This is a genomic window from Ignatzschineria sp. 22MB058224 (assembly GCF_058188435.1).
In genome coordinates, this window is record NZ_CP187366.1 from 742,054 (window position 1) to 799,724 (window position 57,671).

Genomic DNA, 57,671 nt, shown 5'->3' on the forward strand with positions numbered 1-57,671 from the left:
CTAATATGACAGATATTGGTTGGGCCTTAAAATATGCTGTATGGGAAGATATTCCTCAAAAAGACCAGTTGCTTAATGATTTTTATAATCGTTATCAAGAATATCCGACATTAATTGATCGTTGGTTTGGTCTACAAGAGAGCAATCCAAATCTAACACTACAAACACTCGATAAAATCGTAAATCATCCAGCATTTAATCGTAATAATCCAAATCGCGCCAAAGCAATTATCGGTGCTGTTGGTAAAAATCGATTTGCACTTACAAAAATAGGCGCTCCACTTTATCAGTGGCTTGCTGATGAGATATTGGCTATTGATCGGATTAACTCTGTTACAGCCGCTCGTCTCGTCACACCTTTTACCAAAGTTGCACGCTTACAAAATCCATTACAGAGTGAAGTAATCGATATCATCGATAATATGTTAAAATCACCTAATATATCGGACAACCTATTTGACCAATTGAAAAGGATTTTATAATGAGTATTGCTCTAAAAGAGATTATTGAAAAACGTCGTACAATACATCATTTTATTGATCAAAAAGTACCTGCGGAGTTTGTAGAAAAAGCGTTAAAACTCGCGATATTTGCTCCTAATCACCACCATACGCATCCGTGCCGTTTTTATATTTTAGGTGATAAAACTAAAAAAACTTTCTTAGAGTATGCTGAAAGAGTATTCTCGAGTCGAGATTCTCTCTCTGCTGAGAAAAAACTGGCGAAGTGGCAAACAATACCAGGCTGGATTTTAGTTACTCGAAAAAAATCAGATGATCAAAAAACAGCCCATGAAGATTATGCAACTTTAAGTATTTCACTTTATATAATGATGCAATCACTCTTCGAAGATGGTATTGGAAGCAAATGGTCCACTGGTTCACTCCTGTTTGAAAATGAGGTTTATGAGCTACTTAGTATAGATCCTAAAACAGAAATCATAGAGGGGATGTTTTGGTATGGCTATCCAGAGAAAACACCGCTCCCATTTCCAAAACCAACGATTGAAGACTACGTCAAAGAGCTTCCATAGTCTTCATGGATATGTTTATATCTCAATATACTCTTGATGATCTGCAACCAGCACTTGGAAAACTTCCTGAAGGAAGCCACTTAGAGCTGGTTCTTGGATTTGATTTTGGAACACAGAATTTAGGTATTGCTGTTGGCAATTTATTAACCCATACAGCCCAACCTCTTAAAATCATTCCCGTTAAAAATAATCAGCCTGATTGGTCAATTATTGAAAATCTTATTAAAGAGTGGCTACCAGGTGCTTTTATTGTAGGAATGCCTTATACCCAAGATGGGAGGATTACCGAACATTTGTTAATTATTCGTAAGTTTATGAATCGGTTGCATGGGCGGTTTGGATTGCCTGTTTATGAAATGGATGAGTCTAAAAGCTCTATTGAAAGCCAACGGTTTATAAAGCCTTCCCAAAAAAATCGAAAAGGACAATTAGATGCTATTGCTGCCGCAATTATTGTTGAAAGATGGCTGGGTTTATTGTCGTAAAATCATGATGCTTGTCACCACTCTCATCTTACGTTATTCTCACAAGGTAATTTTGAGTTTATAGGATATATTTTTTGCATGAAGCCACTCTTTCATTTTATTAGTCGTTTTAGTCTTGTCCAGCAAATCGTTGTAGGTCTTGTTTTAGGGATTCTCGTAGGTTTTTTTCTTCCGCTTCATATTGCTCAGGCAATTGGTATTGTTGGCCAATTTTTCATTGGTGCTTTGAAAGCAATTGCACCAGTATTAATTTTTATTTTAATTATAGCGGCGATCTCTAATTATCAGAAACAAGATAATGGTGGAGCAATGCAAAAAGTTGTAATACTCTATGTGCTTGGGACATTTCTAGCAGCGCTGGTTGCGGTGAGCATTAGTTTTATGCTTCCTGTTAACGTACCTTTAGAGATGCAGTCAATTGATCCAAAAGGCCCAGCCGATATTACAGAAGTTCTCCGAACACTCTTTATGAATATGGTTGATAATCCCATCCATGCATTAGCAAATGCAAATTATATCGCGCTTATTTCTTGGGGGGCGCTGTTTGGCTTTGCACTTCGTTCAACAAAACAGTCGACTATTAACCTTTTTCAAGATCTTGCCCAATTGGTCACAAGTGTCATTAAAAAAGTAATTTTGATTGCACCCATAGGAGTTTTTGGTCTAGTTTCTGTCACTATCGCAGAAACTGGTTTTGAAGGAATGAAAGCATATATTCAATTGGTATTAGTCTTATTACTTGCGATGGCAATCGTTGCTTTTATTGTTAACCCACTACTTGTTTACCTATTTATGCGTAAAAATCCCTATCCATTAGTGATGAAATGTATAAAAGAGAGTGGTATTACCGCATTTTTCACACGAAGTTCGGCAGCTAATATTCCTGTAAATATTGAACTCAGTCGTAAACTTGGCGTGCGTGAAGAAACTTACTCTGTTTCAATACCTTTAGGTGCGACAATTAACATGGCAGGCGCTGCGGTCACGATCACTATATTTACACTTGCAGCTGTTCATACATTAGGTATTGAAGTAGATTTTCTTTCCGCCTTATTATTGAGCGTCTTTGCAACAGTTGGTGCATGCGGTGCATCGGGTGTTGCAGGTGGATCATTATTATTAATTCCTCTCGCCTGTGCGCTCTTTCAAATTGATAATGATATTGCAATGCAACTTGTTGTGATTGGATATGTTGTCGGCGTGATTCAGGATTCAACAGAAACAGCACTTAATTCATCTACGGATGTATTATTTACAGCGGCAGCAGACTTTTCAGCAACAGGAAACGAACCAAATCTTAAAAATTGAATCTGAAAAAGTGATCTGAGGTAATCTACCCTAAATAAAATTATCGTCGTTATTTAGGGCGATTACTATTAAAGAACTCTTAAATTTTTCTTATTTCTTATAGAAATTAATAATAAATAGAGTCGTATTATTAATGAGATGTATTTTGAGTCACTTCTTGTAGCCACTTGGAAAATAGCCCAAGTTTTTGATTATCTATCTTATTTGGTAAGTAAATTAAATTAAGAGGTTGATCATCTACGGAATGTTTGTTCACTATTTCTAATAGATGGCCAGATTCTAAATGGGGTTTTGCAAGAAAACTTGGAATTAAACCAATTCCTTTCCCTGCTAATGTAAATGCGAGACATGTTTCAGCATCATCTACGGCAATATCATGTTTTAAACTTGTATAAGCAATCTCTTCCTCAACAATAAAAGGCCAAGGAATCACCCGTCCCGTTTTCTGCGAAAAATAGTTCACAGCTCGATGCTCTCTTAATTCCTCTAATGTTTCTGGAAAACCATGTTTATCGAGATAAGATGGTGCAGCGCAACAAACAAAACCAATATCTGCAATTTGTTTTACTTCGACATTAGGATTATTAATTTGCCCTATATAAAGTGCAAAATCGATCGATGTTTCTTCAAAATTGAGCATTGTGTCATTGGTACCAATAAAAATTTCAATATTAGGATAATGCTCATGGAAATCGACTAAATGTGGTAATAAAATTGATTTAGCAATTACCGGAGAGACCTCTAAACGTATTCGACCACTAGGCCCATTATTGGGAGATCGTAATTGTTCACCGATTGAATCTAATCGCTCCAGAATATCAACGACATTGTGATAATAAAGAATACCTTCATCTGTTAAATTCACTCTTCGTGTAGTGCGATTAAATAATTTTACTTGTAATTGATCTTCTAATTGCGTGATAGCTTGGCTAACTGCGGGTCTCGTAATATCCATTTCTGTTGCTGCACGACTGAAACTTTTATGCTCTGCAACAGAGCGAAATATTCTCATCAATCGAAAAGTCATAGTTCATCCCTAAACTCATTGTTATTATTTTAATACAAAATTATATTTATAATTTATCATAAAAAATAAAAATGATTTAAATAATTTAAACACATTATTTATAGTTAATATAATAACAATGAATTTATAAATATTATTTTAATTAACAATAGAGCTTAAAAATATGAACTCCCCTTCAAATTAATACTAATTATGAATTTAATATTTATTGAAATATAAATAAATATTTTATTTAAAAGATAATTGTTCATGACGTTTTTTTAAAATTGAAATAACTGCATTCAATTCAAGCTCTTGATCTTGCAATAATACAAGCAAATGATATAACAGATCTGCTGATTCGTTTAAAATTTCGTCCCGATCTCTTGCCATTGAAGCTAATGCCACCTCCACACCTTCTTCTCCAACTTTTTGTGCAATTCTTTTTGTCCCTTTTGCAAAAAGTGATTTTGTATATGAATTTTTTGAAATATCAGTTTTACGTTGACAAATAATATTTTCTAACTCAAAAAGAAAGCTAGAATCAAAAATTGATTCTTTTTCAAAGCAACTTTTACGCCCTAAATGGCAAGTTGGGCCAACAGGATCAACAGAAATTAATAGTGTATCCGCATCACAATCTAGCGAGATATCTTTAAGCTTAAGAACATTGCCTGACTTCTCCCCTTTTCGCCATAATCGTTCTTTTGTGCGGGAATAGAAAACGACTTCTTGTTTTTCAAATGTAAGTTGTAATGCATCACAATTCATATATCCGAGCATTAGTACTCGGCCCGTATGAAAATTTTGGATAATCACTGGGATAAGCCCATTGACCTTCTCCCAATTAATTTTTTGTACCAAACTATTAAATTCCATTTATTATTGATCCTTTTGTACTTGAATACCTGAGGCTTGCAGGAAGCTTTTAAGTTCTGAAATATTGACTAACTCTTTATGAAATGCTGAGGCACCTAGAGTTCCATCAACATTAGCCACCAAATATGCATCACGAAAATGTTCTTTTGTACCGGCCCCTCCTGATGCTATTAACTTTACAGCACAAATTTCACGAACTTTTTTCAACTGCTCTAAATCATATCCATCACGCATACCATCTTGATTCATCATATTAAGAACAATCTCTTTGACACCTCTTTTTTGAATTTCTTTGATCCAATCAAGGGTTGTCCATTCAGTTTTTAAAGTGGTTGATTCATCACCTGTTAATGTGTACACAAGGTACTCATTTTGATCTTCGTTATAATAAGAATCAATTCCGACAACAATCTTATCACTACCAAATTTAGTAATGAGCTCATTAATCAGATTCGGATTTGCAAGCGCTGGGGAATTTATAGAAATTTTATCAGCACCATTTGCAAATAGTTCTGCTGCACTCTCCACGGAGTTGATACCTCCGGCGACGCAAAGTGGAATAGGTACAAAGGCTTTAATTTCTCTGATCCAACTTTTATCTACCACTTTCCCTTTTGAGGAAGCGGTAATATCATAAATTACTAATTCATCAGCTCCTTCTTGAATATAACGTTTTGCAAGGATAAGGGGATCTCCCATAATTTCGTGATCTCTGAACTTAGTCCCTTTCACGACAATTCCATCTTTTACATCTAAACACGCGACGATTGTTGCCAGCATTTTATTGCCTCCTTGGCTGTAAATTTTTCTTCTAATAATGCTCTTCCGATAATGACACCACTGATACCACTTCCTCTGAGAGCAATGATATCTTCAAGCGATCCAATTCCGCCTGAAGACTGAAATTGGATTGTTGGATATTTTCTTGCTATCTCCCGATAGAGTGCAACATTTGAACCTTGTAGCATTCCATCGCGAGAGATATCTGTACAGAGTACATGTTTTAAGCCGACAGTCAGATAATCCTCTATCATCAACTCTAAACCTATCTCACTTGTTTCTTGCCAGCCATTGATTGCGACTCGTTTTTTGTCACCAATCACACGTACATCAAGCGCTAAAACAAGGGAATCTGCTCCATATTTTTGAAACCACTCTTTTACTTCTTCTGGCGATTTCACCGCTTTAGAGCCAATAACAATACGCTTTACACCGATGGAAAGTAAATCCTCGATATCTTTAGCGCTACGAATACCTCCACCTACTTGGATATCAGTATTGAGATTTTTAACAATGCTTGAAATCAGGTTTAACTGTCGCTTACTTGGGTCTTTTGCACCATCGAGATCAACAAGATGAAAATACTCACCCCCTTGATTCTCATACTCTTTAAACTGCTCTAGGGGCGAATAAGCAAAAGTTGTTTGCCGTTCATAGTCCCCTTGCTTCAATCGAACCACTTGTCCATTTATAAGATCTAATGCAGGAATTATCATATTTTTCACTCTTTTTATAATTTTTCGGATAGTATAAGTAATTAGAGTATCCCTTTAGAGCTTGGTAATTCATTACCTTCGACGCGAATTGCTTGTCGTAATGTGCGACCGAATACTTTAAATAATGATTCAATTTTATGATGAGTATTTTCCCCTTTCACCCGTAAATGCAATGTGCATCCGAGTGAATATGAGAGCGATTTAAAAAAGTGAGAGGTCATCTCTGTACTAAATGTCCCAACTTTTTCGCGATCAAAAGTAGCGTCAAATTCTAAATGAGGTCTGCCAGAAAGATCGAGCGTACAAAATGCTTCACATTCATCCATGGGCAGAACAAAACCAAAACGACCAATACCACGTTTATTACCCAAAGCAATTTTTAAAGCTTCTCCAAAAGTGATTCCTGTATCTTCAACAGTATGATGATCATCAATCTCTAAATCCCCTATTACAGCGATATTCATCTTAAAACCACCATGTGTAGCGATTTGATCCAACATATGATCAAAAAATGGTATACCGGTAGAGACTGTACTGATGCCTGGTTCATCTAAAAATAATGCAATGTTAATATCGGTCTCTTTAGTTTTTCTTGAAACTTCTGAGCGGCGTAGAGGCCTATTCTGTCTATCGATATCTTCACCTCTGACTAATTTTTCGGTTATAAGAGGCCAAGATAAATTTTCACGATCATAAAGTAAACCCGTAATTCCCATATTTTCTGCTAATTGACAATCAGTCTCTCGGTCTCCAATTACATAGCTATTACGAGGATCAATACTATTTTGGCGAAGGTATTCTTCTACAATTCCTAATTTTGGCTTACGACAACTACACTCATCTTTTTCAAAATGAGGACAGATTAAAACTTCATCAAACTCAATACCTTGGGAATGAAATAAGGCCAGCATCTTTTGCTGAGGAATGTCAAAATCATCAATTGGGAAACTGTTTGTCCCCAACCCATCTTGGTTGGAAACAATGACTAATCGGTACCCCGCTTTTTTAAGTTCTAAAAGCGAGGGAATTACATAGGGTTCAAAGACCAATTTTTCGAGACTATCGATCTGAAAATCTGTTTTTGGTTCATCAATTAATGTCCCATCACGATCAATAAAAAGAACTTTTTTCATTATCTTTTCCATTAAAAATTTTGTTAGATCAATATATTTTAAAATGCTGCAAATCGACTTAGCACGGCATCAAGCTTTTCCATCTCTTCTGATAAGCCTATCGAGATGCGTAAACAATTTTTTAATTGTGGTGCGCTTTGTAGACGGACAAATATTTTGTTTTCTTGGAGATATTGATACAGACTATGAGAATCTTCTACTTTTATAAGAATAAAATTGGCATCACTTGGGAAAATCTGTTTTACAAAAGAGTATTTTTTGAGTTTATCAAAAAATTCATCTCTAATTTTTAACAGCTTTTTACAATCATCTTCCATCCTTTCTATCGCTTCATCTGTTAATGCTTTTTCTGCCATGGCAATTACAGGAACAGGAATAGGATATGGAGCAATTGTGCGTTGTAAAATAGAAATTAATGATGCATCTGCTACTATAAAGCCACAACGTAACCCAGCTAAACCGAAAGCCTTTGAAAGGGTCCGTATAATTGCTAAATGAGGATATTTTTTTACTTTTTTCACCCACGATTCAGCTTCACTAAACTCAATGTAAGCCTCATCAAGCACAACAATAGTTTTATTTGCTGTTGCATCAAGAATTCTCTCAATTTCTTGTGATGGAATTAGATTTCCAGTAGGATTGTTAGGACTACATAGAAAAACCATTTTTACGTTATCTATTGCTTTTAATAATTCTTCTGTATTGAGCGTAAAATCAGGGTTAAGTGGGATTTTTAATGTCTTTATATCATAAAGATCACAAGTCACTTGATACATTCCGAATGTAGGTGGGCAGTATAAAAGTTGATCCACTCCTGATTCACAAAATGTTTTGATTAAAAGCTCAATAGCAGAATCACCACCTAAAGTTACAAGAACTTCCTCATAATCAATTTCTAAATACTTCGCGTACTCATAGCGTAATACTTTAGGTTGGGACTCTGGGTATCGATTAACTTTTATTGGAAAATCAACGGTTTTTATATAAGGGTTTTCATTTGCATCAAGATAAATTGCATCACTCGATTCGCGTGAGTCAACACGATATGTTTCTATTTTTTTAATAGAAGATCGGCAGAGTTTTTCTGCTATCGATAAAGTCATCCTCTTCTCCTTCTTTGACGATTATTTTGTTATTTTTGGTTTTTTAAGTAATCAATACGAACAGTTACCGCCAATTTATGGGCATCTAATTGCTCTTTTTCAGCTAAAAGTGCAACCGTTGGGGCGAGTTGTGAAAAACCTTCTTCACTAAGTTTTTGTATAGTCATCCGTTTGGAGAAATCAGCAATTCCTAAGCTAGAGTAAGTTTTTGCATAACCATAAGTTGGTAATACATGATTAGTTCCTGAGGCATAATCGCCCATAGATTCAGGAGAGAAAGCCCCTACAAAAATAGAACCTGCATTCTCAATATTATCTATCTGTGCTTCTGCGTCGGAAAATTGTAGTATTAAGTGCTCGGGAGCATATTGATTACTTACATTGATTGCTTCATCGATGCTATCGACATAGATTGCCAGACTATTTGATAAAGCTTCTTTTGCTATTTCTGCGCGTGAGAGTCTTTTAAGCTGGGTCTCGATACTGACATTCACTTTGGCGATAAAATCATTACAAGTTGAGACTAATATTACTTGTGAGTCTGAACCATGCTCTGCTTGAGATAGCAAGTCTGATGCTACAAAGTCAGGATTTGCATGACCATCAGTAATTACTAAAACCTCTGAGGGTCCTGCAGGCATATCAATTGATGGGCCGTTTGGTAGTTGACTAACTTGCCGTTTTGCTTCCGTTACATAACTATTACCAGGACCGAAGATTTTATCGACTTTATTAATCGTTTTTGTACCTAAACCAAGCCCAAATATCGCCTGAGCCCCTCCCATCTGATAAATTTTATTGACTCCACAGAACTTAGCCGCATATAGAATTTCATCCGCAATCGGTGGAGGTGATGCTAAAACAATCTCTTTACACCCTGCAATTTTCGCAGGGATAGTTAACATTAAAACTGTTGAAAAAAGTGGTGCACTCCCTCCAGGAATATAGAGCCCAACTGAATGTATAGGCCGAGTAACTAGGGAGCACTCTACTCCCTTCATCGTTATCACCGTCGTTGGCTTTTGTTTTTGTGCTTCATGAAATTTTTTAATATTTGTGTATGCTACTTTTAACGCGTTTTTAAACGGCTTATCTAATCTTTTTTCAGCTGCCCTAATCGCTTCTTTACTCACCTCTAAATTTTTAATTACACGCTTATCAAATTTCTCTGTTAACTCAAGAATTGCGGCATCACCTTTAGTAAAAACAGCATTTTTAATTAAATCTACACTTTCTGTAATGGACGTTGCATTTAGTTGCGCTGGACGAGCAAGAACTGCATTTCTTTCCATTTTTGTTAATTTATTCCACTGATATATTTTCATAACTACTCCATCATCTTCTCAATGGGCAGTACTAAAATAGAACTCGCTCCGCGCTCTTTAAGTGCTTCCATTGTTTCCCAAAAAAGAGTTTCACTACTAACGACATGCATAGCAACTCGACTATCATCATTTGCTAATGGCAAAATTGTCGGATTTTCAGCACCCGGGAGCAATGCACTAATTTCTGATAAACAGCTCTTTGGTGCATGAAGCATAATATATTTAGACTCAGTTGCTTGAATAACACTTTGGATACGAGGCATTAACTTTGCTAGCAATGCTTCTTTTTCAAGACCAATATCTTGAGATGTACGAATCAAACATGCTTTAGAGCGAAAAATTACTTCCACTTCTTTTAATCCATTTGCCTCTAACGTAGCACCAGAAGAAACTAAATCACAAATTGCATCTGCTAAACCTGCACGTGGCGCAACTTCGACTGAGCCTGTCAAAAGCGAGTTTTTTATATTGATATTATTTTGAGAAAAATATCGATTTAATAAATGCGGAAATGAAGTAGCGATACGGCGATTCTGGAAGTCTTCAATATTCTTATATTCTTCATCTTTAGGAACCGCTAGTGATAATCGACATGCGCCAAATGGAAGAATCTGTATAACACGATAAAGAGAATCAACTTCTTGGTTTCTACTTAAAGAAACCTCTTCAAGTACATTTTGTCCAACAATCCCAACATCAACAACACCATCGAATACAAGACCTGGTATATCGTCATCTCGAACGCGAAGAATATCAATAGGCATATTCTCGACATGAGCAATTAATTTATCTTTTGTCACATTGATTTTAAGCCCACTTTTTTCAAGTAACTGTATTGATGCATCACTCAGACGACCTGATTTTTGTATAGCAACTTTTAGGCGATTGGTTTTCATCCTATCCTCTTATATTGTATTTTTGTATTACTGTAATAGTACACTAATATAAATTTACAGTAATTACAATAAAAAGTTGCTGTTTCTTATTAAAAACATTCTACCTACTAACAATATAGCCACAAAAAAGCAGCTCATATGAGCTGCTCGCTATTTTAGCTAATTAATTATAATAGTAGGTGTTACTTAGCATCCTCATTCCATGCAGCCGGATACTTATAGCCAGCAAAACGGCTAGCAGCATAATCTTTAAACTCTTTTGAATTATATGCTTCAGTGACATCTTTTAACCAAGGTGTATTAAGGTCTTTCGTTTTCACTGCTGCCCAGTTAATAAAGACAAACCCAGGATCTGTAAATAAAGCATCAGAAAAAGGGATGTTTGAGCTAGCGGCATAATTTCCGGGAATAACAACAAAATCAACATCCGCTCGTACACGCGGTAATTGTGGAGCCTCTAATTTTACCAATTTAATGATATGTGGATTTTCTACAATATCCGCTTCTGTTGACTTTAATGGATCAACCCCTTCTTTAATTTTAATCAATCCTACATCTTGCAATAACATTAATGTACGGGAAAAGTTACTAGGATCGTTCGCAACTGCGAAAGTACTACCTGGAGTAATATTTTCTAAAGAATTCTTCTTCCCACTATAAATTCCTAGTGGGCCTGTTGGAATTTGAAAAACCTCTGTGATATCAAGATTATTAAGAGCTTTAAAGGAATTAAGATACGGTAAATGCTGGAATGTATTAATCTCTAGTGAGCCATCTGCAAGCGCACGATTTGGGAGAACATAATCCGTAAACACCACTAATTCCACTTCATATCCTTTCTTTTCCAACTGTGGCTTCACTGAATCAGTGACCATATCCGCAAAATCGCCTACCGTTGTTCCAATACGAATTTTTTTTAGATCTTGTGAGTTCGTTATTTTCTCATCAGAATTACAAGCGACTAAAAAAGAAGTAGTTGCCAAAATAGCAGTAAACAGTATGCCTTTTACAAATTTATTCATAATTATTTCCTATGACTGTGTGATTTTTTCGTTATTGCCAATTTTCAGGTAATTGATAACCTTTAAAATGTTCTGCTGTATATGCTTTAAATTCATCTGAATTAAATGCATCAGTAATTGCTTTCAACCACTCTTCATCACGATCTTCAATACGTGCAGCAGAATAATTTATGTAAGTGAAAGTTGGTTCTTTAAAAATCGCATCCTCTGGATTAAGTCCTGCATCTTTTGCATAGTTCCCATTAATTGCCGAAAAATCAACATCATTTAGCGTTCTTGGCAGCTGAGCTGCATCAAGTGTAATAATTTCTACATCTAAAAGATTTTCAGCAATATCATTACGAGAAGCTGTTAAAGGATTGGTATTTTCTTTTAATTTAATCCACCCTAAATAGTCCATAATTACTAGAACTCGCGCAAAGTTTGATGGATCATTTGGTGCAGATACTTTCATGCCCCGATACGCGGCATCAAGGTTTTTTGTTTTTCCTGCGTAAAGCCCATAAGGTCCTGTTGGAATTTGAAATACTTCTTCGATAGCAAGGTTATGTTGCGCTTTAAATGCGTCTAAATACGGCTTATGTTGGAAAATATTAATGTCTAAATCACCATCTGCTAGCGCTAAATTCGGTCTAACATAGTCGGTGAACTCGACTAAACGATAAGTATAACCTTCTCTTTCAAGAATCGGCCCAATTACATTACGAATAATTGGACCGTTATCTCCGATAACGACACCAATAACGATCTCTTTTTTAGTATCAGTATTTGCTAGTGATGCCTCTTTTTTATCAGAGCATGCTACTAAAAAAATTGCTAAACAAAGACCAATAATTAGCAAAAAAATATTTTTAAATCTTATAAAAAATGTTTGTGTGTACGGCATAATGCATCCTTTTAATTAATATAATTTTCTTACATCAATTTGATTATCCGCTTACATGATTGCCGAGATTTTTTCAATCTGATAACAAAAAACCCACAATGTAATTACATCGCGGGTTCTTATTATTCGGCATAGGAAGAATGACCTATTTATCATTCATCTATATCACGCTTTAGCTGTTTTGCCCGCAAGCTGTATCAAATCGGCTGAATCTATTAAAACGATTCTATGTAAAAGTGTCAATATTTTTTTAAAAATCCCAGCTTCTTTTTCGACGTGTTTTTGCAAAAAGACGAGGCAAAATCGCTGAACCTAAAATAATTCCACCCAATAAAATTAGGGCTCCTGCAGTCCATTCGCTACTACGATTGACCGCTTGAAGACGGGCATTTTCTTGCTTTAATGTCGTAATCTCAACTTTTTGAACATGATCGCGTTTATTCAATTCATCATTTTTTTGCGCTAACTCAATCTCGTGAGCATAAAGTTTTTTAAGTTCAATAATTTCAGATTTCAGTGCATCATTTTCCGCTGTTAATACTTCTAACTCTAATTTTAGATCGTCTTTTTCATTGTTAAGACGACTCTTCACACTCTCATTTTCAGTTTTTAGGCGATTAATCTCTTCTTCTAATGCTCTATTTTCATTCAATAGCGGTTCGTACCGAGTGCGAGCTTCTTCGATATAATTACGAGCGCTTGGCTCTTGCATGAGGAAGTTTTCGTGAATCCAACCCGTTCGCTTACCATCATCATAGCGAATTTGTACGTATCCATTACGGATACCAATTTTTTCAACAGGCTCACCCGCTGTAATCATTTTAGTAATACGATAATTATCGCCGGAACCTGCACGCACAGGTGCTTGTAAATTATCACTTACATACAATTGTTCTGCAAAAACAGTCACACCGAAGAACAAACAGAGCATTAAGAGCAATTGTCGATAAGTTTTCATAAAACAGAGTCACCTTCAATAATTTTTGACAAGCTAGCATTATACATGAAACTTTTTTAACGTAACCACTCAAGCCCTTTTTTGTTCCTCAAAATCCTTTTTTAAAGAGTGATAAACTAAAGAGATACAGCAAAATAAGTTCCTTATAATATGATTTGAGAGAGGTTAAATGAATGAAAGTTTATATTATTACAGGTGCATCAAAAGGGATTGGGCATGCAATGGCAACAATATTGGAAGCTGAAGGACATAAAGTACTTCGTGTTGCTCGTTCAAATCCCAATCATCTTACAAATCTACTCACTCTTGATCTTACAGACCCAGACGCACCAAATCGGATTATCGAATGGTTAGCACCCTTTCTTCCCATAGCAACCGAGATCAATCTTGTAAATAATGCCGGCATCGTTGAGCCGATCAATCTTGTTGGCGAACTTAATGATCAACAAATTGAACAAGCAATTACATTAAATATTACTGCACTCGTGCGACTCACTAATGCATTCGTACATTTAGTACAAACTTTGCCTATTAGAAAAAATGTTATGAATATCTCTTCTGGCGCTGGTCGTCACGTATATGAAGGGTGGTCTATCTACTGCATGACAAAAGCTGCTATCGATCATTTTTCACGAGCAATGCACCTTGAACAAGAAACACAAGAACATCCAATTCAAGTAGTGGCGATTGCACCTGGCGTTATCGATACTGATATGCAAAACACAATACGTAATAGTGAAGTAACTGCTTTTCCGAATGTAGAGCGTTTCAAGGAGATGAAAGAAAATGGCTCATTATTGTCTCCGCATGAGTCCGCTTCAAAATTATTAAATTATCTTCATTCACCATTAATGAAAAAATGTGCCATTGCAGATATACGAGAAATTCAATAATTTTATTTAAATATTAACGCCATAACAAGATGATATATTTATCAAAGCTATTTATAATTTGATGTGAGATTTTTTATGAAAAAACAAGCCCATAGCGTACTGTTAGCCCTATTATTTCTATTCAATAGCAATACCACTTTTGCCACAGAAACTGATAACATTCCGGCTGAGGTCCATGCCATCACTACATTTAATGTGAATCAATATCTTGGTAAATGGTATGAAATTGCACGCTTGCCTAATATATTTCAGAGTAAATGTATCGGAGATATTACTGCAAATTATGTTTTAAATAACGAAAATCTTGAGGTAACCAACCGCTGTAAAATAGAGAATGATAGCTTTGATGAAGCCGTTGGTATTGCTTACCCCAAAAATGAAGTTAAAAGTCAACTAAAAGTCACTTTCCTGCCTAAGTATCTTCGCTGGATCCCTTTTACGAAAGGAGACTACTGGGTACTAAAAATTGATCCAGAGTATCAAGTCGCGCTAGTTGGCGATCCTTCACGAAAATATTTATGGTTATTATCACGGACTCCAACGCTTCCTGACGAAGTCATAAAACACTTTTTAAATGAAGCACAAAAACAAGGTTACAATAATCTTGATCAATTAATTTTCACGGAAAACCAATCACACTAAAACCATAAAACAACTAAAGTTACAAGGCTATTCTACCTCGAAAAAACCAGCAAAACTGCAAGATTTATTAAAAGTTATTGATAATTGATTTCAATATTTTTCACCGGACTCAATACTTTTATTTTAAGTTTTATAAAAGCATTATTCTATATCCGCAATCTTTTGTTATAAAACCATTTATCTATCTGATATATAATGTATAAAAAAGCCTAGAAGTTATCCTAGGCTTTTTTAATCTTCATAATTTAGTAAAGTTAGTTTCTAAAACGACGAAATGCAAAACCAAAATAGAGACTATAAATACCAAATAACAGTGAAAAAGCTCCTAATAAAGTCGTAATAAAGACGATACCGCTACCTGGTGAATAAGGAATAATCATTCCAACAATCAACGCTAAAATACCAATAACAAGTGTTAGCCACCAAGCATTTACACCCATTTTTTTGAGGCTAAATGAGAAAGAAATCGCGGAAATACCATAAAAAATTAACCAGAACATGATAAGAAAAATTAGCATCATTTCAGGAAGGCCTTCTGCACTATGGCTCATAATATAACCACCGATAAATACCTGTAAGATCCCCATTGCAAGATTAAATCCCCACCCAGAGATATGACGGTTTGTCACTGCATAAAATATCTCGAAAAATCCGGTAACAAAGAAAAATGCCACCATAAATTGGGCTAATACAACAAAACTTACAAAGGGTTTAAAAAATAAGAATCCACTCAGAACAATGTAGAGAATCCCAATGATTACCCAGAGCCACCAATTTTTAATTGCGCGTTCCATATTTCATGCTTCCTTCTAAAGTTAATAAAATTATTTTTACGATTACATGAATGATTTAAGTCAATTTAACCTAATTATTTCATCCTTTTATTATATCAATTAATAATTGATAGATATATGAAAATATTTGTCTTTTTATGACAATGATCGCAAAAACATATCGAATTTTATGGCTATCATTTATCAATTATTAGCGTAAATGTTGAATTATTACAGTTGATCTACTATAAGTATCCTGAAAAATAACTACTAAAATTTACAAAAATTATTATCACCAGTACCAGCAAGGAGTGAAAATTATTATGGGTTCAGCTGAAAATCCCAACATTTTATACGAAGATCTTTCGCGTTTTAATATTGCAAAGGTTCTTAAATCAGTCATTGGTATTGCGATTGTGACGATAATATGTGCCGTTATCTATCGTTTTCTACCTTTTACTGAACAAGCAAACAAAGGGCTCATTATCCTATTTTTTATAGGCGCACTTTGGTTAACTGAAATTGTTCATACGACGATTACAGCGCTTCTAGTCCCTTTGAGTGCCGTTGTTCTCGGTGTCCCTGAATCGATTACTGTGAAATCATCACTAACCAATTTTGCAGATCCCATTATATTTCTTTTCTTCGGAGGATTTGCATTAGCAACAGCACTTCATATGCAGAAAATCGACCGAAAAATCGCACTCTTTATGATTCGCCTCTCTAAAGGACATCTGGGTATCACTGTTTTCTCTCTTTTCTTCGTCACCGCTGGGCTCTCTATGTGGATTAGTAATACAGCGACAGCAGCAATGATGTTACCACTTGCCTTAGGAATTATGAGTAATTTAGATTTTAGTAAAGAGCGTGGAACATTCATTTTTATCTTACTAGGAATAGCTTATTCCGCGAGCATTGGAGGATTAGGAACATTAGTAGGCTCACCACCTAATGCAATCGCCGCCAAAGCCCTAAATTACAGCTTTGATGAGTGGTTTAGAGTTGGAATTCCAATGATGATTGTTTTGATGCCAGTAATGTTCGGAATCCTCTATATTATTTTTAGACCTAAGCTTAATCTGAAAATAGAAGTGACCGATGAAGTGATTCCTTGGACAGTCCCTCGCGTTCTTGCAACTATTCTATTTGTTGTAACGGCAATTGCTTGGGTAAGTGGTTCCTTTATAAAAGAATATTTCGGCATTACCTCTCCAGATACATTTGTCGCTATTGCCTGTGCTACTGCTGTTGTTATTTTGGGCTTAGCTTCTTGGCAAGAGGTCTCAGAAAATACTGATTGGGGAGTATTATTTTTATTTGGCGGTGGACTAACATTAAGTATGGTGCTTGGAGGATCAGGCGCATCTGAAATATTGGGTAACACAGTAGCAGAAATTTTTGGACGATCACATCCTTTTATAGTCATCTTAGTTGTCGTTGTATTTATCATTGTTCTTACGGAATTTACTAGCAATACTGCATCAGCAGCTCTTTTAGTGCCTGTTTTTGCAGCTGTTGCTCGCGAGATGAACATGCCAGAAGAGGGCTTAGTTCTTATGATTGGATTAGGAGCCTCATGTGCATTTATGTTACCGATAGCGACACCGCCTAACGCAATCGTTTTTGGAACAGGTCATTTAAAACAGCGCGATATGATGTTTGCGGGAGGAATTTTAAATCTTTGTTGTATTGGAATTTTGACAATTTATGCTTACTTTTTCCTACTATAATCTATCGTTGTATGTTGATAGATAAGTTTTAGAGCGACTCACAAAAGTCGCTCTTTTTTTACTTACAGATTTGAATTGCAAATTGAATAACATGGCACAATCCATTATGTAATTCTCCTTCCTTTCTGATCACTTCGCCAAGAAATAGATGCTTTATAAAATCATCTTTAAAAATTTCCATAAAAATCGATGGATGGTAGAGTAAATTAAGATTACGAGGCCCTCCTGTTTCGTAAGAAATCTGCGCTTCTGAATAAACTTCTCCAATGAACCATCCCTCGCTTTTAATAGTTTTGCGAACATTGGTGAAGATCTTTCGTTGATCCGCTTTTGCAAAATGGCCAAATACACAAATTACAGCATCATAATGATTATCTAGCCATGGGGTGTGTATATCATCCGTTAAGTCAACCTCTCTAGTTGTTATTGGTAAAGTACCTTTTTTATTGTTGACTTTTTCCAACGCAACTTCTGAATAATCCCAAAGATCCACATGTAACTTTTTTTCAGTATTCTCTGCGTGTTGAGCAATATAAAAAGCGTTGCGCCCTTCACCTTCAGCAATGGCCAATACCTCACCTGAGATTCCTAACTGGGGCCAAATTTTTTGAATAAATTGATTAGCCTCTTTTCCATAGAGATATTCAGTACCCTTGAATCTTTTATTCCAATGTTCTTTCATCTTTATCCTCTTATTTTTGTCAATTAAAAGTTTTAAATAACTTAGCAAAAAGGCAATCCCATAGGATTGCCTTTATATGCTACGAATGATCCACTTCAACTATTTTTTATCGTTTAATTTAAACTCTAAACTTGTTGTAGGGCTCATGAGTTTTAAATATTGACCATCTTCAGAAATTGTGATTTCAGCACCATTTGTTAAAAGGTTTGAAATATCACTATCTAAATTATTAAGAGTGGCATCCTCACATAGCATACGTGTCATTCCCATCCCTTTCGCTGTAATAACACCACGTTTACTAATAGTGCCTTTACCAAAGAAATTATTACACATGGTTCCCGTAATTTGCATATTTTCGGAGAATGTAATACTTGGAACATTTCCACCTTTCTCCGCTTTATATTCTTTACCATTAATCGATACTAACTCGTAGTTATGATGTTCGATCTCTTGTGCTTGAGGAATTTTTGTAACTAATTGGGTCATTGGAGAACTCGCAGTTGAACAAGCAGCTAATACAAATAATGCCATGGAACTTAATAATAATTTTTTCATGCAATAATCCTTATTAACGTTTAAATTACAGATTCAATGTAGAGAAAATCTCTAAAAAAATCCATTAACTACCATTGATTTTACCATGTGCTCATTTTATTAAGCAATTTAATGCGTTTTGATAAACTATTTATGATCTTCAACTGCAAGGATTATATTGGATGCTTTGACCAATCCTAAAATATCTTTACCCACCTCAAGCCCCATCTCATCTATACTTTCATTAGTAACAATTGCCGTTAACTGTAAACCATGTTCTGTTATAAAACGAACAGATGAATTTACTGCTCCTTTTTGAAGCTCAACAATCTTGCCATTAAATTGATTCCGAGCTGAAAATAATAAACCACAATTTGGGGTTGCTAATATCACCCAAGGAGCTTTAATAATCGCAACAACAGGTTTATTAAGCCCAATCTTTAAATAAGTGCAGCTCTGCTTTGTAATAACCGTTACAATTTCATCACCACTTTCAAGTGTAATCATTACCTCATTATTCACGCTGCCTTCAAAAATCGCGCTTACTTTTCCTTTCATCAGATTACGGGCCGAAATTTCTTTCATTGTTTTTCACCTATTATGCATTAATAGCTCCGCCAACCAGAGCTTATCTATTTCTATAAATCAGTTATAATTCTAACTACTTCTTCAACCCAATATTTGAGCACCTTATCATTATATCAAAAAACAAGTTGAAAGTAGTTCTCAATAAAACACTCTTTAGCATCATAAAGGCGGTAACATATGAAATATTTGACGCACCATCATTCCCGAATCGTAATTGTTGATTCAAATAGATTGTTTCGTCAAAAAATCAGTTATCTTTTACAAAATGAAGCTAAATCGTCATTTAAAAATATTCGTATTTTTAATTCGTTTGAAGAATTTCAAAATCATAGCCATGCAGACCCGATTGATCTTCTAATTATAGATGAGCAAGAATTTAACAAATTTCTTCCAGATGAGTGGCATAAATTTACGGTTCACCAGACCCCAGAAATTCATACAATCATTATGTCGATACAGGTTCCACCCTATCACAATACAACAACTCATCAAAATAGCCCAAAAGTTACTCGGTTATTAAAAAGTATAGAACCATCTGTCTTTTTGGAATTAGTCGAAAGCCGATTTAGAACAGGCTCAGCGGACAAACTTCATCATCACAATATTAATTTAACACCGAGAGAAACTGAGATACTCGAAAAAATTGTTAATGGATTGAGCAATAAAGAAATCGCCCAAAAACTTACCATTTCTGATAGTACAGTCAAAGTTCACGTACAAAATATATTAAAAAAGGTAAATGTTAGTAATCGAGTTGAAGCAGCTGTTTATGCTGTGCGTCACCAATTAGTTGCACAGATAAAAAACTAATCTTAACCTCTATTTCCAATGGAGATAAAAGAAAACTTTAATATCTTTATAATTTTTGTAGTGCCTGTAAAAAATCACTTTTCAAATCTTCCACTTCTTCAAGCCCTACGGAGAGACGTATTTGTGTGGGTGAAATTCCCATTACATCTTTCATCTCTTGAGTAAATGTTCCATAAATTGTCGATTCTGGATGAATAATGAGTGTACGGTTGTCAAAAAGATTTGTTGCTCGATGAATTAATTTTAACGAGTTCATCAAGTCAAAGCAGGCATCTTTTGATTTAAGATTAAAGGTCAACATCGCGCCAGGATTCCCAATAAAGAATTGATCACTTAAACGCTTATATGGATAGTTATCTAACTTGGGATATGCGACAGCTACAACTTTCGACTCCTTACTCAAAAAGTTTGCAAGCTCGTTAGCTGAATGGCTCATCGTCGCATAACGAATCTTCAATGTTTCAAGTCCTAAAATTTGCGCATAAGCACTATCTGGATCCATACACGCACCAAAATTACGTGCAATTTCACGTTTTATTTTAAACATAAACTGAGAATAAGGTGCATGGTAAACAACACTGCTTAATCGTTTATTATGTGTCCAATCAAATGTTCCATAGTCCACAATTGCACCACCAAGACTTGTTGCACCACCGGAAATATATTTAGTTGTAGAAACAACTTCAATATCAACCCCCCATTTTTTGGCATCAAAAGCCCCCCATGGAATCACTGTGGTATCAACAATCATCGGAACATTTTTAGTAGTAAGAATCTTCTTAATCGCTGGTAAATCGGCAATTTCAAGATGAGGATTAGTCATTACCTCACAAAAAAAAGCGCAAGTATTCTCATCAATTGCATCATTGATCATCTCGAGGTTATCTGTATCTACAAATCGCACTTCAACACCGAATTCGGCTAAGGTAAACTTGAAAAAAGCAAAAGTATTTCCAAAAAGATGGGGTGATGTAACAATGTTACTACCGGCATATGCAATTGCCATAAATGTATTTGAAATAGCTGCCATTCCACTACTAAATAACATCACATTTTCGCCACCGCTAATTGCACAGATCTTATTTTCTAACGCTTCAACTGTCGGATTGGTAATTCGCGAATATGTATGGGAAGGTATCTCCTCTTGGTTTTGAAAAGCGGCAGCAATACCCTCCGAACTTGGAAAGTCAAAAGCAGCACTGCGATAAATAGGGACATTCATAGCACCATGAACATCTTTATGATTTTTATCTGTTTTAAGAATTTTGCTTGTAAATCCAAAAGTATCCGTGCGCTTATCCATTGTTTTCTCAGTCCCACATAAAATCGTTAATCAAACTTGTCATTTTTCAAGGTAAATTAAAGCACTACGAAGTGCAATATTCTTTTGACCCACATCCCTAAATAATTCAATAATATAGATTATTGTTAAATGTTCAGCTGTTTAATAAATAGGATATTTAGACCATGCAACTCATTTTTCCACATCAACATTCCCCCTACGCTATTGTTAAATATTCTTTCATTTTTCTCATAATTCTATTTCTTTATGCATGTAGTGAAGATACAAAAACTCCCTATAATACTGGTATATACAAAGTTGAAGAAATCCAAGTTTACGCACAAACCCAACCTGTTATTGATAATTTAGATAAACTCCAACAGATGCGCAATAGTTTTAATATTGAAACTATCCAAGTTTCAGAAAACGAAATCGTAGTCAGTGAGAATCACTCAAAATCCACATTTGTAGTCACACCTGAGCTGTGGGCAATTAATGAAAAATATACTTTCAAAATCAATCCCGTAAAACCCAATAAGATAAAACTTAAAAGTATCAATTATCCAGATTGTATAACGTTAAATTGTGTCGTTGAAATCACAATTTCGAAAAAGCATTAATACCTCGCTTTATAAAGTGTGTAAGCAAGCTTTAGCAGTTGACTAAAGTATTATCACAGTTGTAGCGAATATGTAGTTAAAGCGATAAATATATGGCATGATAGTGTATTCAAAAGTTTTAAGACAATTTTCGTTTCGAAAAAATCATTTAAAATTCAACAACACAGGAGAATTACAGTATGACTAAAGATTTTCGTATTGAAAAAGATACAATGGGTGATATGCAAGTCCCGAGCAATCAATTATGGGGAGCACAAACTCAACGGTCATTACAAAATTTTCGTATTTCAAATGAAAAAATGCCAAAAGAGCTTATCGAAGCATTAGCAATTGTTAAACGTGCTTCTGCAAAAGTAAACATGGATCTAGGAGCATTAGATAGTAAAAAAGCCAACGCAATTATTCAGGCTGCTGATGAAGTGTTGGCCGGTCAACATAACTCTGAATTTCCTTTATCACTTTGGCAAACTGGTTCAGGCACACAAACCAATATGAATATGAATGAAGTATTGGCTAATCGAGCAAGTGAAATTCTTGGTGGTGTTCGTGGAGAGGAGCGCTTAGTTCATCCAAATGATGATGTTAATAAAGCCCAAAGCTCCAATGATACATTCCCAACAGCAATGCATATTGCTGCAGTTTTAGAAATCAAACGCCTTTTAATCCCAATGCTTGATCGTCTTCATAAAACACTCGGTGAGAAAGCTATTGCCTTTAAAGATATTGTAAAAATTGGACGCACACACCTCCAAGATGCAACGCCCCTAACACTCGGACAAGAAATCTCTGGTTGGGAAGCTATGCTCGCACATAGCTTAAAGCATATTAAAGCATCGCTTTCTCATCTTTATGAATTAGCATTAGGCGGTACGGCAGTTGGTACAGGACTTAATACTCATCCTGAATATGCGGTGCGTGTTGCTAAAGAAATTGCTGATTTTACAAAAGAACCCTTTGTGACTGCACCAAATAAATTTGAGGCACTAGCGACAACAGATGCGATCGTACAAGCGCACGGTGCGCTAAAAGGACTTGCAGCATCGCTGAATAAAATTGCTAATGACGTTCGTTGGTTAGCCTCAGGTCCTCGTTCGGGGATCGGCGAAATTACGATTCCTGAAAATGAACCTGGTAGCTCAATCATGCCTGGAAAAGTTAACCCAACACAATCAGAAGCACTTACAATGGCTTGCGCTCAAGTTTTTGGCAATGATGTTGCAATCAATATTGGAGGCGCCTCTGGAAACTTTGAATTAAATGTTTTCCGTCCTATGATCATCAATAATTTTCTCCAATCTGTCCGTATTTTAGGCGGTGGAATGGAAAGTTTTAATGATCACTGTGCTATTGGCATTGAGCCAAATCGTGCACGCATCACTGAGTTGGTAAATAACTCATTAATGCTTGTTACCGCTTTAAATACGCATATTGGTTACGATAAAGCCGCAAAAATTGCTAAAAATGCCCATGCAAAAGGTACAACACTCAAAGAATCTGCCTTAGAGCTTGGATATTTGACAGCTGAAGAATTTGATAAATGGGTTGTGCCAGCAGATATGGTTGGCTCTTTGAAATAAATAAATTTTTCAATCTTAACTTAAAAGGCGTTATTTCTTAAGTAACGCCTTTTTTGTTGGTAAATACCCTCCCACTTTACAAAAGCGTATGAGAGTTCAATAATAAATGCTGAAAAAATATAACAACAACCATAACAAAGATAATTTTACAAATAGGCTTTTCTTATGAATCAATTCACACAATTTTTGTCATCTTGCAAACTAGAACTGCAAAAAATCGGAAGCTGGATTTTAAGAAATCGCCGTAATCGTAAACGCGTTGGATTAATCCTTGCACTTATTCCCGTTTTACTCTGGACAACCATCCATTCCCCAATTGCGACTAATATTTCAATTTGGAGTCTTCTCTTTACAATTCCCGTTGCCTTTCTTATTTTTAGTCTTCTTTACAATGCTCTTTTATCATCAGTAAAACGTAGCCTTATCCATGCACAAACAGAGAGTGCATCACCTCTTGCTAGGCGCTTAACCTCCCGGTCAAGTCTTTTTGTGATGTCTGTAATCCTCATTCCGATGATCTTGATTTTATCGCTTCTTTTTATTGATCTAATCTCCTTCATCGCACAAGTGCCACCATCAAAACTTTATGGCGGTGAGTATACATTCCTTACATCACTCTATTTCGGAACATTTGCAGTTTTAGGGTTTAGTGTTTCTGCCTATGTTGCCTCTGTACGTCATCGGTCTCTACGACAATCTGAAAAGCACCTTGAATACACGCAACAAAAAGATCGTGAAAGCGAAGTCGATCGTCGAATGCTCGAAGGGATCAAGTTACTCGGCGATAAAAATGAATCGGTGCGTTTAGGTGGCATCTATATTCTTTGGGAAATTGTTAAGGATGCTGGTAAAGCACTTCCCTACTTAGACTCACGCCACTATAACGTCTATTATCATCGTTATAAAGATTACCCCATCATTCCTTATATCACCGAAAAGCCATTACCGGCGTCAGAACTTCGAGGACAACGCCGATTAAAAGAGCTCTACATGCAAGGAAATCATGCAGATCAATCACAAATAAAAGCATACCTTAAGGCTTTTTCACTCTATGAACAGGTTCTAAGCATCCTTTGTGGACATATTCGAACGTTAACAAATACCGAAGAATATCTATTAACCTACTATCCATCAATTGCCAAAGTACGCTATTCACGTGCCTATGCCGAACGCTATGATGACGATTCGAGGGTTATCTCCGAGCAAGAAGAAGAACCTGGAAATGAGATTGCAATTTTATTTAGACTACTTAGTAAAAAAGAGTATTCCCGAGATAAGCCCCTTGTCCGAGCGCTCAATTTTAAGATGAACCTTGCCAGCTCTATTCTAAAAGGTGTTTTTAGTGATCACGCAGATTTAACAAATGCCAATCTTCGCAATGTGAATTTTACCTATGCGCGTATGAACTATGTTACTTTTGATCAAGCAAGCTGTATTTACGCATCATTTAATGGCGCAACGCTTAATATTTCGAGCTTTACCATGGCAGATTGTACCGGTGCAAGTTTTGTGAATGCACAAATTACCAATACCACTTTTAAGTATACTAATTGTATTCGTGTTAATTTTACCAATATATTTCATAAAGCCTATTTCTATGGCACTACAATGCTACACACCAAATTTAGTTATGATGATTTTATGAATAACCGCATTGAATTCTTAGGTATCAATGGATTACCTGGTTTTGCTAATGCGACTAGTTTAGAGCGTGAACCGATTATTGAGCTTATCAGAGAAGACGAAGTAATTTATCTCAACCCCAATGACACAACACCTTTACTACAACATCCTGAGCTCTACGACCAATATCAAAAATTACTTGAGGCTCCTAAATGGCGTATTCCTATCTTAGAGGCTAAATTTGCTCATGAAACTTTAATGCGCAGCGGATCAAATCAACAACCTGGTGAATCATACAGTGGTCATCGCAGCCTTGAGCAGATTAAAACACGAGATAATCTCGCTGTATTTCACCGGATGTTTAAAGAGCAAGGTCGTAATAATCAAGCCTTTTATGATTCACTCAATCAGAAAGAAAAGATCTTAGTGACTAGGATGTTCTCTGACTTTGATCAGTCGATGAAACGAGATTCTAAAAAAGAAAATCGTGATTCAAAAAATTTAAAAGATATTAGCGATAAGACACTCGCATCCCCAGATAATATCTCAACTCTCAAGAAAGATAAGGATAAATCTGATACCACACATTTAAAGCAATAAATACTGAAAAATAGTGATGTAATTGGCCGATGCTTCACCAATACGGTCACTCCACTAAATAGTAGATGAGAATACCAGCAGCGACTCCAACATTCAAAGATTCCGATTGTCCGAGCATCGGAATCTTTACTCTCTTGGTTGCCATTTGTTGCAAAGTAAGATCTAACCCTTGCCCTTCATTGCCCATTAAAATCGCACACTTTTGTGGAAGTGATAAGGATTTATACAAACTTGCTCCCTCTAAAGTGGTTGCCCAACTTTCATACCCTTCATCCGTTATCAATACTAAAAAATCCCGAAGATCGCTAGAAATAATAGGTAACTGAAATATTGCACCTTGTGTTGCACGTAGGGTTTTATCATTATAGAGATCAGCACAACCTTCTCCTAATATTACTGCTGCAAAACCTGCTGCCTCTGCTGTACGGATCATTGTCCCGACATTCCCCGGATCTTGGACACGATCAAGTAATAAAAGATGCGGAAGTGGTCGCTGACTACTCTTTAAATGTGTAATAAATCGAGGTAATTCAATATCATCCCATTCAGGCTGCGCAATAACTGCCAAAATACCTTGAGGTGAAGCTGTTTGCGATATTGCAGAAAATAATTTTGAAGGCAAAATAATAAGCGGGATTGTTTGCACGGATTGTCCACTTGCAAATACTTGAATATCATCTAATACAGACTCAGGAAATGTCTCATCAATCACAAGCATCACTATTGCAGCATTATGACGAAATGCTTCTTCAACCATGTGAATACCATCGATAAGATAAGTTCTACTCTGATCACGATACTTTTTGCTATGGAGTTTCTTAATCTGCTTCAAGGTATTATTCGTACTTGAGGTAATCGTATTCTTTTCAAAACGAATCGAATGTGAATTATTCATGATCACCCCCTAAGACAATTGGAAAATAATATAAAATACGCATAACATTAATCTATTCATCACTCAATGCAATGGCATCTTTAAGACTCACTGATACTAGACGCGATACACCCGGCTCTGCCATTGTAACACCGATAAGTGAGTCTGAAATGGTCATTGTCGCCTTGTTATGAGTAATAAAGATAAATTGTACCTTTTCACTCATTTCATCAATTAACTCACCTAAACGCCGCACATTTGCCTCATCAAGTGGCGCATCAACTTCATCAAGCATACAAAATGGTGCGGGATTAAGATTAAATATCCCAAAAACAAGTGCCATTGCCGTAAGTGCTTTTTCACCTCCCGAAAGAAGATGAATCGTTCCTGGTTTTTTACCTGGTGGATGGGCGATGATATTAACGCCGCTTGTGAGTGCGTCCTCTTCTGTTAATTCTAAATAGGCTCGCCCTCCTCCAAAAAGACGAGGAAAAAGTCTTGAAAAGTCATCATTGACCGCCTTAAAAGTCTCCATAAAACGCGTACGCGTTTCATCATCAATTTCCTTGATCGCCTTCTCAAGCATCGCAAGCGCTGCTTCTAAATCGCTATTTTGGGAGTCAAGATACTCTTTTCGCTCCCGAAGCTCTTCACTTTCGGTAATTGCAACAAGATTCACAGCACCAATTTTAGCAATAGCATTCCGCTTCTCTTGTAATGAGAGTTCTAAATCTTCAATAGCCTTATCGATATGATGCGCTTTTGCTAAGGAAATCTCTTCAGTAGAAATTTCCGCTATCAGCGTATCCCATTTTTCCATTAACATCTCACGTTTAGCATTAATCTCAGCCTCTTTAATCGAAAACTGATTAAGCTTTGTTTTTTGGTCATTAAGTGATTCTTCAAGGACATTTTTTTGATTCTCTAAGAGTTGAATCTGTTCTTTTGCTGATTGATGTTCAATCCGAAGCGATGTAAGCGTCGCTTCAAACTGCTCAAGATTATCAATCGCAATGATTCTATTCTCTTCAATCTCCGCGATTTTTTCGGCATAATCCTGATTTTTCTGTTGACCTTCAATCCTTTTTTTGAGGATACTAAGCTCTGACTCAGCACGTTCTTTTCGTTCTTTAAAGCGTAGTAACTCATGATTCATTAAATCGAGCTGTTGTTTTTTCTCTAAATGGGTGGCCCGACGTTTTTCACTCTGTTGCTTGACATTATCATACTCAATTTTTAATGACTCATATCGGTCAGAAACTATTTCCCAGCTCTCCTCTAATAACGATAAGGCAATACTATTTTCACTCATTGTTTGCTGTAATTCATCGAGCAATCCCTGATTAAGAGATTCTTCTTTTGCTAAATCTGCTAAACGCGAATCGATGCGATGGCGTTCCTTCGCTGCTTGTGTCTGTTGTTGCAGTAATAGACTAAGCTGCTTTTCAAGCTCAAACTGCTCTCGAGATAACTTCTGAAGCTCTTTTTGATTAATTTCAATACTATTTTGCAATGCTTTAAGCGTTTCATCTTGCTCATAGAGCGATTCATCAAGAAGTTCTAAACGTTCATCGATCTCTGCTAAATCAGCAATGGCTTTTTCAAGGGATTGCTTACGAGCTAAAACACCAAAATTTGCATCTTCCTTATTATAAATTGCCCAATCAAGCCCAAATAACAGCCCAGACTTTGTCACAATAAATTCATGGAGTTTTAACTGTTGACGAAGTTCAACAAAAGCTGTATCGACTTCAATTTTAAAAGGATCAAGATTACGATCATCAAAACAATAAATATGACTTAAAACCGATCCAAGTTGGCGATCACTTTGAACGTAATAACCAAGATGAACAGGGGTAAACTTAAATGCCTCTTCTCCAAGATAGTAACTCTCCCCTCGTTTACGATCTGTTTCAACCATTAATTTTTGACGCAAAACAGAATCAACTGCCCCATTCCAACCGTCTGTAACTTTTAAATGTTCGAAGAGTGGTGATTTTGCCTTCTTATCTTCATTGACGACCATTTTTTCGAGCATACCAACTTCACCAGCAAGTTGATTACGCTGTGCTGATAATTTCCGTTGCTCAACCTGCAATGCTTGATAAGCTTCTTTCGCACTTTGAAGCGCTCGATTCTTAGAATCAATCGCGAGAGTAAGCTCATCTACGCTCATCTGCTTTGTTAATAGGGATTCTTCAAGAAGTATCGATTCTTCACTTTGTGAAAGATCGTCTGGTAATTCACTACTACCTAACCGAAGTCGTTCTGCTTCGATCGTTTGTCTCTTTTCTAGTTGGAATTGCAGTGAATGCCGATCAAGTTCCAACTTTTGTTGTAACGATTTAATTTGATCTTGCTGTTTACGAAAATCGTATTGCGCCTTTTCGAGTGATTCTTGTAATGATTTAAGATTTTCTTCACTCTGCCAGATTGATTCAGCTTCCGATTCAACAATATAAAAATTTTCATCAATCTGTTGTTGCAGAGAATCAACCATAATCGCTGTTTCTTCAACTTCTTTTTCTAAGCGAGCACCATTTTCTTGCCATTCAGACCGTGATTCGAGATCGCGTTTTTCCAATTCTCGTATACGAATTAACTCATGATTTAAATGATCAACTGCTTGCTTATAAGGATAGAGCGCACTATTTTTCTCACTCATTTGAACCTCTAACGATTCAAAGTTCTTTTTATGATCAAAAAGCTGGGTCGTTACATTATTCAAGTTTGCGACGATTAACTGAAGATTTTCATGTTCCGATTTATGACTGTCGATCAAATGTTGAATTTCAGATTCCGCCATCTCTTTCTGCTTATAGAGTTGCGCATAACCTAACGCACGTTCCTCTTCACGTAGCTTTTGATACCGGCGTGCGGTTGCTGCTTGGCGATCGAGTTTTGAGAGTTGTTTACCTAATTCATGTCGAATATCTGTCAAGCGTTCTAAATTCGTACGAGTATGTTCGATTCGTTGCTCTGTTTCATGACGGCGTTCTTTATATTTCGAGATATTTGCCGCTTCTTCAAAAAATGTTCGAAGCTCCTCTGGCTTCGATTCAACAATCCGAGAAATCATTCCTTGTTCAATAATCGCATAGGAACGTGGACCTAAACCTGTCCCCAAAAAGATATCGGTAATATCGCGGCGCCGACAACGGGTTCCATTGAGAAAATACTGACTCTTACCATCACGGTCTAATGTTCTACGAACACTGATTTCCCGATACTCTGCCCATTTTCCACCTAAGCGTCCATCTTCATTTTCAAAAATCAGTTCAATAGAAGCTAAGCCCGATGGTTTACGACGTTCAGAACCATTAAAAATTACATCACTCATCGACTCTCCGCGTAACTGCTTCGCCGATGATTCACCCATTACCCAGCGCACGGCATCGATAATATTAGATTTTCCACAACCATTAGGTCCGACAATACCATTAAGTTTTCCGGTAAGTACAAAGGTCGTTTGATCGACAAACGATTTAAATCCTGACAGTTTAACCTTACTTAATCGCATATGGTGAACATCACTAAAAAAGAAATAAAGAGAACAGATTTACCCAGAGAATAAACCCAAAATTAAACGCTATAAAATACCATAAAAAAAGTTTGTTGTATTTCCTATGATGGCTATTTCATTATCACTTTACAGCGATTGATTTTTCTTAATTATTTTTTATATATAACATCTTAAAAGTACCCACAAATCTTCAATAACATACTTTGCATATCTAAAAAATATGTTTTAAAATAGCCTTCTTAAAATCAAATCAACTGCACATACGTCTAAAAATAAGTATCACTTTGAAAATGAATGATTTCTATTTCAATTAAAATTTTCGTATAGTGGCAGAGATAAAGAATATTCAATCTCCCTAACAAAGGATGCAAACATGCCTGACAATGTTAACGATACTGGTGGCGCTCTATTTCATGGAGTCTTCTTCGAAAACTTTCTTGCAATTTCAAGATATGAAACATTGATCTCTATTGCCGTGATACTTTTCGCGTTCTATATCATTTACCAAATGCAGAAGCGGAAAATCAGCTTTTTCATGCGCATGTTAATGGGATTAATTTTTGGTGCTTGTATCGGTGTTGGCGTTCAGGCAATCGCTGGATTCCCTGATATTACGACAACAGCATTACGCGAAACGAGTACTTGGTATGGACTTTTCGGTCGCACGTTTATCGCCTTTATTCGTATGCTTGTTATTCCATTGGTATTTGTTTCAATCGTGAAGGTTATTCTTGATTTCGGTGGAAATCAACAACTATCCAGAGTCACTCGTCGAGGTATATTTTGGCTATTATTCACGACTGGGTTAGCGGCATTACTTGGAATTATCATTGCATCTGTCATGAATCTTGGCGCTGGCGATGAGATTATTCAGACAGCAGCCAAACAGCGCGAATATAGTAACTTAGTAGATACTTTTGTTAATTTAGTACCAAACAATATCATTAGTGCTATGAGTAATAATAATATTATCGGCCTTGTGATTTTCTCAGCTCTTATCGGCATTGCCGCAAATCGTATGGCACCTAAAGCTCCTGAGGCCATTGGCGTATTTAAACAATTTATCGACGCACTTCATAAAATCGTCATGAGCATTACCATGACAATTATTAAATATATGCCATATGCCGTCATCGCACTTTTAGCTGGAACAATTATTTCAAATGGGGTTCCGGCGATTAAAAAGGTTTCGAGCTTTGTGGTCGCAATCTATATTGCGTCAATATTAATGGTGGTTATTCATCTCATTATTATTACAGCACATGGTTTATCACCAATCACTTTCCTAAAAAAATCTCGTGATACTTTGGTAATGGCGTTTTCAAGTCGCTCATCAGTAGGAACTCTACCCCTTACCATTTCAACATTAACAGAACGATTAGGAGTTTCTGGCGGAACTGCGAATCTTATCCCCTCCTTAGGTACTACTATGGGAATGAACGGTTGTGCTGGCTTTTTCCCAGCAATGCTGGTGATGATGGTCGGTCACATGGTAGGAATTGAGATGGATCTTCAATTCTATATTATGCTCTTAATTGTCATTGTTATTGGTTCGATCGGGATTGCTGGCGTGCCAGGAACAGCCACAATAGCTGCAACTGTTGCCCTTTCGGGAATGGGTATGGGAGAATACTTCCCTCTTATAGGAATGGTATTAGCTATTGATCCTGTTATTGATATGGCTCGGACAATGACCAATATTTCGGGCGCAATGGTTTCATCGGTTGTGACTGACAAAGAGCTTGGTCTATTAAATCACAAGGTTTACCAAGACCCTAATGCTGTCTTAATAGATGATAAATCTGCCTAACAACCATTGACAATTGTAGTTCTTAATTGAATAATCGGTAAAAGCAATTAGCTGTTACCGATTTTTTTATGACTTTTTCTAGGAAAAATAATGACACACAAAAAAGCGCAAAATCACAAACAATTTAGTTGGCTATTTGTCATTACGATCACTTTTATTGTTATGACTTGGCTCATTGCGATCTACTTAACACTAGAGAGTCCGAACAATGAAAGTATCTTTTTTGATGCAGTAGTTGCGCTTTTTACGGGTGTTGCATTCACTGGTGTGATCTACTCATTGCATCTACAACGTGAAGACTTGCAACTTAACAGAGAAGAATTAAAACTTAATCGTGAAGAAACTAATCGGCAGCGATTAGAATTGCAAGCGCAGAAAATCGCAATGGAACAACAGACTTTTTCACAACATTTTCATTTTATGATCAGTACCTTTAACGATAAAATAAATGACTTGACTCTCAATTACTCAACCAAAGAATATCTCAATGATCTTAAAATCATTGAGCGAGAAGACTTTTTGATCCTGAGCGAAACACAATTTATTGACAAATTTGGACCTGAACGACTTAATACAATTAAGGTATTTAACGATCTACTCTTTTATTATGACCAGCACTATCACTTTAATGACAAAATGGAATCCACATCACTCTATCTTGTTACATTAACCATTACAGCTCAGTTTTCATCACTAATGCGCTTCGTTAGCAAATTAGCTCTAGAACATGAAAATTTTGCCTATCTGCAACCACAACTGAAAAAGGCGATCACTAACGCCACAACTCTTGCAAAAAAATATCGTGTAATTCAGTTTTAATCATGTTTTTAGTCACAAAATTAGCTAGTAAATAATGTTCTCTTTAAAAGATGATTATTGTACTGCTTCCCTATACTCTAAAACTTCTGCTCGTGCAAAATAACAAACAGGTAAAACATCACGATGATCATTTTCACAGATTAATTGTTGCATAGCATCTTTAGCGCGATAGCCTCGACTAACTAAACATATTTCTATATTCGCCCGAGCGTGAATCATTTGAATAGGATCCTGTCCGCCAATTCTCTCACTAATACCTTTTTCAATTGCTTTAGCTGTCTGTATGCATTCTAAGAAATCTGTTTCAAGCTCCCCTTGTACTAGGGGCTTATTGTCCATTTTTATCCAAAGGCCTGGTGAATACCATAATTGTGTTTCATATAAAGCCTCTCTGAGTGATTCAGGCATGCTTGCTTCATCGGATAATTGTTGTCGATAAGCATCCATCTCCATCCGCTGAAGCTCCGTGATATTACTACAACCTGTTACCAAAAGTATAATGAATGGAAGTTTAAGAATTGAATGAAAATATTTCATAAAAAGCCGTTAAGTAAGGAGTTAATGAATAAGTTAAATACCTTGAAATTGTAACAGCTATTTCCTTTGGAAGAAAAAAGGATTTTCGTATATAATGCGAGGTTAATTTTTCACACTTCATGAAGGATAGACAAGTGATTGATCCACGCTTATTAAGACAGAATTTAGATGATGTTGTTGCGGCTCTTCAAAAACGCGGTTATCAGTTTGATACTGAACGCTTTAACTCGTTGGAAGAAAAACGCCGAGAATTACAGATCTCCTTACAAGAACTGCAAAATGAGCGTAATACTTCATCGAAACAAATTGGTATTGCGAAATCTAAAGGCGAAGACGTATCAGATATTCTTGCATCAGTAGCAAAACTGGGCGATCAATTATCTGTAATTGATGCAGAACTTTCAAAAGTCAGCGATGAACTCAATACAATGCTACTTGATATGCCCAATATCCCAAACAATGAAGTTCCCGTTGGTAAAGATGAAGATGATAATGTTGAAGTAAAACGTTGGGGAACACCTCGCAATTTCAGCTTTGAACCGAAAGATCATGTTGCTCTTGGCGAAAAGATTGGCATGGATTTTGAGGCGGCAGCAAAAATTAGTGGCTCACGCTTCGTTGTGCTTAAAAACAATGTGGCTCGCTTACATCGTGCACTGGCGCAATTTATGCTCGATACACATACCGAAGAACACGGTTATACAGAAGTCAATGTGCCTGTTATCGTTAATCAAAAGAGCCTTTATGGCACGGCACAACTACCCAAATTTTCTGAAGATCTCTTCAAGCTAGAAGATGAACGTAATTTCTACCTTATTCCAACAGCAGAAGTACCGCTCTCAAATCTCGCGCAAGATGAAATTTGGGAAGAATCTGTGCTTCCTACCCAAGTTGTAGCGCACAGCAGTTGCTTCCGCTCAGAGGCTGGTAGTTATGGCCGTGATACGCGTGGTATGATTCGACAACATCAATTTGAAAAAGTTGAATTGGTGCATTTTACCAAACCAGATGATTCCTATAATGCTTTAGAACGTCTTGTCACACACGCTGAAAAAATCTTAGAAAAACTCGAACTTCCTTATCGCCGGATGGTATTGTGTAGTGGTGATATGGGATTCTCCGCTGCAAAAACATATGACTTAGAAGTTTGGCTACCAGGACAACAAAAATATAGAGAGATCTCATCTTGTTCAAACTGTGAAGATTTCCAAGCGCGACGCCTCAAAGCACGTTTTCGTAGTAATGAAACGGGCAAGCCTGAACTCATGCATACCTTGAATGGTTCAGGTTTAGCAGTAGGTAGAACGTTAGTCGCAGTGCTTGAAAATTATCAAGAAGAAGACGGTCGAATCCGCATCCCTGAAGTACTTCGCTCTTATATGGGGAATGCAGAGTTTCTATAAATGACTATTTACAATACAATTGTAAAAAAATATATTTTATAGCTTTGAAGGATTTTTACTAAAAAAATAATAAGATCAAAGTTTTACGGAATTCTTCAAAGTTTATTCACAAGACAGTTCAATAACATTTTTATCCAATATTTAAATTGGTTAACTTTTTACTTGAGGAGTAAATTGCAATGGCTTTAATGATTACTGATGAATGCATTAACTGCGATGTATGTGAACCCGAATGCCCTAACGAAGCAATTTCAATGGGTCCAGAAATTTACGTTATTGACCCGAACAAATGTACAGAATGCGTTGGACACTTTGATACACCTCAATGTGTTGAAGTATGCCCCGTTGAATGTATTCCTAAAAACCCTGACCGTGTCGAAAGCAAAGATGAATTAATGGAAAAATTCCATAAATTACAGGAACAAGGTTAAATCGATTTTAAAAATTACCCATTTCAGGAACTCAGATAAATGAGAATTAAAGAAGTAGTTTTATCAATTAGCTTATTAATCTCTACTGCTTATGCACAAAAATATGTAGAGTATCAAAAACCCACACAAGGTAATGATGTTGTCGGAGAAATTATTTATGTAGTCCCCAAAGATCATGAATCTCTTGTGGATCTCACGATCCGATATGAGATGGGCTATGAGGAACTGAAATGGGCTAATCCAGGAATTAATGCTTGGATGCTAAGTGATAAACGTCCATTGGCGCTTCCAACTCAATTTATTTTGCCGCAAGGAAAACGCTCAGGAATTGTATCGAATATCCCTGAAATGCGAACCTACTACTTTCCTAAAAACTCTGACAAAGTCTACATCTACCCCGTCGGAGTAGGCCGAATGGATTGGAAAACGCCTCTTGGCTCATGGTCTATAACTCGAAAACAAGAAGATCCTGCATGGTATCCACCTGAAAGTATTCGGCGCGAACATGAAGAGATGGGGCGTGGTACGCTTCCGAGAGTGGTTCCAGCAGGACCAGATAATCCGTTAGGAACTCGTGTTTTACGCCTCTCTTTACCAAGTTATCTCCTTCATGGAACAAATGAACAAACTGGAATTGGCATGCGCGTAACACATGGTTGTATGCGCTTTTACCCACAACATATCACCCATCTTTATGATATGGTTCCGACGAACACGACGGTCACTTTTTTAAATGAACCTGTAAAATATGGATTTTCTGGCAATGACCTACTTATCGAAGTCCACCCACCATTAGAAGAAGATGATATGTCTGTTGCTGACCTACTTGAAAAAGCAAATAGCGAACTTAATAAGTTCCTTAAATCTTATCCTAATGCATCGGTCAATCATGATCTTATTAATATTGCGGTACAGCAGCAAACAGGTTTACCTGTCATTATAGGCCAGAAAGATACCACAATGCATACTCCAACTGAGTCTCAAGTGCCAACGCTACAACTCTATTCCGGGAGTAACATTGATACACCCTCAGCATCTATACCGCCAATGCCAACGTACAATACCGTGCCTAATAGTACGCAAGTACCTGCTCCGCGTGAGCTGACGTCTCCCCCACAATTTTACCGTAATGGACAACCCGTTAAACAAGCACCAAAACCACAGACAGAAGATATAACGGTAATTAAGAAAGAGATTCGCTTAACGCCAGATCCAGCAACGATTGTGGTACCGGAAAATAGTAATTCCGATATTACTTTTCCAGACCCCTCAGGCGGGTCAAATTTTCGTAGTCGTTATTAACCAAGAACAGTAGCGTGCTTTTACTCTACATAAATAGAGAATGCTTAAATAAAATACAGTGCATAACGCCGTTTTAGCCTACACTCTTAAAACGGCGTTCATCAATTCGATGAGTGTTCGTTAATTTGAAAAAATTGATAAATTTAGGATAAAAATATGGCAACTATTGAAGAGAGTCTCGAGATTATTCAACGTGGAACTGATGAAATTATCTCTATGGATGATCTTACCGAGAAACTCAAAGAGAATCGTCAACTCCGAATTAAAGTAGGCTTTGATCCTACTGCACCAGACTTACATCTCGGACATACTGTTGTAATTAACAAAATGCGTCACTTTCAAGATCTTGGTCATGAGGTAAACTTCCTGATAGGGGACTTTACAGGCATGATTGGCGATCCTTCTGGAAAAGATGTTACACGTAAACCGCTTACACGTGAACAGGTATTAGCGAATGCTAAAACCTATGAAGAGCAAATTTTTAAGGTTTTAGACCCAAAATTGACAAAAGTAGTCTTTAACTCACACTGGCTTAACGAGTTAGGTACTAGTGGGATGATCCAACTGGCATCACGTCACACTGTTGCTCGTATGCTTGAACGCGATGATTTCGAAAAGCGTTATAAATCACAGCAACCTATCGCGATTCACGAATTTATCTATCCTTTATTACAAGGTTATGACTCTGTTCATCTTAAAACAGATGTTGAACTAGGTGGGACCGACCAAAAATTCAATCTGCTTATGGGACGCGATCTTCAAAGAGCTTATGGTATTACAAAGCCACAATGTGCCATCACAATGCCACTTTTAGTGGGGCTCGATGGCGTCAATAAAATGTCTAAATCGCTTGGTAATTACATTGGTGTGGATGATACGCCAGATGACATGTTTGGAAAATTAATGTCCATCTCTGATGAATTAATGTGGCGTTATTTTGAGCTTTTAAGTTTCCGCTCTAATGCAGATATTGCTAAGTTACAAAAAGAGGCTGCAGAAGGTCGTAACCCACGTGATATTAAGTTTGAACTCTGCGAAGAGATCATTACGCGCTATCACAATGCTGCGGCAGCTGAAGAAGCACAACGTAACTTTATTGAACGCTTTCAAAAAGGCAATCTCCCCGAAAATATTGAGGAGAAAATTGTCCAATCGACTGATGGCGTTATCGGTATTGCCAATGCAATGAAAGAAGCAGGTCTAGTGAGCTCTAACTCCGAAGGTTTTAGAATGCTTACAGAGGGTGCTGTTAAAATCAATCAAGAACGCGTTGAAGATAAGGGCTTAACACTTTCTAAAGGGGATGAAGTCATTATCCAAGTCGGTAAACGCCGCATTGCAAAAGTAATCGTCAAGTAGTTAAAAAATAGGCCCTTCATATCCATTGATTATTTCTAATAAATAGAGGAATTCAAATGACCTTTGTAGTAACAGATAACTGTATTTTATGTAAATACACAGATTGTGTAGATGTCTGCCCTGTTGACTGCTTCCATGAAGGGCCAAACTTTTTAGTAATAGATCCTGACGAATGCATTGACTGTACACTCTGCGAACCAGAATGTCCCGCAGGAGCGATATTATCGGATGCTGACCTAAGTGATGAACAGATGGTCTTTTTGGATCTCAATGCAGAACTTTCACGAAAGTGGCCGGTGCTCACTGAAAAGAAGGAACCACTACCCAATGCTGAAAAATGGGATGGTGTACCCAATAAATTACCGCATTTAGAGCGCTAATAAATGAGCCGTCGATTAACAAACCAGCAAAAACGATTACAGCAATCGCGTCAAGAACAACTTATCACTAATGAGTCAAACTTCGAAACTTTTCGTGGACGTGTTATTACCCAACATGGTCAACATGTCACACTTGAAGATGAGGCACTTAATCTTCATAAGGCCACTGCTCGTCAAGGGTTAGGCGCAATCGTTTGTGGCGATTATGTTTTCTATGTCTTAGAGCAGAATGAACCGGTCATTGTCTCGAGGTTACCCCGTAAAAATCACTTTTCACGCCTTGCTTTTGGTGGTGCCGAAAAGATATTAGCTGCAAATATCGATCGTTTATATATTGTTATTGCGCCACAGCCGGAACCAAGCCCATCATTAATCGATCGCTATATCATTGCAGCACAATATTTTGAGATTGAACTTGCATTTATCCTCAATAAAAAAGAGTTGCTCTCTGAGCAGGATAATTTCAACTTTTTAGATGATTATCTAAAATTAGGGTTTCCCTTCTATAATACATCGATTCATGATAGCACCTCTTTACAGCAATTAAATGATGCCTTAAAAAACAAGACATCGGTTTTTGTAGGACAATCAGGCGTTGGAAAATCATCTCTCACGAATAAACTCATTCCAGAATTATTTTTACAAACACAGAAAATCAATGCATCAACAGGCTTAGGAAATCATACAACTTCCTCTACAACACTCTACCATTTGCCCATGGAATCGAGTTATCTTATTGATTCTCCTGGTGTACGGAGCTTTAATATTGAACATCTACCATTAGAGGCTATTGATGCAGGATTTTCCGAATTTAAAGGGATCACGAAACCATGTCGCTTCAGCAATTGCCGACATGAAAATGATTTAGGTTGCGCTCTGCAAGAAGCCGTTAAAACCGGGATTATCTCATCTCGTAGGTTAGAGAGTTATCTACAAATTAAAAATAGCGTAACAGAGAGTCAAGAAAAACAGCTAAAGAATCAGCGCCGACGATAAGAAAAAACTACTCGCTACTTATCTGGGTTTATGGGATACCATAAACCCTCCTTTATTAAGCTTTATAAAGCAAATACTTCGCGATTAAAGCGACTAAACCAATCACAGCAGGCACTGCTAAAATAAAGAATATAGAGCCTAATGAATATGCATGCTCTACTAGGAATGCTACTAAAAATGAGCCGGCAATTCCTCCAAAACGTCCGATTCCAAGCATCATTGATACACCCGTTGTCCGTCCTTCCGTAGGATAAAATCCCGCCGCTAGCGCTGGTAAAGAAGATTGTGCTGTATTCATTACAATCCCTGCAAAAAGAATCGTAAGAATTAAGATAAAATGTCCCATATCGATTGCTATCCCAACAAACCCAACTGAAATAGCCGTCAATAAGAGTAAAATTGCAATCAAAAAGGTTCCATTAAAACGATCCATCAACCAACCATTTAAAATAGCTCCCAATCCCCCAAGTGCAAAAAGACCTGTGATTATTGAAGCTAAATGCTCTGGTATTGCCACTTCTTTAAAGAGTATAGGCATCCAATTGATCACACCATAAAAAATTACTAACCCCATAAAATAAGCGATCCACAGCAAGAAAGAACCAATGATATATTTTGATGATAATACGAGTTTTATTCCTCTTCCTACGACTATTTTTCCTTCATCTAAGATAAATCGATCAATGACTTGTGCACTATTATGAATTTTCGTAAGGATGGCTTGTATTTGGCTTTCCCTTCCCCCTCTTTTTACTAAGAATCGTACAGATTCAGGAAGCAAGAAAAGCATAAAAAATGTCAAAATCAATGGCAATACGCCACCAAAAATAAGCGTCGATCGCCAGCCGAAATTAGGAATGAGATATGCTGCAATAAAACCACCTAGTGCAGCACCAAGCGGAAATCCACAAAACATCGTATTCACTATTAGCGAACGTTTTTCTTTAGGACAATACTCCGAAAGCAGTGTCACCGCATTAGGCATCGCTGCACCTAAACCTAGACCCGTAATAAAACGCAATATCTCAAGTGTATGGAGTGTTTGAGAATATGATGAAATGAACGTTCCAAGAGAAAAAATCAATACCGATATAATCAAGACCCATTTCCGTCCAAATTTATCAGCAATCGGCCCAAATACTACGGCTCCGATAGCAAGTCCAAAAAGTGCGGCACTCAGAACTGGCGCTAAATCACTACGAAGAATTCCCCATTCATCTATTAAGCTTGGCGCAATATAACCGATAACAGCTGTATCATAACCATCAAAAAAAGCGATTAAAAAAGTGAAAAAGAAGACGAGATATTGTGTTTTTGAAAATGGGTGTTGATCTAAGAATGACTGAATATTCATGGTTTTATTTCTATCTTTTCTATAATTTCAATGTGTTAAATATCTTTAAACCGCAGATATAAAAAACGCCTGATCAATGACCAAGCGACTTATTAATAATATTTTCTTTACCACCAACGATAAAAATGATGGGTAGGACCAATACCTTTTCCAACTTTCAAGCTATCCGCATTCGCAATTGCACCATCAATGTATTTCTTCGCTAGACGGACACCATTTTTTAAACCATGTGCTGGATAAAGCGCAGCGATTGCCGCAGACAGCGTACAGCCCGTTCCATGTGTATTTTTGGTTAAAACACGTGGACTAACAAACCGAATAGTCTCTTTTTCCGTAATAAGTAAATCAGGGCTGATATCTAAGTCGAGATGCCCCCCTTTCATCAAAACTGATCGTGGCCCAAGTTTTAAAAGCGCTTTTCCTTGTGCTTCCATCGCCTCTTCTGTTGTGGCAATTTCTACACCTAAAAGCGTAGCTGCCTCTGGCAAATTAGGTGTAATAATATCTGACAACGGCAGAAGCATTTCTCGAATAGCTGTGACAGCTGATTCATGCAAAAGAGAATGCCCACCTTTGGCAATCATAACAGTATCAAGCACCACAAAATTAATTGGTTTTTCGGTTAATAGCTTTGCAATACACTCAATAATTTCACTATTCACTAACACTCCAATTTTGGTAGCATCAGGGACAATATCTCGATAAAGTGAGTCGTATTGTTTTTCAATGAACTCAATAGGAACCGGAAAGACACTATCTACACCTTGAGTCGATTGTGCTGTTAAAGCAGTAAGTATCGTCATACCATAAGTACCTAACGCTGAAAAGGCTTTTAAATCTGCCTGAATACCTGCCCCACCACTTGGATCGGAACCAGCAATTGTTAATATTTTATTCATTTTGAATGCCTCATCAATTTTGCTAACGCTTGGGTTGCACCTGCGATATCCCTTTGGCCACAAATAGCAGAAATAACGGCAATACCATTAACCTTTGTTGACATGACAGATTCTACATTATGTTGATTAATGCCCCCAATAGCAACTTTAGGAATTGGGGAGGATTCAACAATAGTTTGTAAATTTAAAATACCTAATATTTCTCTCGCATCTTTTTTAGTAGAAGTTGCAAAAACCGGTCCAACGCCAACATAATCGATGATTGTAGGATCAACTCGATTTAACTCCGTAATAGAACCAATAGAAAGCCCAACAATTTTATTATTACCAATCAGATCTCGCACAATCGTAACCGGCAGATCACTCTGACCGACATGAACACCATCGGCATTAATTGCCATCGCAACATCAACATGATCATTCACAACAAGTGGTATTGAGTAGTCTCTTAAAAGATGCATCAATTCAATTCCAGCTTCATACCAAAAACCTTTATCAACTTCTTTCTCAGATCGTAATTGTACAAATGTCACACCATTTTCGACGGCGATTCGAGTGGTTTTAATCATACCCGCAATACCCCCACACAGAACAGGATCTAGTACGAGATAGAGCGATAAATCAAAAAAATTGCGACTTACCATAACACTTTTTTCAGTCATAGATAGCATCTCCATTACTTTGTACCTCACCTTGAGCTTTTGCCAAATCAAATAATCTCTCTGGTGTTGTTAATGAGAGTTCGTCGAGATATTGCACAGCAAAAGTGCCTATGCCTTGACTCTTTTCTGCGGCATTTTGCCCTGCAAGAGCAGCGATAAAACAGGCAGCTGCTGCCCCTTCTAGCACGTCTTGCGTTGAGCCGATGATACCTGCTACAAGTGCCGATAGCGAACAACCTGTACCGGTAACTTTTGTCAGTTTTTTTGTACCAACGGTCACGATATAGCTCCGATATCCATCTGTAATGAAATCATGTTCACCCGTCATTGCCACTACTGTCTGAAACTCTCTTGCAACTTTTTCTGCATATTCAAAAGCACTCGTTACTTCAACTTCAGAATCAACACCTTTTGATTTGCCTTCAACACCGGCAAGCACCATAATTTCTGCAGGATTTGCACGGATTACTGTTGGCTGAAACTGTAAAAGCTCATTCACAATTGAGGTGCGATAATAGAGCGCTGCACCTATACCTACGGGATCTAAAACCCATGGAGTTCCTGTTTCATGCGCCATAGCTGCTGAATGAAGCATTGCCGTTGCTGCTGATTGCGTTAATGTCCCTACATTAATGAGCAAAGCGCTTGCAATAGCAGTAAATTCTCCACACTCTTTCAAATCAGGAATCATAGCTGGGCTACCACCAGTTGCAAGTATGACATTCGCAGTAAAATTCTGTACGACATCATTCGTCATGCAATGGACTAAGGGAGATTTTTCTTGATACTCCATTAAATAAGGAACTGCATTAAGCGCTGAAAAAAGAACTGTCATCATTTACTCCATCAACTACAAAATATATATTGCTAGATATAGTAGAACTTTTTACGCCTCAATGCTGATAAATTCTTCATAAGAATTGCCATACAGGTCCCAATTTTTCGCAAAAAATAGCGTATAATACGCAAAACAATTGATGCGAAAAAGGAAATAGATATGCGAGATCTCTACTTAGATACCCAAGAAAGTATCGATGTTTGGTGCAATAAACAGCTGACAGAGATTACACTTCTTGCGCTTGATACTGAGTTTATGCGTGTAAAAACCTATTTCCCTAAGCTCTGTCTCATACAATTAGCAACAGTAAATGAAGCCGTCTGTATCGATCCTTTGGCAATTAGCGATTTTACTGCCCTAAAAGCGCTTCTTACCGCCGAAAATATTACAAAAATAATTCATTCGGCAAGCCAAGACCTCGAAGCAATTGTTCACGCACTAGGTGTTTTACCTGTCCCTGTTTTTGATACTCAAATTGCAGCACAAATTACCCAAAATCAAAAAGTTGGAATGAGTTACCACGATCTTGTTCTTCATTACTGTGATGTAGATCTAACGCGCGATCAAACTCGCACACAATGGGATATTCGCCCATTAACAAATGAACAACTCAAATATGCCTACGATGATGTCCATTATCTAATTCCTGCATATAAAGCTTTAATGACTGAACTTGAAAAAAACGGTCAGATCAACCAATTAAAATCAAATTTGCAACCTCTAACAGAACGATCTCGTTACGAGCCAGATCCTGAATCTGCTTGGAAAAAAGTCAAGGGTGCAAAACGAATGAAAAAATCATCTAAACCGCTCTTAAAATCCTTGGCTAAAATGCGTGAGCTTCTTGCAATAGCAAGAGATATTCCCAAAAGGTGGCTCATTAAGGATGATATTCTTATTTATCTTGCGGATAACTATTCACAGAAAAGTTACAAGCTATATGAAGATTTTGCAGTCACTTCTTATAACGATCATATTCAGCAACAGATCATTAAAACGATCGAAAATTTTTGGGAAAATAAAGCTCAAGAAAAAAACGACGGGCACTAAAAATTATTTAATTTTACCAAATTTCATCAGTATTTATCGGCAATGAAAGCCATTGATCATCTTTTAGGAGAATATCGAGCCCTGGGATTGCTAAAAATGCATCTGGAAAGAGATATTCCCCATTCATCCCTGGCACATTCACCTGTTGCCACTTTAGTTGCAAGTTAGGCCTTAAAACTAATAGCGGTTTTTCTAATAATGTCGTACAGTAAAGATTATCAAATTCTCGACTTCTAAGGTGATACGCTTCTCCACTTCGTGCATCAATTTCTTGGCTAAAAAGCGTTTTTTCAGACTTAGTCAAAAAATTTGGACGAGCAATGACATAATGTTTTGTCACTGTTGGAGAGAGAAACTGTGAAATGATCGTTACTTGAACCTGATTTAGAAAATTTTCATTCTCATTAGTCGTTGCATGCGTCACTAAAATCTCAGGATCGGTAGCCGTAATGACTGCAATATGACTATAATTCCCTCCACTTACCATCTCAATAATACGGCTCTCCTTACCATAAGCCGAACGAAGAATTATATCTCCTATCATTAAGCGCTCTTTCTCGGCAATATCCCATAATACGAGCTTATTTCTCTGCCCGGTAATATCAATTTCTAATAGATATAGCGTAATCACCACTAGCAATGAAAAGAGAAATAGAAACGCAATGAAAAAGCGGTGAAAAGTCATGAGAAGTGATTTTAAATTAAAAAATTAGTATTGATATCGTTTGAGGATATTCCCAAATAAAAAACGCTGTAATCACTACAATTACAGCGCAGAATCTACAATTTAAATAGTAACAAGGTAAAAGCTCCTATTAAAGGAAAGAAACTTTCCAGCCTTTTTTTGACTTAATTAAATCAACATCATCTGGACCATTAACATCACCATTTTTATATGTTACGGTTAACGCTACTTTAGCAGTTGTTTTATCATCATTGTATACCACATTATTAACTTCAATTGACTTAATGCCACCTAATTGATCCATTTCTTGTTTCGCGGCTTGTACTAACATCCCCAATTTAGCAGCAATCATCTCTTTAGATTCAGGCGTATCGTCCTCTTCAGGGATATAGATCAAATCGATCATTTTTTTACTATCACCTTGCGCAAATACTTCAATAAATTCTTTTGCAACGGCCTCTGGTGAATCACTTGAGTTTGAGCAAGCAACGGTTACTAATGCTAAAAATAGAATTCCAAAAAATGCTTTTAACTGTTTCATATTAAAATTTTGCCTATATATAAATAAATTACACCGCGATTATTACATAAAGCACATAATGCAACAATAATTCTTATGGATAATATCGAACTAAAATGAAAAAGCCTGAAGTAACAACCTATTCCAGACCTTTTCTTTAGAGATTATTGATAAGTGAATCTATTCATCCCAATGTTTCTTCCCTTTTTCGGAATAACCATAGATTGAACCATCTTTGATTTTTATATCTTTATCCCATGGTAATTTATATTTACCATTTGCTAGATCATGGATATAGGTAAGTTCTGTTTGATGATCACCGCCAGGATCTCCAACATAAGCGCGATTACCAAGGTTATAGATATTATTTTCTAGCCCCCACGTGCGGCGAGCACCATCGGCGAGAACCGGATAAATCTCTCCAGTGACAATCTCTCCTGGTGAACGAGTGCCCTGTTGTAAAACAGTACCATCAAAGTTACAGATCTGTCCTTCACCAAAATAGTAAAACGTGCCATCATATCCCGCACAGTTTACAGAGATGGTGTACATAAGATTATGCCATGCATTAGAACGATTCGTTAAGATCCACTGATCTTGTACCTGCGTACTATAACCAGAGATACGAATGTAGACATTTGCTCCTTTATAGGCTGCTTCACGCGCAACTTCTGGAATCATACCATCATGACAGATACAAACAGCAAGCTTACTTCCGCCTGGACCATCACAAACCGGCATGCCTAAGTTACCCGGTGACCATGGTTCAATTGGCGTCCAGGGAAATAACTTACGATATTTAAGGCAAATTTCACCTTCTGGGTTAATAATAATCGCAGTATCGTAAGGGTTTTTAGTAGGATCAGGATTTCGCTCAATAATCGAGAATACACCATAAACACCCGCCTCTTTACAAGCTTGTGCAAAGATATCGGTCTCTTTTCCGGGAACATCACATAGAAACTCTTCTGTTAACCATTTTTCGGTATTTAAACCTTGAGTACTATATTCAGGGAAAATAATAAGCTCTAAACCGGGATAACCTGCTTTCGTATGATGGATAATGCGTACGATATTTTCGATTTGTTTATCGATATCCGCACGACTATTTACAATCGGTACAGGATATTGTACTGCTGCAGCGAGAAAACCTAATTCTGGTTTAGTCATACTTCCAATTGAACCCATAATATAACTCCTTGTAAAAGTTATTGAATATCAAAGTTGTACAGCTACAATATTGATGAAATTGCACTATACAATTTCACTCTATATCATTTACATAAATTTTAAAATATTTATTTTTATATTAATTTTAATTTATAGATAGTTATTAAGAATTTTTATTGAGATTAATGGGTAAATTGCTTATAAAAAAACAAGCTTCAATAATCATTATTGAAGCTTGTACGTAAGAAAAGACATACTGACTTTCTTAAACAGAAATGACTTAAATTACCCTTGAAAAACTCTCAAATCAAAATGACATTTATCATTATCTTGAACAGAGCGTTGAAATGGGACTTCACCAATCATTGGAATATTCGAAAATTGCTTAATACCCTCAATATAATTTTGTAGACTTGGACTATCAGAAAGATGATTCGCAATCCAACCTTCAATTTTTAACCCGGAACGGGCAATTGTTTCAAAAGTCAAAAGTGCATGATTAATAACCCCAAGCTTCAGCCCTACAACAACTATGATTGGAAGATTATTTGCAATAACCCAATCACTGTAACGAGCCTTTTTATTCAGGGGTGTATGCCAACCGCCTGCACCTTCCACTAAAGTAATATGATTAAGTGATTGAAGATAGGCTAATCCCTGATTAATTTTAGCAAACTCGATCGGACGCTGATGTCGTTCAGCTAAAATATGGGGAGCTTCTTCCTCTTCGAAGAAATAGGGATTAATCATTTCATAACTAAGGTCATCATAGGATGCTTGTAAATGTGCCAATACATCGGGATTTCGAAGGCCTTCTGGTGTCATTACAGAACCTGAAGCAATAGGTTTATAACCGTTGGCAAAGTGATGATGCTGATTGAGTGTCTGCAGTAACTTAGATGTTACAAATGTTTTTCCAATTTCGGTATCTGTACCGGTAATAAACCAAGTTTTAGATGAATTTGTCATATATTTTTAGCCTTACAATACAAATATCGCGACTCTATAAGTTAGTTGGTATTGTCCTAATGTTTGAAAATACTGCTCTAATTTTCGATAACTTTCGCGCCCTAATAAGCCTTTACGACGATTTGAAAGACTTGATGCTCCCACATTACGAATACTTGCAAATAATGATTTTAGCGATTGAAACGTGACAACTTCATCATAGATAGTGAGAGAACATCGCAACTCTTTTGATATCTCATACGCTTTTTCTTCACGCATAAATGACAAAATATGTGTCTCATTATCAACCAATGCGAAGGCCTCTTGCAGCTCATAAAAAGTGCCAGCCAATAGTGTTGATATAAAAACTCTTGGTGAATTTATTTCGTTAGTCACGCGCAAAAATTCTTCGATACCTTTTGTAAAATCCTGACACCATTGTATTGCTAAGCTACTGATAACCAGATCAAACGATCCATTGCCAAAAGGAAGTGACTCTATATCGCCTTTCACGTAAGTATCATAGTAATTATCTCGTTTCGCCTCTTCTAACATTGCAGCTGAAATATCGAGAGCAACTAATTGACTTTGACATGAATCGAGCAATCCTCTTGCTACTATATTTGAATACAGATATCGACCAATATAGCCTGTGCCACAGCCGGCGTCTAAAATACGAACCGGCTCTTTTATCGATTCTTTAGTAATCTCACTAACAAGAATTTCACAAACCTTTGCGGCGATTTTTCTTTGTGCAATGGCAACATCATCATAGAGATGCGCATTATCACTAAAGTTTGTAGCAATTATCTCTTTAGTTGGAAAAGAGAGTGAGTTTTGAAAAGTCATAATCGTTTTCATCTACCCTTCATCTACCCTTCATCAACAATTATCTGATTCATTGCCGTAACCAATTGATCGATCATCGCATAGGAATGATCAGCCGTTATGGTAACGCGTAATCTTGAGGTTTGTGGCGGAACTGTTGGTGGACGAATCGCACTCACCCAGAAACCCAATGCCCTTAATGATTGAGCAAAATGTAGAGCTTTCGACTCTTCCCCAATAATAATTGGTTGAATGGCACTTTCTGAATCAAGTAAAGAAAGCCGCTCATTCGCATCTTTAATGTCCTCATTATATCGGTTTAAAATTGGGGCTAATGACTCACGAAAGTAACGTGTATTATCACGTAATTTTTGGCGAAGATAGTCTCCTTCTTCACTTTGAATAAGTATTAACGATTCTTGTAAAATGGCTGCCTGAAATGGAGGTATAGAAGTACTATAAATTAGAGGCTTTGAAAACTGTATAAAATAATCAGCCAATGGCTGGTTCATTAATAATGCTGCACCACTGCAACCAAATCCTTTGCCAAACGTTACGACTAAGATATCGGGCTTAACATTAAAAAGTGCTGTTGAACCACGACCATTTTTACCTATAACCCCTATTCCATGAGCATCATCTACAACCAATAAACTTGGATATTTTTTTGTGAGTCTAACGATTTTATCAAGCGGAGCAATATCCCCATCCATACTAAATACGCCTTCAGTAATAACCAACTTCCCAACAGCACTAGTATCTTCTTTCACTAGATAACTCTCTAATGAATCAAGATCATTGTGGCGAAATCGATGAAGACGACCAGGAGAAAAAATAGCAGCTTCCATAATTGATGCATGGGATAATCTATCCGCAATAATACGATCTTCTCGCTCTACAAGCAGTTTAATAATAGCTTGATTAGCACTGAATCCTGAAGGAAAAACAATTGCTCGCTCATATCCTAGCCATGAGGCTAAATTTACTTCAAATTGTGCTAAAGCTTCACTATATCCTGTCACATGGCCAGAACCACCACTACCTATACCGAAATATTCTACCGAACATTTTGCTGCATTGATTATCCGAGGATGATGTGCCAATCCTAAATAATCGTTAGAGGAAAAATTGAGATAACAGTCATTATTAGCAATGATTTTTTTGTCAACATCACTTATCACTGAAACTCTTTGACGATAACGGTTCGCCTTTTTTTGTGCCTCTATTTGTGTTTGAATTCGCTCATTCCATACATTAGGTAATGTGTTATTCGGGTCACTAATAAACATATATAAACAATCACTTAGTCTGTTATGAATCGTTTCAAAATCTTCGTAAATAAAAAAGCGAGCGCTCATTAGAGCATCGCTTATTAAAAATTATAGTACCATAGTCACTTCAGTTTTGATGGTTATTTACAGTCTTACTTTGATAAGTTCTCAATATTAGTGCTGAAATAAGATTCATGACTGTTATTCTTAAATCATAAAATTGACTCAAAAGGATATGTTGTGACACTCGATAAAATTGATCTCTCATTTGATGAAAAGCATATTTGGCACCCTTATACCTCGATGAGCGAACCTCTACCTTGCTATCCTGTAAAATCCGCTAAAGGCGTAAAAATACAGCTCGAAGATGGGCAAGAGCTAATTGATGGAATGTCCTCTTGGTGGGCCGTGCTTCATGGCTACAATCATCCGATTATGAACCGAGCGATTGCAGATCAATTAGCCAAAGTATCCCATATAATGTTTGGAGGTATCACTCACCAACCTGCAGTCGATCTCGCACAAAAATTGATTGAATTAACACCGCCTTCACTTGAATGTCTTTTTTTAGCAGATTCAGGTTCAGTCGCGGTAGAAGTAGCTTTAAAGATGGCATTTCAATATTGGCATGCCAAAGGTGAAAAGCGAAAATGCGTACTTTCACTCTCCCATGCTTATCATGGTGATACTTTTGGGGCGATGGCCGTCTGTGACCCACAAAATTCTATGCATTCCATCTATGGTGATTATCTCCCACCACATCTCTTTGCAGAACCATTTGAGATCGGCTTTTATGATCAATGGAATGACGCCGCTGCCGACAATCTCCGAGAAATATTCAAAAATCATGCCAGTGAACTTTTTGCAGTTATTGTTGAACCGATTGTACAAGGTGCCGGTGGAATGCGTTTTTACCATCCGAATTATCTCAGAACGTTACGTGAACTCTGTGATGAGACAGGTGTACTCCTTATTGCTGATGAAATTGCCACAGGATTTGGCAGAACCGGAAAATTTTTCGCGTGTGAACATGCCAATATCGAACCTGATATTATCTGCTTAGGAAAAGCACTTACCGGTGGTTATCTCACATTATCAGCGGTACTCACTACACGAGAAATTGCCAACATAATTAGCAACGGTGAAGCAAAATGTTTTATGCATGGCCCCACCTTTATGGGTAATCCACTTGCATGTGCTGCTGCAAATGCTAGTCTCTCACTCCTTGCTAGCAATCAATGGCATAAGAATGTAACACGCATAGAAACTCAACTTTTCAAAGAGCTTTATGAGCCTTTAAAGGAAAATCCTCACGTCGAAAATGTACGTGTACTCGGTGCAATAGGTGTCGTTGAATTAAAAAATTCTGTAAACCAAGGAAAAATTCAAGCCTACTTTGTTGAAAATGGTGTATGGATTCGACCCTTTAATAAACTTATCTACATCATGCCACCTTTTGTAACGTCAGAAACAGAGCTCCGAAAACTAATCTCAGTTGTTGTGGATCTATTAAATCGTGATGATTTTTTAGATTATGTTCTCTGAAAATGGATCTATAATCCAAAATAGTGAAAGCTGTTGAGAGATATCTCCTTGTTTCTAAAAAATACCTATGTAATTTTATCAAAGAGTAAAAACAGAATGACTAATTGTACAACCAAAACTATTGACGAGAAAGAGCTTATAATTGCAACCTATCAAAATGGTGTCAAATGTGAACAATCCCTACATTATTACCAATATGTAGATCATTCGTTTAAAGAGAATAAAACTCCGTGCCTACTTTTTTTACATGGAATATTAGGAGATGCACGCACATGGAAGCCTTACCTTAATCAATTCCAAGGATATAATGCAATTGCATTAACACAATCAGGTTTTGGTAAAGCAGCATCGGAAAATGGTGAATTATTCGATACACAAAGGCATGCCGACGAATTGCTCGCCTTTTGTCAAAAACTTCGCGACATTCATCGCAACGATGCTCTAAAATTTTATGTCGTCGCATGGTCTTATGCTTGTCATCCAACATTATTGGCAGCTCTCGAAAATTCCGAGCTATTTGCAGGTCTCTTCTTCTATGAACTTATTGTGCCAAGTTATGGTATGAATCAAGATGAACATGCACTCTTCAGCCAAGATATCACAGAGATGATGTCACCAATTATGCGCGCAACTCGTCGAAAAAAAACTGCCGAGGCAATCGATCTTTTTATAGCTGCTTGTAAAAATACTCCTTTTACACTCAAGGAACAAAGTAAAGCTATTCAGACGATTAAAAGTGATAATCAACATTCACTGGCTAAATTACTAACCCAAAAAAAACCACGAGATATTTCAGTGCCTGAGCTAGCACTTCTTGCTGAAACATTACCAATCGCCGTTAATTGGGGCGAAAGTTCTAGGCCTATTTTTTCATTGAGCTCAGAAGCATTTTTACGTGCAATATCGAAATCTTCTTTGACCAATATGACTCAGAGTGGAGCTATCGGAGCATCTGATCATCTTTTACCAGAAAATAATCCTGCACGCATGATTGAAATCATTTATGAAAAATTAAACAACATCAAACATCAATAAATATTACTTTTTACGCTATTTTTAGCAAAAAACGATACTGTATTTTTACAATCCCTATTGAAAGAGCAAAGAATATCTAGCAACAAAAAAGCACTTTTAAAAAGTGCTTTTCTATCATCACAATATCTACTAATTGATCGATTTTACTCTACCGTCAAATCAACTATTTGTGCATCTGGTGCATTTTTTACAACCGATTGTATACCATTATCACGACCTGATTCTGATTTATAACTTTGGCTAGTACCAATTACTTGACCATTAGTTGCTTTTAAATTGAATGAAAATCGACCACTTCCAGAAGACTTTTTCTCATAACGATTAAGATCAGAAGCATTTTTTTGAACAGATGCAATTCCTTTTTGACAGTTGGCTTTTGTGACGTATCCTTCACTTCCAAGAATGATTTCACCATTGCCCGCTTTTAATCGAAAATAAAACTCCTGGTTCTTCGCAAGAAAAATTTCAAACTTACCGCTCATAATGACTCCCTGTTTAATAGAAATGAGGAATAGTTACTATTTGCAAAAAAATAATTAAATCGTTTTATTAATTACCTGTTTAAAATTATAAATTGTTGATAAAAACATTACAAATAACGAGTCAATTTTTTTATATTACATAAAAAACCTCCCTATAAAAGGAGGTTTAAATTCTATCAATATTTATCGAATCTCACATAGGGGATAATAGTTATCACAATTACTCACGATCTAAAAGAATATTCAGCATTCGTCGGAGTGGCTCTGCTGCTCCCCAAAGTAATTGGTCTCCAACTGTGAAGGCATTGAGATACTGCTCCCCAATATTCATTTTACGAAGTCGACCAACAGGAATAGTTAATGTCCCTGATGTAGCTGCTGGCGTCAATGATGTGACAGTATCAACCTTATTGTTAGGAACTACTTTTACCCAACGATTGCTTTCTCGGATCATTGCTTCTATATCTGTAATTGGCACATCTTTGGTTAATTTTAATGTCAGCCCTTGAGAATGACAGCGCATTGCACCTACTCGAACACAGGTACCATCAATAGGGATTTTTTTAGACAACTGTAAAAGCTTATTACTTTCCGCCATCGCCTTCCACTCTTCACGACTTTGACCATTTTCAAGTTCTGAATCAATCCAAGGAATAAGGCTTCCTGCAAGGGGTGCACCAAAACGCTCTTTTGGATAGTTATCTGTTGAAAATGAGTTAGTAATTACTTGGTCTAATTCTAAAATACTTTTTGCAGGATTATCTAAATCCGCCACTACGACTTGATGAATTGCTCCCATTTGCTGTAAAAGCTCTTTCATATTTTGAGCGCCGGCACCTGAAGCAGATTGATATGTCATCGATGTCGCCCATTCAACAATCCCCTCTTTAAAAAGTGAACCAAGTGCCATTAGCATCAAACTTACAGTACAATTACCACCAATAAAATTTTTGATACCCTCCTCAACACTGCGATCAATAACCTCTCGATTTACTGGATCAAGAATAATCATTGCATTATCATTCATTCTCAGCGAAGAAGCTGCATCAATCCAATATCCTTGCCAACCAGCATCACGTAATTTTTGAAATACTTCGCCAGTATAATCACCACCTTGGCAACTGATAATAATATCTTGTGCTTTTAAAGCATCAATATCATACGCATCAACAAGTTGTGATTCAAAATGTTCTGAGATATGGGGCGCTTCACCTCCGGCATTAGATGTTGAAAAGAACGTTGTATAAATTCCATCAAAATCTTTCTCTTCTACCATGCGCTCCATTAATACAGAACCCACCATTCCACGCCAACCTACAAGGCCTAATTTTTTCATCTTTCCCCTTCTCCTATTATTCATGGATTAGCCTAGATAAATATTTCTAGGCATCACATCAGTGGTAAAATATATTGCATAAATAATTATACTAATGCTTTAAGTACTGCTTCACCCATCGCTTCGCAGCCAATTATTTTCTCATCACCTTTGGCGATATCTTTCGTGCGATAACCCTGTTGTAAAACTGCTTTTACAGCATTATCGATTTCATCTGCAATATCATTTCGATTAAATGTATAACGAAACATCATTGCCACTGATAAAATGGTTGCCAATGGATTTGCAATATCTTGTCCTGCAATATCAGGTGCAGATCCATGAATCGGCTCATAAAGACCTTTGTTATTCTCATCTAAAGAAGCAGAAGGGAGCATACCAATGGAACCTGTCAACATAGAAGCTTCATCAGAAAGAATATCACCGAAAATATTACCCGTTAACATAACATCAAATTGCTTTGGTGCACGAACAAGCTGCATCGCGGCGTTATCTACTAGAAGATGCGATAACTCAACATCTGGATACTCCGTTGCAACTTGTGTTACAACATCGCGCCATAATTGCGTTGCTTCTAAAACATTCATTTTATCAATGGAACAGAGACGCTTTTGACGTTTTTGTGCAGCTTGAAATGCAACATGTGCGATACGACGAATTTCGGATTCAGAATAGATCATCGTATTAAAACCCACTAACTCGCCATTACGCTCTTCAATACCACGTGGCTGACCAAAGTAAATATCACCGGTAAGTTCCCGCACGATCATGATATCAAGCCCGGCAACAAGCTCATCTTTTAAGCTCGATGCATGTGCGAGTTCTTTAAAAACTTGGGCTGGACGTAAATTTGCAAATAAATTGAGCTCTTTGCGGATTGCCAATAACCCTTGCTCAGGACGCAGATCACGAGGTAATGTATCATATTTAGGTCCACCAACCGATCCTAGTAAAATTGCATCCGCTTCAGCAGCTTTTTTTGCTGTTTCAGCAGGATAAGGAGAACCATCTTTATCCACACCAACACCACCAATGTTGCCATATTCAAGCGTTAATTGTAGGCCGTGTTTATTCGTGACATGTTTTAAAACTTTTTCAGCTTGTTTGACAATTTCAGGACCAATCCCATCTCCAGCTAAAATTAATACTTTCATTTCTAGGCTTCTCCAGCTTTACGATTATTGAACAACCTAACGATTGTTTTATTATTTTAAGATCTACTTCATTCAACCGACGATCTCATTTGCTCACATCAATATACGAAATCAATTGTGAAAATCATAGTGTTGCATCACTATTTTTCAAAAAAAAATCACATTTATTTAACGAATCAATATCTTTCGCGTTTCTTTCGAAAAAAGACTATAAAAAATAGAAAAAGAATAAATGCATTAAGCAAACAGCCATAAAATACAGCACTATACGAACCCGTTAAATCATAAAGTAACCCTAATAAAGTTGGAATAAATGCTGCAAAACAATATCCACCAAAAAGCATCATCGCTGTCCAACTAGCGACTGCATTCCCATTATCCACTTCATTAAATGGTAACAACATCGTAATAGCGAATAAACCGGAACTTACTAATACTCCGATAATCGCAATTACAAAATAGAGCAAAAAAAGATTATCATTGGTAAAAAGGAGGATTAAAATCGATAAAATCACTAAGGAAATTGCGCCAATACTAGTAGCACGAAGTCCAATTTTTATGACTGTAATTGGAATAATAAAGCCACCAAATATACCATTGAAAATAAATAGATTTAATAAAAAATTAGCGTGAAAAGAACTTATCCCTTTTTCAAGTAAAAAAGGTAATAACCACGCAACGTTTGTATAAAAAATTCCTGACTGTAAACCAAAGCAGGCAACTAACATCCACGCGCGCCCCTCTTTCCATGGCATTTTGGCTTTTGGGGCATCCTCTACAATATTATTAGAATTTTTAAAAAGATAAAAAGCAGCCCAAACCCCAGAGATAATTAAAATCGGGGCAGCCCAAAATTCAAGAGTGACGCTCCACTCCCAACCTAAATACTGATTTAAAATAGAACTACTTAATGCCCCAAGAACCCCACTAATACTAATGCCAAAAGTATAAAAAATCATACCTACATTACTACGTTTTTTAAAATAACGTTTTACATACCCCGATAGTAGAGGGCCTGCAATAGCAATTCCAATACCCATTAATAATGATGAAGCAAATAGAAGATGGGTACTTTGAAAATAACTGCGCGTGATTGTCGAAACACCTATCAAAAAGAGGCTGATAGTAATCATCCGTTCCATACCGAAACGATTACTTAATGGCGCTGCTGTCAACGCAAAAACGCCCATGCAAATAATGGGGATTGTCACTAGAAAACTGACGACTGCTTTAGATAGCTCCAATGATTCTGCAATATCGCTCATAATAGGACTTAACGATGTTAAGGTCACTCTTAATGACGTTGCTGCTAAAAACACTAACCAAAAACATGCAATAGGAACCTTATACCGATCTACACTATTGGACTTTTGCATCTAACCTCTCCTTTCCTGGTGGATATACTTAAATTTTAAGCACTTTATTTAATAAAAATATGAATATAAAAACTCATATTTGAAATATAAAATATTATGGCGAAAAAAAATGAAACTCAGTGAATTTCAGCTCACTGAGTTTCATAAAATGAATGTTTTTTTATCGGCAAGCCATTGATTTACCTAATTTCGACCAGTGTGACCAAAGCCACCCTCGCCACGTTCTGTTGCTTCAAACTCTTCAACTTGTTCAAAGTTTGCTTGTATTACAGGGACAATGACCAATTGAGCCATCCGTTCACCGACTTTGAGTGTGAAAGTATCTTGACTGCGATTCCATAAGGAAACCATAAGTTCTCCTTGATAATCTGCATCGATAAGCCCCACTAAATTTCCAAGCACAATACCATGTTTAACGCCTAGCCCAGAACGAGGTAAAATCATTGCGGCATAGCGAGGATCTTTCAAATAAATGGCCATCCCCGTTTTTATAAGAACATTTTCCCCAGGTTTAATCACAACATCTTCTGTTGTCATTGCTCTTAAATCGAGCCCTGCTGATCCTGCAGTCGCATAACTTGGCAACGGATACTCTTGACCTAAACGATCATCGAGAACTTTAAATTGAACATCTAACATTCGTTAATTCTTCCTTATAACAGCAATTATGATTTGACGGGGCGACGTGCATTTAAACGATCGTAATAATACTTGTCTAATACCGTTGTTGATATTTCAAATTGGCGTACTGATTCGTAGCTTGCTGGCGTTAACCCCAGCACTTCAAAATCATTTTTAGTCGATGTGGAAGGCGTTTTTGACGATTTAATCAGATTACGGCTGTATGGAAAACGAGGCATAAAACCGATAAAAAATGCAATAAAGCTTGCAAAAGCATCGGGAAAACCAAAAATCGTACGTTTTTTTGGAGTAATCTCTTTTGCAATCTTTTCCGCAATCTCTTTTAAAGTATATTGCGCCTTACCCGCTAACTCAAACGTACTTTGCTCATAATCATTACTCAAAAGTAATAGTACGGCATCAAGAATATCATTCACAAATACAGGTTGAACTTTCGCTTTAGCCATTGGCAAGAAAAGGATAGGCATTGTTCTAATCCATCGTGCAATACTATATGTAAACGCATCTTCATAACCAACAACTAATGAAGGAGAGATGATAGTTACGGTAGTTGTACCT

Annotated in this window: 57 protein-coding genes (2 of these 57 only partly in view); 22 read left to right on the plus strand and 35 right to left on the minus strand. The window is 36.8% G+C overall.

The window, feature by feature from the left end:
- From pepN to sstT, 4 genes are all read left to right on the plus strand, one after another.
- A protein-coding gene (pepN, locus tag ACPF7B_RS03005; RefSeq protein ID WP_490506156.1) for an aminopeptidase N crosses the window boundary here: on the plus strand, positions 1–482 show its 3' portion. It extends 2,089 nt beyond the left edge of the window; 482 of the gene's 2,571 nt are visible here — the last part of the coding sequence; its start codon lies off the left edge, out of view; the stop codon is at positions 480–482.
- Positions 482–1,033, plus strand: a complete 552-nt coding sequence (locus tag ACPF7B_RS03010; protein WP_490506157.1) for a nitroreductase family protein — start codon at positions 482–484, stop codon at positions 1,031–1,033. Before pepN ends, ACPF7B_RS03010 begins: the two co-directional genes overlap by 1 nt.
- Before the next feature lie 5 nt (positions 1,034–1,038).
- A complete protein-coding gene (gene ruvX, locus ACPF7B_RS03015; protein WP_490506158.1) occupies positions 1,039–1,518 on the plus strand; it encodes a Holliday junction resolvase RuvX in 480 nt (159 codons plus the stop codon).
- 78 nt (positions 1,519–1,596) lie between these two features.
- A complete protein-coding gene (gene sstT, locus ACPF7B_RS03020; RefSeq protein ID WP_490506159.1) occupies positions 1,597–2,826 on the plus strand; it encodes a serine/threonine transporter SstT in 1,230 nt (409 codons plus the stop codon).
- A gap of 130 nt (positions 2,827–2,956) precedes the next feature.
- On the opposite strand, the gene ACPF7B_RS03025 is transcribed toward sstT, so the two are convergent.
- From ACPF7B_RS03025 to ACPF7B_RS03075, 11 genes are all read right to left on the minus strand, one after another.
- On the minus strand, positions 2,957–3,853 hold the full coding sequence (locus tag ACPF7B_RS03025) for a LysR family transcriptional regulator (RefSeq protein ID WP_490506160.1): 897 nt from the start codon (positions 3,851–3,853) through the stop codon (positions 2,957–2,959).
- Between the two features lie 228 nt (positions 3,854–4,081).
- Entirely contained in the window at positions 4,082–4,711 is a 630-nt protein-coding gene (gene hisIE / locus ACPF7B_RS03030; protein ID WP_490506161.1) for a bifunctional phosphoribosyl-AMP cyclohydrolase/phosphoribosyl-ATP diphosphatase HisIE, read from the minus strand.
- Between the two features lie 3 nt (positions 4,712–4,714).
- A complete protein-coding gene (gene hisF, locus ACPF7B_RS03035; protein ID WP_490506162.1) occupies positions 4,715–5,491 on the minus strand; it encodes an imidazole glycerol phosphate synthase subunit HisF in 777 nt (258 codons plus the stop codon).
- A complete protein-coding gene (gene hisA, locus ACPF7B_RS03040; protein ID WP_490506163.1) occupies positions 5,464–6,207 on the minus strand; it encodes a 1-(5-phosphoribosyl)-5-[(5-phosphoribosylamino)methylideneamino]imidazole-4-carboxamide isomerase in 744 nt (247 codons plus the stop codon). The genes hisF and hisA overlap by 28 nt, the downstream gene beginning before the upstream one ends.
- A 41-nt stretch (positions 6,208–6,248) precedes the next feature.
- Positions 6,249–7,340, minus strand: coding sequence for a bifunctional histidinol-phosphatase/imidazoleglycerol-phosphate dehydratase HisB (gene hisB / locus ACPF7B_RS03045; RefSeq protein ID WP_490506164.1), 1,092 nt, complete (start codon positions 7,338–7,340; stop codon positions 6,249–6,251).
- Between the two features lie 38 nt (positions 7,341–7,378).
- Positions 7,379–8,443 (minus strand): histidinol-phosphate transaminase, encoded by a 1,065-nt coding sequence (gene hisC, locus ACPF7B_RS03050; protein WP_490506165.1) that lies wholly within the window; start codon positions 8,441–8,443, stop codon positions 7,379–7,381.
- Between the two features lie 29 nt (positions 8,444–8,472).
- Entirely contained in the window at positions 8,473–9,768 is a 1,296-nt protein-coding gene (gene hisD, locus ACPF7B_RS03055; protein WP_490506166.1) for a histidinol dehydrogenase, read from the minus strand.
- Between the two features lie 2 nt (positions 9,769–9,770).
- Positions 9,771–10,664 carry an ATP phosphoribosyltransferase gene (gene hisG / locus ACPF7B_RS03060; protein WP_490506167.1) on the minus strand — a complete coding sequence of 298 codons (894 nt, stop codon included), beginning with the start codon at positions 10,662–10,664 and terminating at the stop codon, positions 9,771–9,773.
- A gap of 182 nt (positions 10,665–10,846) precedes the next feature.
- The gene (locus ACPF7B_RS03065) at positions 10,847–11,686 is read right to left on the minus strand and encodes a MetQ/NlpA family ABC transporter substrate-binding protein (protein WP_490506168.1); all 840 of its coding nucleotides are present in this window, start codon (positions 11,684–11,686) and stop codon (positions 10,847–10,849) included.
- 31 nt (positions 11,687–11,717) lie between these two features.
- Positions 11,718–12,572, minus strand: a complete 855-nt coding sequence (locus ACPF7B_RS03070) for a MetQ/NlpA family ABC transporter substrate-binding protein (protein WP_490506169.1) — start codon at positions 12,570–12,572, stop codon at positions 11,718–11,720.
- 250 nt (positions 12,573–12,822) lie between these two features.
- Positions 12,823–13,530: a TIGR04211 family SH3 domain-containing protein gene (locus tag ACPF7B_RS03075; RefSeq protein WP_490506170.1), complete on the minus strand. Its 708-nt coding sequence runs from the start codon at positions 13,528–13,530 to the stop codon at positions 12,823–12,825.
- A 173-nt stretch (positions 13,531–13,703) separates the two neighbouring features.
- Between ACPF7B_RS03075 and ACPF7B_RS03080 the strand changes: the two genes are divergently transcribed.
- A complete protein-coding gene (locus ACPF7B_RS03080) occupies positions 13,704–14,423 on the plus strand; it encodes an SDR family NAD(P)-dependent oxidoreductase (RefSeq protein WP_490506171.1) in 720 nt (239 codons plus the stop codon).
- 75 nt (positions 14,424–14,498) lie between these two features.
- Entirely contained in the window at positions 14,499–15,065 is a 567-nt protein-coding gene (locus ACPF7B_RS03085) for a lipocalin family protein (RefSeq protein ID WP_490506172.1), read from the plus strand.
- A 254-nt stretch (positions 15,066–15,319) separates the two neighbouring features.
- Here the strand turns inward: ACPF7B_RS03085 and ACPF7B_RS03090 are convergent, their stop codons facing one another.
- Positions 15,320–15,859, minus strand: coding sequence for an HdeD family acid-resistance protein (locus ACPF7B_RS03090; protein WP_490506173.1), 540 nt, complete (start codon positions 15,857–15,859; stop codon positions 15,320–15,322).
- A gap of 302 nt (positions 15,860–16,161) precedes the next feature.
- Here ACPF7B_RS03090 and ACPF7B_RS03095 point away from each other — a divergent pair, with 302 nt between their 5' ends.
- On the plus strand, positions 16,162–17,568 hold the full coding sequence (locus ACPF7B_RS03095; RefSeq protein ID WP_490506174.1) for an SLC13 family permease: 1,407 nt from the start codon (positions 16,162–16,164) through the stop codon (positions 17,566–17,568).
- A gap of 58 nt (positions 17,569–17,626) precedes the next feature.
- Here the strand turns inward: ACPF7B_RS03095 and ACPF7B_RS03100 are convergent, their stop codons facing one another.
- The 3 genes from ACPF7B_RS03100 to ACPF7B_RS03110 all read right to left on the minus strand — a co-directional run bounded on the left by ACPF7B_RS03100 (position 17,627) and on the right by ACPF7B_RS03110 (position 19,369).
- The gene (locus ACPF7B_RS03100) at positions 17,627–18,250 is read right to left on the minus strand and encodes a class I SAM-dependent methyltransferase (RefSeq protein ID WP_490506175.1); all 624 of its coding nucleotides are present in this window, start codon (positions 18,248–18,250) and stop codon (positions 17,627–17,629) included.
- 99 nt (positions 18,251–18,349) lie between these two features.
- Positions 18,350–18,805, minus strand: a complete 456-nt coding sequence (locus ACPF7B_RS03105) for an META domain-containing protein (protein WP_490506176.1) — start codon at positions 18,803–18,805, stop codon at positions 18,350–18,352.
- A 126-nt stretch (positions 18,806–18,931) separates the two neighbouring features.
- On the minus strand, positions 18,932–19,369 hold the full coding sequence (locus ACPF7B_RS03110; protein ID WP_490506177.1) for a TOBE domain-containing protein: 438 nt from the start codon (positions 19,367–19,369) through the stop codon (positions 18,932–18,934).
- A gap of 180 nt (positions 19,370–19,549) precedes the next feature.
- Here ACPF7B_RS03110 and ACPF7B_RS03115 point away from each other — a divergent pair, with 180 nt between their 5' ends.
- Positions 19,550–20,182: a LuxR C-terminal-related transcriptional regulator gene (locus tag ACPF7B_RS03115; protein WP_490506178.1), complete on the plus strand. Its 633-nt coding sequence runs from the start codon at positions 19,550–19,552 to the stop codon at positions 20,180–20,182.
- 46 nt (positions 20,183–20,228) lie between these two features.
- Here the strand turns inward: ACPF7B_RS03115 and ACPF7B_RS03120 are convergent, their stop codons facing one another.
- Positions 20,229–21,485: a PLP-dependent transferase gene (locus ACPF7B_RS03120; protein ID WP_490506179.1), complete on the minus strand. Its 1,257-nt coding sequence runs from the start codon at positions 21,483–21,485 to the stop codon at positions 20,229–20,231.
- Positions 21,486–21,649: 164 nt separating this feature from the next.
- Here ACPF7B_RS03120 and ACPF7B_RS03125 point away from each other — a divergent pair, with 164 nt between their 5' ends.
- The 3 genes from ACPF7B_RS03125 to ACPF7B_RS03135 all read left to right on the plus strand — a co-directional run bounded on the left by ACPF7B_RS03125 (position 21,650) and on the right by ACPF7B_RS03135 (position 25,884).
- Positions 21,650–22,084: a hypothetical protein gene (locus ACPF7B_RS03125; protein ID WP_490506180.1), complete on the plus strand. Its 435-nt coding sequence runs from the start codon at positions 21,650–21,652 to the stop codon at positions 22,082–22,084.
- A 179-nt stretch (positions 22,085–22,263) separates the two neighbouring features.
- A complete protein-coding gene (gene fumC, locus ACPF7B_RS03130; RefSeq protein WP_490506181.1) occupies positions 22,264–23,661 on the plus strand; it encodes a class II fumarate hydratase in 1,398 nt (465 codons plus the stop codon).
- A 165-nt stretch (positions 23,662–23,826) separates the two neighbouring features.
- Positions 23,827–25,884 carry a pentapeptide repeat-containing protein gene (locus ACPF7B_RS03135; RefSeq protein ID WP_490506182.1) on the plus strand — a complete coding sequence of 686 codons (2,058 nt, stop codon included), beginning with the start codon at positions 23,827–23,829 and terminating at the stop codon, positions 25,882–25,884.
- A 46-nt stretch (positions 25,885–25,930) separates the two neighbouring features.
- Here ACPF7B_RS03135 and ACPF7B_RS03140 read toward each other — a convergent pair whose 3' ends face one another.
- Positions 25,931–26,779: a TrmH family RNA methyltransferase gene (locus tag ACPF7B_RS03140; RefSeq protein ID WP_490506183.1), complete on the minus strand. Its 849-nt coding sequence runs from the start codon at positions 26,777–26,779 to the stop codon at positions 25,931–25,933.
- Positions 26,780–26,831: 52 nt separating this feature from the next.
- Positions 26,832–30,278, minus strand: a complete 3,447-nt coding sequence (locus tag ACPF7B_RS03145) for an AAA family ATPase (protein WP_490506184.1) — start codon at positions 30,276–30,278, stop codon at positions 26,832–26,834.
- Between the two features lie 376 nt (positions 30,279–30,654).
- On the opposite strand from ACPF7B_RS03145, the gene ACPF7B_RS03150 reads away from it, so the two are divergent.
- Both ACPF7B_RS03150 and ACPF7B_RS03155 read left to right on the plus strand, forming a co-directional pair.
- Complete coding sequence (locus ACPF7B_RS03150) at positions 30,655–32,091, plus strand: cation:dicarboxylate symporter family transporter (protein ID WP_490506185.1); 1,437 nt, start codon at positions 30,655–30,657, stop codon at positions 32,089–32,091.
- Positions 32,092–32,181: 90 nt separating this feature from the next.
- Positions 32,182–32,910 (plus strand): hypothetical protein, encoded by a 729-nt coding sequence (locus ACPF7B_RS03155; protein WP_490506186.1) that lies wholly within the window; start codon positions 32,182–32,184, stop codon positions 32,908–32,910.
- A gap of 54 nt (positions 32,911–32,964) precedes the next feature.
- Here the strand turns inward: ACPF7B_RS03155 and ACPF7B_RS03160 are convergent, their stop codons facing one another.
- A complete protein-coding gene (locus ACPF7B_RS03160; RefSeq protein ID WP_490506187.1) occupies positions 32,965–33,447 on the minus strand; it encodes a hypothetical protein in 483 nt (160 codons plus the stop codon).
- Between the two features lie 134 nt (positions 33,448–33,581).
- On the opposite strand from ACPF7B_RS03160, the gene serS reads away from it, so the two are divergent.
- The 6 genes from serS (at position 33,582) to rsgA (ending at position 39,318) form a co-directional block, all read left to right on the plus strand.
- Complete coding sequence (gene serS, locus ACPF7B_RS03165) at positions 33,582–34,850, plus strand: serine--tRNA ligase (protein WP_490506188.1); 1,269 nt, start codon at positions 33,582–33,584, stop codon at positions 34,848–34,850.
- 179 nt (positions 34,851–35,029) lie between these two features.
- Positions 35,030–35,281: a YfhL family 4Fe-4S dicluster ferredoxin gene (locus ACPF7B_RS03170; RefSeq protein ID WP_490506189.1), complete on the plus strand. Its 252-nt coding sequence runs from the start codon at positions 35,030–35,032 to the stop codon at positions 35,279–35,281.
- Positions 35,282–35,320: 39 nt separating this feature from the next.
- The gene (locus tag ACPF7B_RS03175) at positions 35,321–36,583 is read left to right on the plus strand and encodes a L,D-transpeptidase family protein (RefSeq protein WP_490506190.1); all 1,263 of its coding nucleotides are present in this window, start codon (positions 35,321–35,323) and stop codon (positions 36,581–36,583) included.
- 156 nt (positions 36,584–36,739) lie between these two features.
- Entirely contained in the window at positions 36,740–37,942 is a 1,203-nt protein-coding gene (tyrS, locus tag ACPF7B_RS03180) for a tyrosine--tRNA ligase (RefSeq protein ID WP_490506191.1), read from the plus strand.
- Between the two features lie 56 nt (positions 37,943–37,998).
- Positions 37,999–38,322, plus strand: coding sequence for a ferredoxin FdxA (gene fdxA / locus ACPF7B_RS03185; RefSeq protein WP_490506192.1), 324 nt, complete (start codon positions 37,999–38,001; stop codon positions 38,320–38,322).
- Positions 38,323–38,325: 3 nt separating this feature from the next.
- Positions 38,326–39,318 (plus strand): ribosome small subunit-dependent GTPase A, encoded by a 993-nt coding sequence (gene rsgA, locus ACPF7B_RS03190; protein ID WP_490506193.1) that lies wholly within the window; start codon positions 38,326–38,328, stop codon positions 39,316–39,318.
- A 55-nt stretch (positions 39,319–39,373) separates the two neighbouring features.
- On the opposite strand, the gene ACPF7B_RS03195 is transcribed toward rsgA, so the two are convergent.
- The 4 genes from ACPF7B_RS03195 to thiM all read right to left on the minus strand — a co-directional run bounded on the left by ACPF7B_RS03195 (position 39,374) and on the right by thiM (position 43,071).
- Positions 39,374–40,672 carry an MFS transporter gene (locus ACPF7B_RS03195; RefSeq protein WP_490506194.1) on the minus strand — a complete coding sequence of 433 codons (1,299 nt, stop codon included), beginning with the start codon at positions 40,670–40,672 and terminating at the stop codon, positions 39,374–39,376.
- A gap of 107 nt (positions 40,673–40,779) precedes the next feature.
- Positions 40,780–41,571 carry a bifunctional hydroxymethylpyrimidine kinase/phosphomethylpyrimidine kinase gene (gene thiD / locus ACPF7B_RS03200; RefSeq protein WP_490506195.1) on the minus strand — a complete coding sequence of 264 codons (792 nt, stop codon included), beginning with the start codon at positions 41,569–41,571 and terminating at the stop codon, positions 40,780–40,782.
- On the minus strand, positions 41,568–42,233 hold the full coding sequence (gene thiE, locus ACPF7B_RS03205) for a thiamine phosphate synthase (protein ID WP_490506196.1): 666 nt from the start codon (positions 42,231–42,233) through the stop codon (positions 41,568–41,570). The genes thiD and thiE overlap by 4 nt, the downstream gene beginning before the upstream one ends.
- On the minus strand, positions 42,226–43,071 hold the full coding sequence (gene thiM, locus ACPF7B_RS03210; RefSeq protein WP_490506197.1) for a hydroxyethylthiazole kinase: 846 nt from the start codon (positions 43,069–43,071) through the stop codon (positions 42,226–42,228). Before thiM ends, thiE begins: the two co-directional genes overlap by 8 nt.
- 159 nt (positions 43,072–43,230) lie before the next feature.
- On the opposite strand from thiM, the gene ACPF7B_RS03215 reads away from it, so the two are divergent.
- Complete coding sequence (locus ACPF7B_RS03215; protein ID WP_490506198.1) at positions 43,231–44,121, plus strand: ribonuclease D; 891 nt, start codon at positions 43,231–43,233, stop codon at positions 44,119–44,121.
- 13 nt (positions 44,122–44,134) lie between these two features.
- Here the strand turns inward: ACPF7B_RS03215 and ACPF7B_RS03220 are convergent, their stop codons facing one another.
- The 6 genes from ACPF7B_RS03220 to ACPF7B_RS03245 form a co-directional block, all read right to left on the minus strand.
- A complete protein-coding gene (locus ACPF7B_RS03220; protein ID WP_490506199.1) occupies positions 44,135–44,806 on the minus strand; it encodes a C40 family peptidase in 672 nt (223 codons plus the stop codon).
- 130 nt (positions 44,807–44,936) lie between these two features.
- Positions 44,937–45,347, minus strand: a complete 411-nt coding sequence (locus ACPF7B_RS03225) for a DUF4878 domain-containing protein (RefSeq protein WP_490506200.1) — start codon at positions 45,345–45,347, stop codon at positions 44,937–44,939.
- Positions 45,348–45,506: 159 nt separating this feature from the next.
- Entirely contained in the window at positions 45,507–46,514 is a 1,008-nt protein-coding gene (locus ACPF7B_RS03230) for a formamidase (RefSeq protein WP_490506201.1), read from the minus strand.
- 267 nt (positions 46,515–46,781) lie between these two features.
- Positions 46,782–47,465 (minus strand): dethiobiotin synthase, encoded by a 684-nt coding sequence (gene bioD / locus ACPF7B_RS03235; RefSeq protein WP_490506202.1) that lies wholly within the window; start codon positions 47,463–47,465, stop codon positions 46,782–46,784.
- 12 nt (positions 47,466–47,477) lie between these two features.
- Entirely contained in the window at positions 47,478–48,305 is an 828-nt protein-coding gene (locus ACPF7B_RS03240; protein ID WP_490506203.1) for a methyltransferase domain-containing protein, read from the minus strand.
- 11 nt (positions 48,306–48,316) lie between these two features.
- A complete protein-coding gene (locus ACPF7B_RS03245; protein ID WP_490506487.1) occupies positions 48,317–49,561 on the minus strand; it encodes an aminotransferase class I/II-fold pyridoxal phosphate-dependent enzyme in 1,245 nt (414 codons plus the stop codon).
- A gap of 222 nt (positions 49,562–49,783) precedes the next feature.
- Here ACPF7B_RS03245 and bioA point away from each other — a divergent pair, with 222 nt between their 5' ends.
- On the plus strand, positions 49,784–51,088 hold the full coding sequence (gene bioA, locus ACPF7B_RS03250; protein WP_490506204.1) for an adenosylmethionine--8-amino-7-oxononanoate transaminase: 1,305 nt from the start codon (positions 49,784–49,786) through the stop codon (positions 51,086–51,088).
- A 96-nt stretch (positions 51,089–51,184) separates the two neighbouring features.
- A complete protein-coding gene (locus tag ACPF7B_RS03255; RefSeq protein ID WP_490506205.1) occupies positions 51,185–52,123 on the plus strand; it encodes an alpha/beta fold hydrolase in 939 nt (312 codons plus the stop codon).
- A gap of 143 nt (positions 52,124–52,266) precedes the next feature.
- On the opposite strand, the gene ACPF7B_RS03260 is transcribed toward ACPF7B_RS03255, so the two are convergent.
- The 6 genes from ACPF7B_RS03260 to ACPF7B_RS03285 all read right to left on the minus strand — a co-directional run.
- Positions 52,267–52,605 (minus strand): YegP family protein, encoded by a 339-nt coding sequence (locus ACPF7B_RS03260; RefSeq protein WP_490506206.1) that lies wholly within the window; start codon positions 52,603–52,605, stop codon positions 52,267–52,269.
- Positions 52,606–52,825: 220 nt separating this feature from the next.
- Positions 52,826–53,941, minus strand: a complete 1,116-nt coding sequence (asd, locus tag ACPF7B_RS03265; protein ID WP_490506207.1) for an aspartate-semialdehyde dehydrogenase — start codon at positions 53,939–53,941, stop codon at positions 52,826–52,828.
- Between the two features lie 86 nt (positions 53,942–54,027).
- A complete protein-coding gene (gene leuB / locus ACPF7B_RS03270) occupies positions 54,028–55,095 on the minus strand; it encodes a 3-isopropylmalate dehydrogenase (protein WP_490506208.1) in 1,068 nt (355 codons plus the stop codon).
- Positions 55,096–55,271: 176 nt separating this feature from the next.
- Positions 55,272–56,471, minus strand: a complete 1,200-nt coding sequence (locus ACPF7B_RS03275) for an MFS transporter (RefSeq protein WP_490506209.1) — start codon at positions 56,469–56,471, stop codon at positions 55,272–55,274.
- Positions 56,472–56,654: 183 nt separating this feature from the next.
- Positions 56,655–57,110 carry a dUTP diphosphatase gene (dut, locus tag ACPF7B_RS03280; RefSeq protein WP_490506210.1) on the minus strand — a complete coding sequence of 152 codons (456 nt, stop codon included), beginning with the start codon at positions 57,108–57,110 and terminating at the stop codon, positions 56,655–56,657.
- Positions 57,111–57,136: 26 nt separating this feature from the next.
- On the minus strand, positions 57,137–57,671 hold the 3' portion of the coding sequence (locus tag ACPF7B_RS03285) for a complex I NDUFA9 subunit family protein (protein ID WP_490506211.1). The gene runs 428 nt beyond the window's last position; the window shows 535 of its 963 coding nt (coding positions 429–963); its start codon lies off the right edge, out of view; its stop codon occupies positions 57,137–57,139.

What these genes read in the sequence shown, in the direction of transcription:
- ACPF7B_RS03010 (WP_490506157.1), top strand. Translation starts at nt 482, where the DNA reads ATGAGTATTGCTCTAAAAGAGATTATTGAAAAACGTCGTACAATACAT.
- ruvX (WP_490506158.1), top strand. Translation starts at nt 1,039, where the DNA reads ATGGATATGTTTATATCTCAATATACTCTTGATGATCTGCAACCAGCA.
- sstT (WP_490506159.1), top strand. Translation starts at nt 1,597, where the DNA reads ATGAAGCCACTCTTTCATTTTATTAGTCGTTTTAGTCTTGTCCAGCAA.
- ACPF7B_RS03025 (WP_490506160.1), bottom strand. Translation starts at nt 3,853, where the DNA reads ATGACTTTTCGATTGATGAGAATATTTCGCTCTGTTGCAGAGCATAAA.
- hisIE (WP_490506161.1), bottom strand. Translation starts at nt 4,711, where the DNA reads ATGGAATTTAATAGTTTGGTACAAAAAATTAATTGGGAGAAGGTCAAT.
- hisF (WP_490506162.1), bottom strand. Translation starts at nt 5,491, where the DNA reads ATGCTGGCAACAATCGTCGCGTGTTTAGATGTAAAAGATGGAATTGTC.
- hisA (WP_490506163.1), bottom strand. Translation starts at nt 6,207, where the DNA reads ATGATAATTCCTGCATTAGATCTTATAAATGGACAAGTGGTTCGATTG.
- hisB (WP_490506164.1), bottom strand. Translation starts at nt 7,340, where the DNA reads ATGAAAAAAGTTCTTTTTATTGATCGTGATGGGACATTAATTGATGAA.
- hisC (WP_490506165.1), bottom strand. Translation starts at nt 8,443, where the DNA reads ATGACTTTATCGATAGCAGAAAAACTCTGCCGATCTTCTATTAAAAAA.
- hisD (WP_490506166.1), bottom strand. Translation starts at nt 9,768, where the DNA reads ATGAAAATATATCAGTGGAATAAATTAACAAAAATGGAAAGAAATGCA.
- hisG (WP_490506167.1), bottom strand. Translation starts at nt 10,664, where the DNA reads ATGAAAACCAATCGCCTAAAAGTTGCTATACAAAAATCAGGTCGTCTG.
- ACPF7B_RS03065 (WP_490506168.1), bottom strand. Translation starts at nt 11,686, where the DNA reads ATGAATAAATTTGTAAAAGGCATACTGTTTACTGCTATTTTGGCAACT.
- ACPF7B_RS03070 (WP_490506169.1), bottom strand. Translation starts at nt 12,572, where the DNA reads ATGCCGTACACACAAACATTTTTTATAAGATTTAAAAATATTTTTTTG.
- ACPF7B_RS03075 (WP_490506170.1), bottom strand. Translation starts at nt 13,530, where the DNA reads ATGAAAACTTATCGACAATTGCTCTTAATGCTCTGTTTGTTCTTCGGT.
- ACPF7B_RS03080 (WP_490506171.1), top strand. Translation starts at nt 13,704, where the DNA reads ATGAAAGTTTATATTATTACAGGTGCATCAAAAGGGATTGGGCATGCA.
- ACPF7B_RS03085 (WP_490506172.1), top strand. Translation starts at nt 14,499, where the DNA reads ATGAAAAAACAAGCCCATAGCGTACTGTTAGCCCTATTATTTCTATTC.
- ACPF7B_RS03090 (WP_490506173.1), bottom strand. Translation starts at nt 15,859, where the DNA reads ATGGAACGCGCAATTAAAAATTGGTGGCTCTGGGTAATCATTGGGATT.
- ACPF7B_RS03095 (WP_490506174.1), top strand. Translation starts at nt 16,162, where the DNA reads ATGGGTTCAGCTGAAAATCCCAACATTTTATACGAAGATCTTTCGCGT.
- ACPF7B_RS03100 (WP_490506175.1), bottom strand. Translation starts at nt 18,250, where the DNA reads ATGAAAGAACATTGGAATAAAAGATTCAAGGGTACTGAATATCTCTAT.
- ACPF7B_RS03105 (WP_490506176.1), bottom strand. Translation starts at nt 18,805, where the DNA reads ATGAAAAAATTATTATTAAGTTCCATGGCATTATTTGTATTAGCTGCT.
- ACPF7B_RS03110 (WP_490506177.1), bottom strand. Translation starts at nt 19,369, where the DNA reads ATGAAAGAAATTTCGGCCCGTAATCTGATGAAAGGAAAAGTAAGCGCG.
- ACPF7B_RS03115 (WP_490506178.1), top strand. Translation starts at nt 19,550, where the DNA reads ATGAAATATTTGACGCACCATCATTCCCGAATCGTAATTGTTGATTCA.
- ACPF7B_RS03120 (WP_490506179.1), bottom strand. Translation starts at nt 21,485, where the DNA reads ATGGATAAGCGCACGGATACTTTTGGATTTACAAGCAAAATTCTTAAA.
- ACPF7B_RS03125 (WP_490506180.1), top strand. Translation starts at nt 21,650, where the DNA reads ATGCAACTCATTTTTCCACATCAACATTCCCCCTACGCTATTGTTAAA.
- fumC (WP_490506181.1), top strand. Translation starts at nt 22,264, where the DNA reads ATGACTAAAGATTTTCGTATTGAAAAAGATACAATGGGTGATATGCAA.
- ACPF7B_RS03135 (WP_490506182.1), top strand. Translation starts at nt 23,827, where the DNA reads ATGAATCAATTCACACAATTTTTGTCATCTTGCAAACTAGAACTGCAA.
- ACPF7B_RS03140 (WP_490506183.1), bottom strand. Translation starts at nt 26,779, where the DNA reads ATGAATAATTCACATTCGATTCGTTTTGAAAAGAATACGATTACCTCA.
- ACPF7B_RS03145 (WP_490506184.1), bottom strand. Translation starts at nt 30,278, where the DNA reads ATGCGATTAAGTAAGGTTAAACTGTCAGGATTTAAATCGTTTGTCGAT.
- ACPF7B_RS03150 (WP_490506185.1), top strand. Translation starts at nt 30,655, where the DNA reads ATGCCTGACAATGTTAACGATACTGGTGGCGCTCTATTTCATGGAGTC.
- ACPF7B_RS03155 (WP_490506186.1), top strand. Translation starts at nt 32,182, where the DNA reads ATGACACACAAAAAAGCGCAAAATCACAAACAATTTAGTTGGCTATTT.
- ACPF7B_RS03160 (WP_490506187.1), bottom strand. Translation starts at nt 33,447, where the DNA reads ATGAAATATTTTCATTCAATTCTTAAACTTCCATTCATTATACTTTTG.
- ACPF7B_RS03170 (WP_490506189.1), top strand. Translation starts at nt 35,030, where the DNA reads ATGGCTTTAATGATTACTGATGAATGCATTAACTGCGATGTATGTGAA.
- ACPF7B_RS03175 (WP_490506190.1), top strand. Translation starts at nt 35,321, where the DNA reads ATGAGAATTAAAGAAGTAGTTTTATCAATTAGCTTATTAATCTCTACT.
- tyrS (WP_490506191.1), top strand. Translation starts at nt 36,740, where the DNA reads ATGGCAACTATTGAAGAGAGTCTCGAGATTATTCAACGTGGAACTGAT.
- fdxA (WP_490506192.1), top strand. Translation starts at nt 37,999, where the DNA reads ATGACCTTTGTAGTAACAGATAACTGTATTTTATGTAAATACACAGAT.
- rsgA (WP_490506193.1), top strand. Translation starts at nt 38,326, where the DNA reads ATGAGCCGTCGATTAACAAACCAGCAAAAACGATTACAGCAATCGCGT.
- ACPF7B_RS03195 (WP_490506194.1), bottom strand. Translation starts at nt 40,672, where the DNA reads ATGAATATTCAGTCATTCTTAGATCAACACCCATTTTCAAAAACACAA.
- thiD (WP_490506195.1), bottom strand. Translation starts at nt 41,571, where the DNA reads ATGAATAAAATATTAACAATTGCTGGTTCCGATCCAAGTGGTGGGGCA.
- thiE (WP_490506196.1), bottom strand. Translation starts at nt 42,233, where the DNA reads ATGACTGAAAAAAGTGTTATGGTAAGTCGCAATTTTTTTGATTTATCG.
- thiM (WP_490506197.1), bottom strand. Translation starts at nt 43,071, where the DNA reads ATGATGACAGTTCTTTTTTCAGCGCTTAATGCAGTTCCTTATTTAATG.
- ACPF7B_RS03215 (WP_490506198.1), top strand. Translation starts at nt 43,231, where the DNA reads ATGCGAGATCTCTACTTAGATACCCAAGAAAGTATCGATGTTTGGTGC.
- ACPF7B_RS03220 (WP_490506199.1), bottom strand. Translation starts at nt 44,806, where the DNA reads ATGACTTTTCACCGCTTTTTCATTGCGTTTCTATTTCTCTTTTCATTG.
- ACPF7B_RS03225 (WP_490506200.1), bottom strand. Translation starts at nt 45,347, where the DNA reads ATGAAACAGTTAAAAGCATTTTTTGGAATTCTATTTTTAGCATTAGTA.
- ACPF7B_RS03230 (WP_490506201.1), bottom strand. Translation starts at nt 46,514, where the DNA reads ATGGGTTCAATTGGAAGTATGACTAAACCAGAATTAGGTTTTCTCGCT.
- bioD (WP_490506202.1), bottom strand. Translation starts at nt 47,465, where the DNA reads ATGACAAATTCATCTAAAACTTGGTTTATTACCGGTACAGATACCGAA.
- ACPF7B_RS03240 (WP_490506203.1), bottom strand. Translation starts at nt 48,305, where the DNA reads ATGAAAACGATTATGACTTTTCAAAACTCACTCTCTTTTCCAACTAAA.
- ACPF7B_RS03245 (WP_490506487.1), bottom strand. Translation starts at nt 49,561, where the DNA reads ATGTTTATTAGTGACCCGAATAACACATTACCTAATGTATGGAATGAG.
- ACPF7B_RS03255 (WP_490506205.1), top strand. Translation starts at nt 51,185, where the DNA reads ATGACTAATTGTACAACCAAAACTATTGACGAGAAAGAGCTTATAATT.
- ACPF7B_RS03260 (WP_490506206.1), bottom strand. Translation starts at nt 52,605, where the DNA reads ATGAGCGGTAAGTTTGAAATTTTTCTTGCGAAGAACCAGGAGTTTTAT.
- asd (WP_490506207.1), bottom strand. Translation starts at nt 53,941, where the DNA reads ATGAAAAAATTAGGCCTTGTAGGTTGGCGTGGAATGGTGGGTTCTGTA.
- leuB (WP_490506208.1), bottom strand. Translation starts at nt 55,095, where the DNA reads ATGAAAGTATTAATTTTAGCTGGAGATGGGATTGGTCCTGAAATTGTC.
- ACPF7B_RS03275 (WP_490506209.1), bottom strand. Translation starts at nt 56,471, where the DNA reads ATGCAAAAGTCCAATAGTGTAGATCGGTATAAGGTTCCTATTGCATGT.
- dut (WP_490506210.1), bottom strand. Translation starts at nt 57,110, where the DNA reads ATGTTAGATGTTCAATTTAAAGTTCTCGATGATCGTTTAGGTCAAGAG.